57 protein-coding genes (2 of these 57 only partly in view) are annotated in these 55838 nt (G+C 66.1%); 36 read left to right on the forward strand and 21 right to left on the reverse strand.

Annotation, left to right across the window (positions count from 1 at the left end; translation table 11 throughout):
- Window positions 1-342 carry the beginning of an amidase gene (locus tag ACQY78_RS07405; RefSeq protein WP_428684193.1) on the reverse strand. The gene continues 1050 nt to the left of window position 1, outside the view, so only the first 342 of its 1392 coding nucleotides appear in the window; the start codon lies at window positions 340-342; its stop codon lies beyond the left edge, outside the window.
- A gap of 119 nt (window positions 343-461) precedes the next feature.
- Between ACQY78_RS07405 and ACQY78_RS07410 the strand changes: the two genes are divergently transcribed.
- Both ACQY78_RS07410 and ACQY78_RS07415 read left to right on the forward strand, forming a co-directional pair.
- Window positions 462-1769 (forward strand): hemolysin family protein, encoded by a 1308-nt coding sequence (locus ACQY78_RS07410; protein WP_428684195.1) that lies wholly within the window; start codon window positions 462-464, stop codon window positions 1767-1769.
- A gap of 136 nt (window positions 1770-1905) precedes the next feature.
- Window positions 1906-2712, forward strand: coding sequence for a hypothetical protein (locus ACQY78_RS07415; RefSeq protein ID WP_428684197.1), 807 nt, complete (start codon window positions 1906-1908; stop codon window positions 2710-2712).
- A gap of 5 nt (window positions 2713-2717) precedes the next feature.
- Here the strand turns inward: ACQY78_RS07415 and ACQY78_RS07420 are convergent, their stop codons facing one another.
- Window positions 2718-3806, reverse strand: coding sequence for an AbrB family transcriptional regulator (locus ACQY78_RS07420; RefSeq protein ID WP_428684199.1), 1089 nt, complete (start codon window positions 3804-3806; stop codon window positions 2718-2720).
- A 127-nt stretch (window positions 3807-3933) separates the two neighbouring features.
- A complete protein-coding gene (locus tag ACQY78_RS07425; protein WP_428684201.1) occupies window positions 3934-4695 on the reverse strand; it encodes a competence/damage-inducible protein A in 762 nt (253 codons plus the stop codon).
- 113 nt (window positions 4696-4808) lie between these two features.
- Here ACQY78_RS07425 and map point away from each other — a divergent pair, with 113 nt between their 5' ends.
- Complete coding sequence (gene map / locus ACQY78_RS07430) at window positions 4809-5681, forward strand: type I methionyl aminopeptidase (RefSeq protein ID WP_428684203.1); 873 nt, start codon at window positions 4809-4811, stop codon at window positions 5679-5681.
- 17 nt (window positions 5682-5698) lie between these two features.
- Here the strand turns inward: map and ACQY78_RS07435 are convergent, their stop codons facing one another.
- A complete protein-coding gene (locus tag ACQY78_RS07435) occupies window positions 5699-7129 on the reverse strand; it encodes a serine hydrolase domain-containing protein (protein WP_428684205.1) in 1431 nt (476 codons plus the stop codon).
- Window positions 7130-7445: 316 nt separating this feature from the next.
- Here ACQY78_RS07435 and radC point away from each other — a divergent pair, with 316 nt between their 5' ends.
- Window positions 7446-8174 (forward strand): RadC family protein, encoded by a 729-nt coding sequence (radC, locus tag ACQY78_RS07440; protein ID WP_428686336.1) that lies wholly within the window; start codon window positions 7446-7448, stop codon window positions 8172-8174.
- A gap of 19 nt (window positions 8175-8193) precedes the next feature.
- Here radC and ACQY78_RS07445 read toward each other — a convergent pair whose 3' ends face one another.
- Entirely contained in the window at window positions 8194-8598 is a 405-nt protein-coding gene (locus tag ACQY78_RS07445; RefSeq protein WP_428684207.1) for a response regulator, read from the reverse strand.
- A gap of 130 nt (window positions 8599-8728) precedes the next feature.
- On the opposite strand from ACQY78_RS07445, the gene ACQY78_RS07450 reads away from it, so the two are divergent.
- The 6 genes from ACQY78_RS07450 to ACQY78_RS07475 are packed head-to-tail and all read left to right on the forward strand — an operon-like array spanning window position 8729 to window position 12612.
- Window positions 8729-9469 carry a DUF72 domain-containing protein gene (locus ACQY78_RS07450; protein WP_428684209.1) on the forward strand — a complete coding sequence of 247 codons (741 nt, stop codon included), beginning with the start codon at window positions 8729-8731 and terminating at the stop codon, window positions 9467-9469.
- Window positions 9470-9518: 49 nt separating this feature from the next.
- Window positions 9519-9941 carry an ArsR/SmtB family transcription factor gene (locus ACQY78_RS07455; protein ID WP_428684211.1) on the forward strand — a complete coding sequence of 141 codons (423 nt, stop codon included), beginning with the start codon at window positions 9519-9521 and terminating at the stop codon, window positions 9939-9941.
- The gene (locus ACQY78_RS07460; RefSeq protein WP_428684213.1) at window positions 9851-10282 is read left to right on the forward strand and encodes an SRPBCC family protein; all 432 of its coding nucleotides are present in this window, start codon (window positions 9851-9853) and stop codon (window positions 10280-10282) included. Before ACQY78_RS07455 ends, ACQY78_RS07460 begins: the two co-directional genes overlap by 91 nt.
- Window positions 10279-11154 carry a transglutaminase-like domain-containing protein gene (locus tag ACQY78_RS07465; RefSeq protein WP_428684215.1) on the forward strand — a complete coding sequence of 292 codons (876 nt, stop codon included), beginning with the start codon at window positions 10279-10281 and terminating at the stop codon, window positions 11152-11154. The genes ACQY78_RS07460 and ACQY78_RS07465 overlap by 4 nt, the downstream gene beginning before the upstream one ends.
- A 45-nt stretch (window positions 11155-11199) precedes the next feature.
- Entirely contained in the window at window positions 11200-11643 is a 444-nt protein-coding gene (locus ACQY78_RS07470) for a VOC family protein (protein WP_422029541.1), read from the forward strand.
- On the forward strand, window positions 11644-12612 hold the full coding sequence (locus ACQY78_RS07475; protein ID WP_428684218.1) for a dienelactone hydrolase family protein: 969 nt from the start codon (window positions 11644-11646) through the stop codon (window positions 12610-12612). It begins immediately after the preceding gene.
- 96 nt (window positions 12613-12708) lie between these two features.
- On the opposite strand, the gene ACQY78_RS07480 is transcribed toward ACQY78_RS07475, so the two are convergent.
- Window positions 12709-13185, reverse strand: coding sequence for a gamma-glutamylcyclotransferase family protein (locus ACQY78_RS07480; RefSeq protein WP_428684220.1), 477 nt, complete (start codon window positions 13183-13185; stop codon window positions 12709-12711).
- On the reverse strand, window positions 13170-14453 hold the full coding sequence (locus tag ACQY78_RS07485; RefSeq protein ID WP_428684222.1) for an adenylate/guanylate cyclase domain-containing protein: 1284 nt from the start codon (window positions 14451-14453) through the stop codon (window positions 13170-13172). Before ACQY78_RS07485 ends, ACQY78_RS07480 begins: the two co-directional genes overlap by 16 nt.
- A gap of 65 nt (window positions 14454-14518) precedes the next feature.
- Here ACQY78_RS07485 and ACQY78_RS07490 point away from each other — a divergent pair, with 65 nt between their 5' ends.
- Both ACQY78_RS07490 and ACQY78_RS07495 read left to right on the forward strand, forming a co-directional pair.
- Window positions 14519-15580: an alpha/beta hydrolase gene (locus ACQY78_RS07490; protein WP_428684224.1), complete on the forward strand. Its 1062-nt coding sequence runs from the start codon at window positions 14519-14521 to the stop codon at window positions 15578-15580.
- A 13-nt stretch (window positions 15581-15593) separates the two neighbouring features.
- Complete coding sequence (locus tag ACQY78_RS07495) at window positions 15594-16226, forward strand: TetR/AcrR family transcriptional regulator (protein WP_428684226.1); 633 nt, start codon at window positions 15594-15596, stop codon at window positions 16224-16226.
- Between the two features lie 83 nt (window positions 16227-16309).
- On the opposite strand, the gene ACQY78_RS07500 is transcribed toward ACQY78_RS07495, so the two are convergent.
- Window positions 16310-17182, reverse strand: coding sequence for a fumarylacetoacetate hydrolase family protein (locus tag ACQY78_RS07500; RefSeq protein ID WP_428684228.1), 873 nt, complete (start codon window positions 17180-17182; stop codon window positions 16310-16312).
- A 102-nt stretch (window positions 17183-17284) separates the two neighbouring features.
- Between ACQY78_RS07500 and ACQY78_RS07505 the strand changes: the two genes are divergently transcribed.
- Window positions 17285-17941, forward strand: a complete 657-nt coding sequence (locus tag ACQY78_RS07505; RefSeq protein WP_428684230.1) for a family 16 glycoside hydrolase — start codon at window positions 17285-17287, stop codon at window positions 17939-17941.
- 2 nt (window positions 17942-17943) lie between these two features.
- Here ACQY78_RS07505 and ACQY78_RS07510 read toward each other — a convergent pair whose 3' ends face one another.
- Window positions 17944-18741 (reverse strand): HAD family hydrolase, encoded by a 798-nt coding sequence (locus ACQY78_RS07510; protein WP_428684232.1) that lies wholly within the window; start codon window positions 18739-18741, stop codon window positions 17944-17946.
- A gap of 53 nt (window positions 18742-18794) precedes the next feature.
- On the opposite strand from ACQY78_RS07510, the gene purB reads away from it, so the two are divergent.
- Window positions 18795-20120, forward strand: coding sequence for an adenylosuccinate lyase (gene purB, locus ACQY78_RS07515; RefSeq protein WP_428684234.1), 1326 nt, complete (start codon window positions 18795-18797; stop codon window positions 20118-20120).
- A 106-nt stretch (window positions 20121-20226) separates the two neighbouring features.
- On the opposite strand, the gene ACQY78_RS07520 is transcribed toward purB, so the two are convergent.
- Complete coding sequence (locus ACQY78_RS07520) at window positions 20227-20553, reverse strand: DUF1476 domain-containing protein (RefSeq protein ID WP_428684236.1); 327 nt, start codon at window positions 20551-20553, stop codon at window positions 20227-20229.
- Window positions 20554-20664: 111 nt separating this feature from the next.
- Here ACQY78_RS07520 and ACQY78_RS07525 point away from each other — a divergent pair, with 111 nt between their 5' ends.
- From ACQY78_RS07525 to ACQY78_RS07570, 10 genes are all read left to right on the forward strand, one after another.
- Window positions 20665-21516: an FAS1-like dehydratase domain-containing protein gene (locus ACQY78_RS07525; protein WP_428684238.1), complete on the forward strand. Its 852-nt coding sequence runs from the start codon at window positions 20665-20667 to the stop codon at window positions 21514-21516.
- Window positions 21513-22046: a carbonic anhydrase gene (locus ACQY78_RS07530; protein WP_428684240.1), complete on the forward strand. Its 534-nt coding sequence runs from the start codon at window positions 21513-21515 to the stop codon at window positions 22044-22046. Before ACQY78_RS07525 ends, ACQY78_RS07530 begins: the two co-directional genes overlap by 4 nt.
- A gap of 22 nt (window positions 22047-22068) precedes the next feature.
- A complete protein-coding gene (locus ACQY78_RS07535; RefSeq protein ID WP_428684242.1) occupies window positions 22069-23115 on the forward strand; it encodes a glycosyltransferase family 2 protein in 1047 nt (348 codons plus the stop codon).
- Window positions 23116-23121: 6 nt separating this feature from the next.
- Window positions 23122-23826 carry a class I SAM-dependent methyltransferase gene (locus tag ACQY78_RS07540; RefSeq protein ID WP_428684244.1) on the forward strand — a complete coding sequence of 235 codons (705 nt, stop codon included), beginning with the start codon at window positions 23122-23124 and terminating at the stop codon, window positions 23824-23826.
- Window positions 23827-24115: 289 nt separating this feature from the next.
- Complete coding sequence (locus ACQY78_RS07545) at window positions 24116-24901, forward strand: FadR/GntR family transcriptional regulator (RefSeq protein WP_428686337.1); 786 nt, start codon at window positions 24116-24118, stop codon at window positions 24899-24901.
- Window positions 24901-25674: an ABC transporter permease gene (locus tag ACQY78_RS07550; RefSeq protein ID WP_428684246.1), complete on the forward strand. Its 774-nt coding sequence runs from the start codon at window positions 24901-24903 to the stop codon at window positions 25672-25674. Before ACQY78_RS07545 ends, ACQY78_RS07550 begins: the two co-directional genes overlap by 1 nt.
- The gene (locus ACQY78_RS07555) at window positions 25671-26480 is read left to right on the forward strand and encodes an ABC transporter permease (RefSeq protein ID WP_428684248.1); all 810 of its coding nucleotides are present in this window, start codon (window positions 25671-25673) and stop codon (window positions 26478-26480) included. The genes ACQY78_RS07550 and ACQY78_RS07555 overlap by 4 nt, the downstream gene beginning before the upstream one ends.
- Complete coding sequence (locus ACQY78_RS07560) at window positions 26477-27235, forward strand: ABC transporter ATP-binding protein (RefSeq protein ID WP_428684250.1); 759 nt, start codon at window positions 26477-26479, stop codon at window positions 27233-27235. The genes ACQY78_RS07555 and ACQY78_RS07560 overlap by 4 nt, the downstream gene beginning before the upstream one ends.
- A 3-nt stretch (window positions 27236-27238) precedes the next feature.
- Entirely contained in the window at window positions 27239-27562 is a 324-nt protein-coding gene (locus ACQY78_RS07565; RefSeq protein WP_422012112.1) for a hypothetical protein, read from the forward strand.
- A gap of 16 nt (window positions 27563-27578) precedes the next feature.
- Window positions 27579-28628, forward strand: coding sequence for an ABC transporter substrate-binding protein (locus tag ACQY78_RS07570; protein ID WP_428684252.1), 1050 nt, complete (start codon window positions 27579-27581; stop codon window positions 28626-28628).
- A gap of 33 nt (window positions 28629-28661) precedes the next feature.
- Here the strand turns inward: ACQY78_RS07570 and ACQY78_RS07575 are convergent, their stop codons facing one another.
- Complete coding sequence (locus ACQY78_RS07575) at window positions 28662-29783, reverse strand: ferritin-like domain-containing protein (protein WP_428684254.1); 1122 nt, start codon at window positions 29781-29783, stop codon at window positions 28662-28664.
- Window positions 29784-29923: 140 nt separating this feature from the next.
- On the opposite strand from ACQY78_RS07575, the gene purC reads away from it, so the two are divergent.
- The 7 genes from purC (at window position 29924) to ACQY78_RS07610 (ending at window position 38618) form a co-directional block, all read left to right on the forward strand.
- Window positions 29924-30688 (forward strand): phosphoribosylaminoimidazolesuccinocarboxamide synthase, encoded by a 765-nt coding sequence (gene purC / locus ACQY78_RS07580; RefSeq protein WP_425066852.1) that lies wholly within the window; start codon window positions 29924-29926, stop codon window positions 30686-30688.
- Window positions 30689-30697: 9 nt separating this feature from the next.
- The gene (gene purS, locus ACQY78_RS07585; protein WP_428684257.1) at window positions 30698-30940 is read left to right on the forward strand and encodes a phosphoribosylformylglycinamidine synthase subunit PurS; all 243 of its coding nucleotides are present in this window, start codon (window positions 30698-30700) and stop codon (window positions 30938-30940) included.
- 2 nt (window positions 30941-30942) lie between these two features.
- Entirely contained in the window at window positions 30943-31635 is a 693-nt protein-coding gene (gene purQ, locus ACQY78_RS07590; protein WP_425066854.1) for a phosphoribosylformylglycinamidine synthase subunit PurQ, read from the forward strand.
- 46 nt (window positions 31636-31681) lie between these two features.
- Window positions 31682-33901 carry a phosphoribosylformylglycinamidine synthase subunit PurL gene (gene purL, locus ACQY78_RS07595; RefSeq protein WP_428686338.1) on the forward strand — a complete coding sequence of 740 codons (2220 nt, stop codon included), beginning with the start codon at window positions 31682-31684 and terminating at the stop codon, window positions 33899-33901.
- A 23-nt stretch (window positions 33902-33924) separates the two neighbouring features.
- Window positions 33925-34161 carry a BolA family protein gene (locus ACQY78_RS07600; protein WP_428684259.1) on the forward strand — a complete coding sequence of 79 codons (237 nt, stop codon included), beginning with the start codon at window positions 33925-33927 and terminating at the stop codon, window positions 34159-34161.
- 56 nt (window positions 34162-34217) lie between these two features.
- A complete protein-coding gene (grxD, locus tag ACQY78_RS07605) occupies window positions 34218-34559 on the forward strand; it encodes a Grx4 family monothiol glutaredoxin (RefSeq protein ID WP_425066856.1) in 342 nt (113 codons plus the stop codon).
- Between the two features lie 246 nt (window positions 34560-34805).
- Complete coding sequence (locus ACQY78_RS07610; protein WP_428684261.1) at window positions 34806-38618, forward strand: Calx-beta domain-containing protein; 3813 nt, start codon at window positions 34806-34808, stop codon at window positions 38616-38618.
- Window positions 38619-38663: 45 nt separating this feature from the next.
- Here the strand turns inward: ACQY78_RS07610 and ACQY78_RS07615 are convergent, their stop codons facing one another.
- On the reverse strand, window positions 38664-39428 hold the full coding sequence (locus ACQY78_RS07615; protein ID WP_428684263.1) for a DODA-type extradiol aromatic ring-opening family dioxygenase: 765 nt from the start codon (window positions 39426-39428) through the stop codon (window positions 38664-38666).
- A 73-nt stretch (window positions 39429-39501) separates the two neighbouring features.
- Between ACQY78_RS07615 and ACQY78_RS07620 the strand changes: the two genes are divergently transcribed.
- On the forward strand, window positions 39502-41088 hold the full coding sequence (locus tag ACQY78_RS07620) for an ABC transporter substrate-binding protein (protein ID WP_428684265.1): 1587 nt from the start codon (window positions 39502-39504) through the stop codon (window positions 41086-41088).
- Between the two features lie 214 nt (window positions 41089-41302).
- On the forward strand, window positions 41303-42868 hold the full coding sequence (locus ACQY78_RS07625; RefSeq protein ID WP_428684267.1) for an ABC transporter substrate-binding protein: 1566 nt from the start codon (window positions 41303-41305) through the stop codon (window positions 42866-42868).
- Window positions 42869-42980: 112 nt separating this feature from the next.
- Here the strand turns inward: ACQY78_RS07625 and ACQY78_RS07630 are convergent, their stop codons facing one another.
- The gene (locus tag ACQY78_RS07630) at window positions 42981-43928 is read right to left on the reverse strand and encodes a LysR family transcriptional regulator (RefSeq protein ID WP_428684269.1); all 948 of its coding nucleotides are present in this window, start codon (window positions 43926-43928) and stop codon (window positions 42981-42983) included.
- Window positions 43929-44030: 102 nt separating this feature from the next.
- Between ACQY78_RS07630 and ACQY78_RS07635 the strand changes: the two genes are divergently transcribed.
- Both ACQY78_RS07635 and ACQY78_RS07640 read left to right on the forward strand, forming a co-directional pair.
- The gene (locus ACQY78_RS07635; RefSeq protein ID WP_428684271.1) at window positions 44031-45692 is read left to right on the forward strand and encodes a rhodanese-like domain-containing protein; all 1662 of its coding nucleotides are present in this window, start codon (window positions 44031-44033) and stop codon (window positions 45690-45692) included.
- 35 nt (window positions 45693-45727) lie between these two features.
- Entirely contained in the window at window positions 45728-46714 is a 987-nt protein-coding gene (locus tag ACQY78_RS07640) for a tripartite tricarboxylate transporter substrate binding protein (RefSeq protein WP_428684273.1), read from the forward strand.
- Between the two features lie 66 nt (window positions 46715-46780).
- Here ACQY78_RS07640 and ACQY78_RS07645 read toward each other — a convergent pair whose 3' ends face one another.
- Window positions 46781-47365, reverse strand: a complete 585-nt coding sequence (locus tag ACQY78_RS07645) for a flavodoxin family protein (protein ID WP_428684275.1) — start codon at window positions 47363-47365, stop codon at window positions 46781-46783.
- 145 nt (window positions 47366-47510) lie between these two features.
- On the opposite strand from ACQY78_RS07645, the gene ACQY78_RS07650 reads away from it, so the two are divergent.
- A complete protein-coding gene (locus ACQY78_RS07650) occupies window positions 47511-47933 on the forward strand; it encodes a winged helix-turn-helix transcriptional regulator (protein ID WP_428684277.1) in 423 nt (140 codons plus the stop codon).
- Window positions 47934-47936: 3 nt separating this feature from the next.
- Here ACQY78_RS07650 and ACQY78_RS07655 read toward each other — a convergent pair whose 3' ends face one another.
- From ACQY78_RS07655 to ACQY78_RS07685, 7 genes are all read right to left on the reverse strand, one after another.
- Window positions 47937-48548 carry a 2OG-Fe(II) oxygenase gene (locus ACQY78_RS07655; protein ID WP_428684279.1) on the reverse strand — a complete coding sequence of 204 codons (612 nt, stop codon included), beginning with the start codon at window positions 48546-48548 and terminating at the stop codon, window positions 47937-47939.
- Window positions 48549-48793: 245 nt separating this feature from the next.
- Window positions 48794-50359, reverse strand: coding sequence for an ABC transporter substrate-binding protein (locus ACQY78_RS07660; protein ID WP_428684281.1), 1566 nt, complete (start codon window positions 50357-50359; stop codon window positions 48794-48796).
- A gap of 273 nt (window positions 50360-50632) precedes the next feature.
- Entirely contained in the window at window positions 50633-51673 is a 1041-nt protein-coding gene (locus ACQY78_RS07665) for an amidohydrolase family protein (protein WP_428684283.1), read from the reverse strand.
- A gap of 24 nt (window positions 51674-51697) precedes the next feature.
- Complete coding sequence (locus ACQY78_RS07670; RefSeq protein WP_428684285.1) at window positions 51698-52102, reverse strand: AtzH-like domain-containing protein; 405 nt, start codon at window positions 52100-52102, stop codon at window positions 51698-51700.
- 2 nt (window positions 52103-52104) lie between these two features.
- Window positions 52105-52629, reverse strand: coding sequence for a sugar O-acetyltransferase (locus ACQY78_RS07675; RefSeq protein WP_428686339.1), 525 nt, complete (start codon window positions 52627-52629; stop codon window positions 52105-52107).
- Window positions 52630-52675: 46 nt separating this feature from the next.
- Complete coding sequence (locus tag ACQY78_RS07680) at window positions 52676-53857, reverse strand: amidase (protein WP_428684287.1); 1182 nt, start codon at window positions 53855-53857, stop codon at window positions 52676-52678.
- A 158-nt stretch (window positions 53858-54015) separates the two neighbouring features.
- A protein-coding gene (locus ACQY78_RS07685; RefSeq protein ID WP_428684289.1) for an efflux RND transporter permease subunit crosses the window boundary here: on the reverse strand, window positions 54016-55838 show its 3' portion. 1327 nt of this gene lie beyond the right edge of the window; 1823 of the gene's 3150 nt are visible here — the last part of the coding sequence; its start codon lies off the right edge, out of view; the stop codon is at window positions 54016-54018.

The following is a 55838-nucleotide window of genomic DNA, read 5'->3' on the forward strand; positions in this document are numbered from 1 at the left end:
CTCGCGCACGCGCGCCGAGGCGGGCGCGTCGGCGGCGGCCGGCACCAGCTCGGTCGCCGCCGTGCCGAGCGGCATCGGCACGCCCTTGGTCGCAATGTTCTCCTTGATGGTGATCGGCACGCCGTCGAGCGCGCCCTGCGGCGCTCCCTTCTGCCAGCGCGCCTCGGAGGCCCTCGCAGCCTTGCGCGCGCCCTCGAAGTCCGGCGCATACAGCGCCTTCAGCTTCGGCTCCCACGCCTCGATGCGGGCGATCACGGCGTCGGTGGCCTCGACGGGCGACAGCGACTTGGATTTGTAAGCGGCGAGCAACTCGCCGGCGGTCATGTCATGCAATGCGGTCATGGAACGAAGGTACACGATTTCGAATGAGGGGTTTTGGGGCGATTTCCCGCACACTCGCTTGCAAAACCCACGCCCGGCCTCGCCTTCGTTCCGGCGCGAATCGCAGATAGACTGAATTGATGGTCTATATCGAGCTGCTGATCGCCCTCGTCCTCATCCTCATCAACGGTGTCCTCGCAATGTCGGAACTGGCGGTCGTCTCGGCGCGCCGGGGCCGGCTGAAGGCCATGGCCGAGGGCGGCTCGCGCGGCGCGACCGCGGCGCTGCGGCTGGCCGACGACCCCGGCCGCTTCCTCTCGACGGTACAGATCGGCATCACCCTGGTCGGCATCCTGGCCGGCGCTTTCTCCGGCGCCACGCTAGGCGGCCGTCTGACGACGGTGCTGGTCGACACGGGCATGCCCCTGCGCTTCGCCGAACCGCTGGCCTATGGCGGCGTGGTCGCACTCATCACCTATCTGTCGCTGATCGTCGGCGAGCTGGTGCCGAAGCAGATCGCGCTGCGCAACGCCGAGGCCGTCGCCGCGGCGGTAGCGCCCGGCATGGCGATGCTGGCGCGCATTTCCGCCCCGGTCGTGTGGCTGCTCGACATCTCGGGCAAGGCGATCCTGCGTCTGCTGGGCGGACGGCAGAGCGGCGACTCCCCCGTAACGGCCGAGGAGATCAAGGCGCTGATCGCCGACGGCGAATCCTCGGGCGCCATCGAGCCGCGCGAGCGCGGCATGATCAGCGCCGTCATGCGCCTCGGCGACCGGCCCGCCCGGGCCATCATGACGCCGCGACACGATCTCGACATCGTCGATCTGTCGCTCGAGCCGCAGGCCCTGCTGCAGACCGTCCAGTCGAGCGTCCACTCCCGCCTGCTGGCCTGGGACCCGGCCGCGAATCACGCCGCCGGCGTCGTGCGCAAGAACGACCTGCTCGATGCCTTCATCCGCGACGGCGCCGCCGATCCGCGCGCCCTCGTCAGGCCCGCGCCCATCGTCCCCGACACGATGGACGGGTTCGACGTGCTCGACACGCTGAAGAATTCGCCCGCTCACATGGTGCTGGTGCAGGACGAGTATGGCGAGCTGCTGGGCATCGTCACGACCGCCGACATCCTGGAAGCCATCGTCGGCGCCTTCCAGACCGACGAAGGCCCGGCCGAGCCCGAGGCGACTGAACGCGACGACGGGTCGTGGCTGGTGGCGGGCAGCATGCCGGCCGACGAGCTCATCGAACTCCTGGGCATCCCCATCAAACGCACGGCCGACTTCCACACCGTCGCCGGCATGGTGCTGGCCGCCATGCGCCGCCTGCCCAAGGAGGGCGATTCCGTCGTCGTCGGCGGCTGGCGCTTCGAGGTCCTCGACATGGACGGCCGCCGCATCGACAAGCTTCTGGCAACCCGCGCCAAGACGGTTCATCGGGCGGCCAACACGTGACGGACCGTATCGCCCCGTCCCGGGAGCCACATCAGGCACACGGTGCATTCCGACGATGATCCACCGACTCATTGCTGTCCTCGCGTGCTCCCTGCTCTCCGCCGGTATCGCCCAGGCCGCCGAATGCGACGCTCGCTTGAGCCTTCCTTGGGAGACCGCCGGCCCCGGCTATTCCGGCGACGCCGTCGTGCGCGGACCGAGCTGCGCGAACGCAGTCGTGTTGTTCGTCGCGCGCCGTCCGGGAGGTGAGCCGAAGTTCGATGAGGCACCGGACAAGGTCATGCCGGGCAATGCCCCCATTGCACTGGAGATCGTTCCGGTCGCGAATGTTCCCGCGCTTGCCAAGGCGGGCGATGAGGCAGCGATGACGAAGGCTCTGCCCGCAGCGCTTGGCGCGTGGTTGCGGGCGCAGGCGATGCCGCAGAAGCCGACAAATCGTGCAGCCCTGATCGCGGCGGGGCCCACGAAGGGCGACTGCAGCCTATCAGACACGCTGCCATGGACGGCGGCGGGACGCGGCTATCTCATCGATGTCTTTTCCGATGGCACCGACTGCACCAATGCCGCGACCGCACTCGTGATCCGGGCGCCGGACGGCCGCCCGCTCTACAGCGCCGCCACGCCGGGCTTCATCGTCGAGATCTATCATTCCGATGTCAGGACGCGGGCGGACATGAAGAAGGCGCTGGGCGGCATCGAGACGATGACGGGTGAGACGACCGGGAAACTGCCGGAATGGCCGGAGGGCCTGGCCGAGCGCGAGATCACCAAGGGCGACTTCACGACGATCGTTGCCGAGCCTTTCGACCGGACCTCCTGGAACGCACTGCGCGACGCCGAACGCCCGATGCTGGCGGTCGACCCTGGAATCGAATCAACGAGCCTCGTGGTCCTGATGACGGATGGCCGGGTCGTCGAGGTCGGACGCAGCCGGCAGAATTGAAGTCGTCAGCCCTTGCCGAGGTTGCCGATCCGGTCGGCGATGACCTTGGTGATATAAGGCGCGGCGAACAGCACGACGAGCAGACGGACCGTCTGCATGGCCATCACGAACGAGACGTCGACGTCGGTCGAGGCCGCGATGATGGCGATCGAATCCGCGCCGCCGGGGCTGGTGGCGAGGTAGGCGGTCAGCGGGTCGATGCCGGCGGCGAACACCATGAAGGCCGCGACCGCGCCGCACATCGCCAGCATGGCGAAGATGCACAGCAGGATGCCGGGAAGCTGGCGCAGCACGTGGACCAGCAGGGCACGCGTGAAGCGCAGGCCGACATTCCAGCCAACCAGCGCGTAGCAGCCGGCGAGCAGCCAGGTCGGCAGTTCGAGCCGCAGCCAGCCCATATGCGTGAGCACGATGCCGCCGACCAGCGGCACCAGGAAGGCCCCGGCGGGGATGCTGAGCCGCCGCGCCAGCCATGAGCCCACGCCGGCCAGCGCCAGGGTCTCGAGCAGCGGCACCCAGGCCACCTCGGGGAACCACACGATCGCGTCCGGCGCGTGCTGGGAGGCTCCACCGAAGTAACGCGCCACGCCGGCCGCGACGGCCGCCACCATGACGACGCGCAGATACTGCATGAAGGCCACCATGCGCATGTCCGCGCCATAGGCCTCCGCCATGTAGGTCATCACCGAGGCGGCGCCGGGGCTCACGCCCCATAGCGCCGTCGTGCCGGGCAGCATTTGCCAGCGCGTCATCTGCCAGCCTACCCAGGTGCTGGCGGCAACCACCGAGACGACGCCGACCGTGAACAGCGCCCAGTGCCCGAGGATGTCGCCGACGATCGTGAGCGGCACCATCCTGGCGATCATGCTGCCGACGATGCCCTGCGCGACCGCGAAGACCGGCACCGGATAGGTCACCTTGCCGCCCCACGAGGCGAAGGCGACGCCGGCGAGCAGCGGTCCCAGCATCAGCGCCGCCGGCGCGTGCAGCCACAACATCAGCGCCGTCACCGGCACAGTGAGGGCGATCAGCGCAGACCATGAGGTGAGGTGTCGGCCGACGCCCTTCATGCGCTGGGCCGTGATTTGGGCCAAAGCGAAAGGCCCTTCGCTGCGCTCAGGATGACAATTTTGTCGGCGGCGGCGCACGGCACCATGGCCCTCAACGATGTCATCCCGAGCGCAGCGAAGGACCCTTGCCTTGCTCGTCCGGTCAGTTGCGTCAGGTCAGAAATTCCTCGGCCTCGCCGTTCATGCCGCGGAGGGTCGACATCAACTCGGCCACCGCTTCGACGAGCCTTGCATCATCCGTGCCGCGCAGGACCAGCGAGACGCTGGGCTTGCCGTTGCGGAAGGCCGGATAGGATCCGATGTCGATATCCTCGTAACGCTTCTGCAACGCGCCCAGCGGCTCGGCGATGATGCCTTCGGCGAGGTTGGTCCGCACGGTGCGTGAGAGGACGGGAGTGCCGCCGACCAGCCGGTGCTTCATCGACTGGAACATCGCCTCGGCAACCTTGGGGATGCCGGCGAAGGTGAAGACGTTCTCCATCTGGAAGCCCGGCGCTACGGACACTGGGTTATCGACCAGCACGCCGCCATGCGGGACCCGCGCCATGCGCCGCCGCGCCGGCGTGAACAGGGCCGGATCGCCGTAATGCCGGGTCATGCGGGCCACCGCCTCGGGATGCTCGGAGATGCCCACGCCGAACGCCTTGGCGATGCAGTCGGCGGTGATGTCATCATGGGTCGGCCCGATGCCGCCGGTGGTGAAGACGTAATCGAATTTCGCCCGCACCTCGTTCAGGGTCGCCACGACGGTCGCTTCGACATCGGGAATGACCCTGGCCTCCATGACCCGGACCCCGAGCTTGCCCAGTTCGGTGGCGAGATACTGGATGTTGGAATCGCGGGTGCGGCCGCTCAGGATCTCGTTGCCGATCACGAGGATGCAGGCGGTGACGATTTTTGCCGGGTCTGACATGAGGTGCGCCTGCTGATTTTCGTTTGGTTTCAGCAACCTATCGGACGCGGGCCGATGGGCCAAGCCGCGGTCCCGCCCTTGTTACCGCCGGTATCGCATGCCAAATAAGGCGTATGACCAATTCACGCGAAATCGTCGACGACAGCGCCGACTATTGGCGCCGCGACGAGCGCACCATCAAGCTGCACGGACCCGAAGGGTTCACGGGCATGCGCCGCGCCGGCCGTCTCGCCGCCGAGACCCTCGACTTCATAACGCCGCACGTCCAGCCGGGCGTCACGACGGAAGAGCTCGACCGGCTCTGCCACGAGTACATCCTGGATCACAAGGCGATCCCGGCCCCGCTGAACTATCGCGGCTTCCCGAAGTCGATCTGCACTTCGATCAACCATGTCGTCTGCCACGGCATCCCGTCGGACAAGCGGCTGCAGAACGGCGACATCGTCAACATCGACGTCACCGTCATCCTCGACGGCTGGTACGGCGACACCAGCCGCATGTATTACGCGGGCGATGTCGGCGTGAAGGCCCGGCGCCTGTGCGACGTCACCTACGAGGCGATGATGCGCGGCATTGCCGCGGCCAAGCCCGGCGGCCATGTCGGCGACATCGGCTTTGCCATCCAGTCCTATGTCGAGGCGCAGCGCTTCTCCGTCGTGCGCGACTTCTCGGGCCACGGTCTCGGCCGCATCTTCCACGACGCGCCGAACATCCTGCACTACGGCAAGAAGGGCACCGGCCCGGTGCTGAAGCCCGGCATGTTCTTCACCGTCGAACCGATGGTGAATGCCGGGACCTGGCAGGTGAAGGTGCTGAGCGACGGCTGGACCGCGGTGACCCGCGACAAGCAGCTCTCGGCCCAGTTCGAGCACTCGGTCGGCATCACCGAAACCGGCGTCGAGTTCTTCACCCTGTCGCCCCGGGAACTGGCCAAGCCACCGTACGATCTGGCCGAGACGAAGCCCTTGCAGGCGACCCCGGCGTAATCAGACCCGCTCCGGCGTCAGCGGGCAGCCACCGACAGGACCAGCTTCTGGATACCGCTGTCCGCTTCGGGCGACAGCGTGACGGTGCCGTTCAGCCGGCCTTTCGCACAGGCCAGGACGAAGCGGCCGGCCAGCGCATGGATCGGCTCGATGCGCTCGAGACTCCCCTCGCCCAGAATCTGCTTCAGCGATGCGAGCTCAGCGTCACGCAGCGGTGCCGGCGTATCGAGCAGGAAGTTCACCGCGAACGGCCGGTCGCCGCCCTCTATGCGTCCAGAGCCATAGGCCGCCACGATCACCTGCACGGCGCGTACGAGCGCAGGTGAAGGGTCCGCGAGAATGGGCGGCGGCGAGGCGGCGTGCAGCCTCTCGGCGACGTCCAGCGTCAGCCGCGACATCGGCGCATAGGTGCGATTGCCGAAGGCGAAGACGCCCCACCCTCGCTCCGGCAGCATCAACACGTGCGAGCCATAACCCGGGAGGCCGCCGGCGTGATGGAGGCGCATGCCGAGCAGCGCGTCGGTCGAATGAGTGAGTCCGTAGCCATAGGCACTCGGTTGTCCTGCGCGCGTGCCGGGAGAAGAATCGGGCGCGAACGGCGGCGCATGCCACAGCACCATCTCGCGCACACTCGACCGGCGGACCGGGCCGGACTCGGGCGCGTCGCGTGCCGGCCAGGCATTCAGCAGAAAGGAAACGTAGCGGGCATAGTCGGGTACCGTGGTCGCGAGACCGCCCATGGCGCCGACCTCGCCGTCGGGCTCGATGCGCTCGCGCGACCAGGTCCCGCCGTCCAGCCGGTAGCCGAAGGCATAGTCCCCGCGCGCCGCGGCGGCGGGGGCATCGAACGTCGTGTGCGCCATGCCCAGCGGCTCAAGGAAGGTGCGGCGCATATAGGCCTGGTAGGGCTCGCCGCTGACGTTGGTCAGCACGCGCCCCAGCAGCGCATAGCCCAGGTTGCTGTATTCGAAGGCGAGGCCCGGCGGTCGGGCGAACAGATGTCCGGTGGCGATCACCGTGTCGAGTTCGGCCGGCGACATGCCCAGCACCCGGTCGCCCCACGGATCGTCGGTAACGAAGCCCGCGGTGTGCGTGAGCAGGTGGCGCACCGTGACCGGCGCGCTGTCGAGTGTGGCCGGTTTCACCGCTGCGAACTGCGGCACGTAGTGGGCCAGCGGCGCGTCGAGCTGCAGCCATCCCCGGTCGCGCAGCGACAGGATGGCCAGCGCCGTCATGTTCTTGGTCATCGAGGCGATGCGGAAGGCCGTCACCACCTCCACGCGCCGCCCGGCCTCCCGGTCGGCCAGGCCGACCGTCGTCGCATGGACGAGGCGCCCCTCCTGCACGATCCCCAGGGCAAGGCCCGGAATCCGTTCCTGTTCGGCGAAAGCGGCAGAGGCCGCGTCGATCTCGGCGAACACCGTCGCCGGGTACTCTGGGTCGGACATATGGGTATCGTACCACAAGGGCCAATCGCCGCGATTTTGCCTTGCTCACCCGGCAAGGTTGCGCGGCATGGCAAAGAGTCGCCCACACCTCAAGCCCGTCGAGGCGCCCCCTCCCGCAACCGCCCCGGACGATGCGGCCTTGCTGACGCTTCTGGCCCAGGGCCTCCGGCTGCAATCGTCCGAAGGCCTGTGGCGCGTGAGCGGCAACACCCTGCCCCACCGTATCCTGCTGCGCGAGGCCGGCGGGACCTGGAACCGGCTCGACCAGTGCTGGGATTTCGCCGGCGAAGATCCCACGACCCGGCTGGCCGCGGCGCTGGAGGCAGCGCCCGCGGCCACGACCGGCCACAACAGCGGCGAGACGGCCCCGCCCAAGCCGCACTATCACGGCCATCGCGGCCGGGTGCGCGAGCGCGTGCTAAAGGCCGGCGTCGAGCCGCTTGCCGACTACGAGCTGCTGGAGCTGCTGCTCTTCTATTCGATAGACCGGATCGACACCAAGCCGATGGCCAAGGCGCTGCTGGAACGCTTCGGCACCCTGGGCGACGTGTTCGCCGCCGAGCCGGCCCAGCTGCGCGAATTCGAGATCGACCAGCGCACGCTGGTCCACTTCAAGGCGATGCGCGAGGTCGGGCGGCGACTGGCCGAGCGCAAGGTCAAGGACATGCCGGTGCTGACCAACTGGCAGCAGCTCATCGACTATTGCCACGCAGCGCTGGCGCACGAGAAGACCGAGCAGTTCCGCATCCTGTTCCTCGACCGCAAGAATGTGCTGATCGCCGACGAGGTCCAGCAGCGCGGCACCATCGACCACACGCCGGTCTACCCGCGCGAGGTGGTGAAGCGGGCGCTGGCATTGAATGCAGCCGCCCTGATCCTCGTCCACAATCATCCCAGCGGCGATCCCAAGCCCAGCCGCGACGACATCGAGATGACGCGCGAGATCAAGACGGCGTCGGAAGCGCTCGGCATCACGATCCACGACCACTTGGTGATCGGCCGCAAGGGCCACGCGAGCTTCAGGAGTCTGGGTCTCTTGACCTAGCGCTGGGTCGGCCCGCACTTCACGAACCCGGGATTGCCATCACCCTCACCGGCGCCAGCAAGCGATCCAGCTCTTTCTGACGGAAAGGCTTCCTGATGATTGGAAGGCCGGCGATGGTGCTGTCGGCCGGCACCCAGTGCGCCAGGGTCTTCGAGGTCAGGATCACCCGCGCTTCGGGACGGTTGGTCCTGATCCACCGGGCCAAGGCCGCGCCGTCGCTGACCCCCGACCAATCGATGTCGGTGACCACATAGTCGAAGGGGTGGTCATACGCGGCCCGAATGGACGGACCGCCATGCTCGGACTCCAGGACCTTCAACCCGCGCCGGCGCAGGTGATCCAGGAGAATGACCCTTGCCGCCGAATCGCTTTCCACGACGAGAACCGACAGGCCAGAAGTGCCTGCATTATCTGAATTCGCCAACACACACCCATTTCGAGACGCACGGCTTCCCACGGCCGAGCCCGAACAACGCAGACAAGCGTGCAATGTTTCCCCGCGCTGATCGCATTCCGAAACCGCCTGTGGGCCGTTTCGCGCTATACTTTGTCCCATGAGCGGAAAAATCCTTGTCGGCATCGGCGGCTGGACCTTCGAGCCGTGGCGCGGTGTCTTCTATCCCGACGACCTGACGCAGAAGCGCGAGCTGGAATATGCCAGCCGTCAGCTCACCTCGATCGAGATCAACGGCACCTACTATTCGAGCTTCAAGCCGGCGAGCTGGGCCAAGTGGCGCGACGAGACGCCGGATGGCTTCGTGTTCGCGGTGAAGGCTTCGCGCTTCTGCACCAACCGCAAGGTGCTGGCGGATGCCGGCGAATCGGTGCAGCGCTTCGTGAGCCAGGGAATGGTCGAGCTCAAGGACCGGCTGGGGCCGATCAACTGGCAGTTCATGGGCACCAAGAAGTTCGATCCAGAGGACTTCGAGGCCTTCCTGAAGCTGCTGCCGCGCGAGGTCGGCAAGCTGCCGCTGCGCCATGCCCTCGAGGTCAGGCACGACAGCTTCAAGGACGAGCGCTTCTACGATCTCGCCCGCAAGTACAAGGCGGCGATCGTCTATGCCCACGACAAGGACTTCCCCGAGATCGACGAGCCGACGGCCGACTTCACCTATGCCCGGCTGATGCAGGCCGACGAGAAGGTGAAGAGCGGCTACAAGCCGGCCGAGATCGACAAGTGGGCCAAGCGCGCCGAGACGTGGGCGAAGAAAGGCGATGCCTTCGTCTACTTCATCTCGGGCGCCAAGGTGCGCAATCCCGCCGCCGCCCAGGCGCTAATCAAGAAGCTCGGGTAAGAGCACCGCCGCTTGACTCGCTGGGGGCTGTCGCCTAATTGTTAACTCTATGGTTAACAATCAAAGCGCCCTGCTCGACCGCACCTTCGCCGCCCTCTCCGACCCGACGCGACGGGCGCTGCTGGCCCGCCTCGACGCGGAGGAAGCCGTCACCGTCAGCGAGCTGGCGCGCCCCTTCCCGGTCTCGCTGCCGGCCATCATGAAGCATCTCGACGTGCTCTCCGACGCCGGCCTGATCGTGCGGTCCAAGTCCGGCCGCACCGTCACCTGCCAGCTGAAGGCGGAGCCGATGGAGCAGGCGATGAACTGGCTCGCGCACTATCAGCGCTACTGGACGCAACAGCTCGACCGCCTCGCCGCCTTTCTGGAGGAAGACGACAAATGGCCAGCAAGCCCAGCCTCGCCCTCAAGCGCCGCCTCAACGCCCCGCCCGAGAAAGTCTACGAAGCCTGGACGCAGCCCGAAAAAATGATCCGCTGGTGGGGCGTCACCGGCCACCACCGCGCGCCCCTTGCCGAGACCGACCTGCGGGTCGGCGGCCGCTTCTGCGTGCAGTTCTGGACGCCGGACGACGAACATCACAGCGTGAGCGGCGTCTATCGCGAGATCGTGCCGCCGATCAGGCTCGTCTTCTCCTGGGCCTGGCAAAGCACGCCGGAGCGCGAGTCGCAGGTCACGATCGACCTGAAGCCGGACAAGGACGGCACGATCCTCACCCTGACCCACGAGCAGTTCTTCAGCGAGAAGGCACGCGACGATCATCGCGGCGGCTGGGGCATGGCGCTCGACAAGCTCGAGGAGCTGTTCGCGTGAACCTCGGCCTCTATCGATCGCCCGTCGCCCATAGCGACGCCAGCCTATGGGCGCTGCAGTTCGCGGCGTTGCCCGACGATATCGCCGGGCTCGCGCAGGTGCTGCAGGGCCTGCTCGTCCACGAGCATATGCCTGACCTCTACGGCATCACGCTTTCGGACCGTCAGCGTGGCGAGCCGCATGTGCGCGGTGCCGGGGAGATTCTGGAGCGCATCGCCGTCCACGATTCGCGGCCGCTGTCGCATCCCCGCCCGCCGGGCGAGCGGTTCGCCGGCTGCTGCCGCCACTATGCGCTGCTGCTCGTCGCGATGCTCAGGAGCAAGGGCATCGCGGCGCGGGCGCGTTGCGGCTTCGGCGCCTATTTCACGACGGACAGGTTCGTCGACCATTGGGTGACGGAGTATTTCGACGCGGCGCAGGGGCGCTGGATCCTGGCCGACGCCCAGATCGACGACAGGCAGCGCGCTTTGTTCGGCATCGACTTCGACACGCTGGATGTGCCGCGCGAGAAGTTCCTGGTGGCCGGCGATGCCTGGCGGCTGTGCCGCGCCGGCCGGGCCGACCCGCAGGCCTTCGGGGTGCTGGACATGGCCGGCCTCTGGTTCATCGCCAGCAACGTCATTCGCGATGTGGCGGCGCTCAACAACCGCGAGATGCTGCCCTGGGACGTTTGGGGCGGCATGACCTTGGTCGACAGTGAGATCGATCCCGCCTTCATCGACGGGGTGGCCCGCCTGACGCACGAGCCCGACAGGCACCTGGTTGAGCTACGGACGGTCTACGACGACCCGCGCATCGCCGTGCCGCCCACCGTGTTCAACGCCGTCCGCGGCCGTCCGGAAGCGGTTTCCCCGTTCGCCCATTCGGCCTAAGCTGGAGGGGTCTGACCGGAGCTTCCAGAACCGAAGGAGGCATTCATGCCTGCGCTTTCGCTCGACCATTACAACATCTACTGCGCCGACCTCGAGGCGACCGTACGCTTCTACGAACGCTATGTCGGCCTGACCAACGGCGATCGTCCTCCCTTCCCGTTCCCCGGCGCCTGGATGTACGCGGGGGAAAAGGCGATCCTGCATCTCATCTCCGAGAGCGGCCGCACCGACCAGGGCAGCGGCGCGATCGACCATATCGCCATCAACTGCGCCGATATCCGCGGCACCCTGGACCAGATCAAGCAGGACGGCCTGCCCTTCGAAGTGAAGAAGGTGCCGGCGCGCCCGCTTCAGCAGGTCTTCGTGCATGACCCCGACGGCGTGATGATCGAACTCAACTTCTGGCACGAGGAAGACGTGCCGGAGCTCCAGGGCTACGACCCGATGAGCAACAAGATCACCGCCGAGAAGCAGAAGGTTCCGGCCTAGATGCGCCGGGCGGCGATCGTCGCCGCCTGCGCCCTGCTCGCCTGCGCCTCCGTCTTCACCGGCGCGCAGGCGCAGCAGCGCGAGACGATCTCGTTCGAGAGCCGGCAGAAGGGCAAGCCCGTCCAGGTCACCGCCGAGATCACCTGGCCGGCGAATGCCGGTGCGGGTCCGGTGCCGGCGATGGTGATCCATCCCGGCAGTGGCGGCGTCGGCGAGCGCGAGGCCAGGTACGTCCGCGAGCTCGTGCCGATGGGCGTGGCCACCGTGGTGATCGACTCCTTCAAGCCGCGCGGCGTCACCTCGACCGTGCTCGACCAGTCCGCGGTCACGGGCCAGGACTTCAATCTCGACGCGCTCGCCGCCCTGAAAGCCCTCGCGAGCAATCCCCGTATCGATCGCCGCCACATCGGCATCATGGGATTCTCGAAGGGCGGGACCTCGGCGCTGATGGCCTCGCACGAGCAGCTGATCCTGGCCGCCGGAGGAACACCAGGCGGGCCGCGCTATGCGCTGCACGTGCCGTTCTATCCGTCCTGCAGTGCGCAGTACTATCAGCCGCGCACGACCGGCGCGCCGATCTATCAACTCCTGGGGGGCGCCGACACCTATGTCGGCTTCGAGCCCTGCCAGACCTATGGCGAAGCCCTGCGCGCCGCGGGCGCCACGATCCAGACCAAGGTCTTCCCCGGCGCGATGCACGGTTTCGACTACGGACCTCCCTATTCCAATCCGCGCGGCGAGAACTATTCGAAGTGCGTGAACCAGCAGCAGCCCGACAAATCATGGATCTCGCGCGACAGCGGCATCATGACCTACGGCCCCGGCGGCAAGCCTATCCCGGACGCCATCGCCAAGGCGATGGCCACCTGCAGGACGCTGGGCGTCAGCGGCGGCGCCAACGACGCTGCCGCGAAGCAGTCGATGGAAGACCTCAAGGGCTACGTGCGCCGCCACCTGCTGGGTGGGTAGCGTTGTCATCCTGAGCGCCGCGAAGCATCTCACGCCAGCGACGGAGCCCGTTGATCGCTCCGCAAGGTCCTTCGCTTCGCTCGGCACGACCGTGCGTCAATCGAACGTCGGCGTGGCGGCGAGTGCTTCCCAGTAATCCGGCGGCAGGAGATCGCGGCCGGCCAGCAGGCAGTTGAGATAGGCGCGTTGCGGCCTCAGCCCTTCGCCCTGCATGAGGGCAACATAGACGATCGCCTCCACTTCTTCGCCGGTATCGCCGCGCACCACGTGGATCGTGCGGCGTTCATAGTGCCCGCCCTCGACGCCTTCGTAGATGTCGAGCACCGCGAAGCCTGCCGCGGGCAGGGCGTTCAGCGTGCCGTGCACGACGCCGCCCTCCGCCGGCACGATGTTGGCCGCCGCGCCGCCGCCCATGTCACGCTCGGGCTTGTCGAAGGCGAGCCGCCAGCCGTCGAGCCGGCCCGCGATGCGCTCGCCGCGCGGCACGCCCCGCGGCGCGAGCCGCTGGTCGAACAGGCGGGCGGCATCCATGTTGGAACCGTACGCGAAGTACCAGGTCAGGCCATCCGCCATACGCGTACCCCTTCTTCGTAGCCACGGATCGCGACGGGACCGAGATCGACCGCCCCCTCGCACGGAGTCGAATCGCGCACCGACTGCGAGATCAGCAGTTGGGCGCCCACCTCCTTGGTGAGCTGTTCGAGGCGTGCGGCCAGGTTCACCGTATCGCCGATCACGGTGTATTCCTTGCGCTGCGGCGAGCCCACCGTGCCCGTCACCGCCGGTCCGAGATGCACGCCGATGCCGATCCTCAGCGCCCAGCCGGGATGCGTGCCGTTCCACCGCTCGACCGTTTCGATCATGCCGCGCGCCGCCGCCAGCGCGTTTCGCGCCGCCGTGGGGTCCTCGAGCGGCGCCCCGAACAAGGCCATGAACCCGTCGCCCAGGAACTTGTTGATGATGCCGTTGTTGCGGTCCACCACCTCGATCATCTCGGCGAAGAACGAGTTGAGCAGCGCCACCGTCTCCTCGGCGCTGCGCCGCCGCGTCATGGCGGTGAAGCCGCGAATGTCGAGAAACAGCACGCACACGGTGCGAATCTCGCTCGGAGGATCGCTGCGCGTCGCCAGCAGGCGGTCGACCACGGCAGGCGAGACATGCTGGCCGAACAGGTTGGTGACCCGGTCGCGTGCCGCCACGGCGCGCACCGACTTCTCGAACTGGCTGCGCAGGCTGGTCGCCACGTAGGCGGCCACCAGGCCGCAGGCGAAGAAGATGAGGCTGCGGCTGAAATGGAACAGCGGCGCGGCCTGCGGGATCTCGCCCCAGGGCTGGAGGGGAACCAGCCACAGGACCAGCGCCATCTGCTGAAGGCTGGCGACCGCCCCGGTCCAGACCGACAGCCAGAAATCGAGCCGCAAGGTCGAGAGCAGGATGAAGACGAAATAGAGCAACGGCGGCCAGTAGCTGAACACCAGCACCGGGTCCATGTAGTGGCTCAGCGTGATGATGATGACGGCCGGCAGCGACGTTTCGATCAAGGCGTTGGCGAAGCGCGCCACCTGCGGGAAATCACGGTCGCGCGCCGCCCGGTAGCGCAGGAAGGTCAGGGAACCCAGCTCATAGACCAGAAAGGGTGCGATCCCGACCAGCGGCAGCCAGCCGGGCACATCGCGCTCGAACATGCGCGAGGAATAGTCCGCGAAGACGTTCGCGACCGTCAACGAGAGTGCGAGCAGGACCGCGAGGATGATGGCGAGGGCGCGCATGCGCTGCTGCTCGCTGCGAATGATCTCGCGGCGGAGCGCGTCTGCAAAGAAGTCGGGCGCCGCGGAAGCCATCGGCCGCCAAACTAGCCAGAGCCGACGGGCTCCACAACGGGCTGGGGCGGTGCTAGGTACACCTGATGTCAATGAAGGACGTCGCGCGGGAGGTTCAGGGCAAGGTCGCCAACCTGGCGCTGCGCATGCCGATTTCATGGGTGAACATCCTGGCCGGGCCCCCGGTGGGTGTCGACGGCCGTACCCTGGACGGCCGCGCCCAATGGTTCCTGAGACTGCTCGCCTATAGCGGCCAGCCGGGCCTGCACACGATGAGCGTGGCCGAGGCGCGCGAGGACTACGACGCCTTCATGCAGCTGCTGGGCGGCAAGCCTGCGCCGGTGAGCGAGATCGTCGACCGCACCCTGCCGGGTCCTGCCGGCCCCCTGCGCGTCCGCATCTACCGCCCGGCCGGCACGGTGGCCCGCCTGCTGCCGACGATCCTCTATCTACATGGCGGCGGCTGGGTCATGGGCAGCCTCGAAGGGTACGACCTCGCCTGCCGCTATTTCTGCGCCCGTTCGGGCTGCGCCGTCGTTGCGGTCGACTACCGGCTGGCGCCGGAGCACAAGTTCCCCGCCGCGGTCGACGACGCCCTCGCTTCCTACCGCTGGCTGGCCGACCAGGCGGTCTCGCTCGGCCTCGACCCCGACCGCATCGTCGTGGCGGGCGATTCGGCCGGTGGAACCCTGGCAGCCGTGGTCGCCCAGACGATGCGGGGCGAACTCCATCCGCCCTGCCTGCAATGGCTGATCTACCCCGCCACCGACATGGCGGGCAGCACCGGCTCCCACCGGAGTTGCGGCGAGGGCTTCCTGTTGACCCAGGCGGACATGACCTGGTTCCGGACCCACTATCTCAACGGGGAGGCCGAAATCGACGATCCACGCGCCTCGCCGCTGCGTGTCGCCGGTCTGAGCGGCGTGGCGCCGGCGCTGGTCTTCACCGCGGGCTTCGATCCGCTCCGTGACGAGGGCCAAGCCTACGCCGAACGGCTGCAGGAAGCCGGCGTCAAGGTCATCCACCGCGAGTTCGAAACGCTGATCCATGGGTTCATCGGGATGCGCGGCGCATTGCACGCGGCGGCCCGGGCGATGGACGACATGGTGGCGGGCCTGCGCCACGAACTCGCGCAACTCGGCCGATGACGGAGTGCCCGTGATGAACGAAGCAACAGCACCCCTCAGCCATCGCGGCGACCGGGCAGGTCGACGCGAACAGAACAAGGCGGAGAACCGCACCGCGCTGCTCAAGGCCGCGCGCGGCGTGTTTGCCGAGATGGGCTATGGCGCGGCCAGCGTGCGTGACATCGTGCGCCGCACCGACCTCGCCTCCGGCACCTTCTACAATTACTTCAAGGACAAGGACGAGATCTTCGAGGCGGTGGTGGGTGAGCTGACCAGCGTGCTGCTGCAGCGCCATCGCGAGGGCCGCGGCCGCGCCACCACCGCCGAAGCCTTCGTGCGCGAGCACTATGCCGCCTATTTCAACTTCCTCGCCGAGGACGTCGAACTGCTGGCCCTGGCCAGGTCGAGCTTCACCTCGGTGCGCACCCTGCTCGACAAACCCGACGTCCGGGCGCTGGCCAAGGCGCTCAACGACGACATCCGCACCGCCATCGCGCAGGGCATCCTGCCCAATGTCGACGTCTCCTATCTCGGCGCCTCGATGTCCGGCATCGCCTTCGAGGTTTCCATGGTCATGGTCGCCCGCGACCCGGTCGATCCGGCCGCCGCCGCCGAATTCGCGACGCATCTGATGCTGGGCGGCCTCGACAAGCTGCCGCGGCGCTAGAACTCGCTCAGGACGACAACCAACGAAAACGGCGGCCCCTTCCGGAGCCGCCGTTGATCGTTGCAGGACCTGGTCCCGAGCGCTTACGCGCCCTGGGCGATCGTGTTGCGCAGTGTGCCGATGCCCTCGATCTCGACCTCGCAGACGTCGCCCGGCTTCAGCCAGGGCTGCGGCTTGCGGGCCATCGCCACGCCCGAGGGCGTGCCTGTGATGATGATGTCGCCCGGATCGAGGGTCATGCACTTGCTGAGCTCGTGCACCAGCGTCGGCACGTCGAAGATCAGGTCGTCGGTGCTGCTGTCCTGCATGGTGACGCCGTTAACGCGGGTCATGATGCGCAGCGGCGCGGCGCCCTTGGGCAGCTCGTCCGGCGTCACGATGTCGGGACCGAAGCCGCCGGTGGCGTCGAAGTTCTTGCCCAGCGTGAACTGGCCGCCCGACTTGCGCTGCCAATCGCGGATCGAGCCGTCGTTGAAGCAGGCGTAGCCGGCGATCACCGAAAGCGCCTTCTCCTTCGGCACGTTGCGGCACTTCTTGCCGATCACGATCGTCAGCTCGGCTTCCCAGTCGAATTCCTTCGAGTGCGTCGTCGACAGCATCTTGCCGTTGTGCGGCACCAGCGTGTTGTTGAAGCGCGTGAACACAACCGGATAGGTCGGGATCGGGCTGCCGGTCTCCTCGGCATGCTTGCGGTAGTTGAGACCGATGCAGAGAATCTTGCCGGGCGCCGGGATCGGCGTCAGGTACTTGGCCGACTTCTCCGACACGGTGGCGCCGGCCTTGGGCTTGGCGCAGGCCTTGAGCACCGCCTGCTGCAGCTTCTTGCCGCCCGACAGGATCTCCACGACCGACTTCGGCCCGCGCGGCATCTGCTTGCTGAGATCGACGATCTTGCCGTCGCCGAGCTTGACGCCGACGGCGGGCTTGCCGCCGCTCAGGATGGTGCAAAGACGCATGAATTTCCCCCTTGATGATTTCGTCCGAAATACGGCCGCGCGTAAACTCCTCCCTCCCGCATCTTCGGTCAAGCAGCTCGCATTTTTTGCTACTCTCCGCCGATGCGTTTCCTCCTTTTGCTCATCCCTCTCCTGTTCGCCGCCCTGCCCGCGTCGGCGCAGCTCGTCGTGCCGCTCACGACTCCGGACGGCCGCGTCGGCTGCACCCAGGGCAAGACCGGCATCGGCCGGCCTCCCGACTGGCGTGCCGTCGCCGATCCCGACGGGCCGGATGGCTGGGCCCTGGTCGAGAGCGAGCCCGATGCGACCGAGCAGCGCTTTCCCCTCTGCATCTCGGAGCAGGCATCCGGTCGGGACTTCGACGCCACCCTGCGCTTCAAGCCGATCTCGGGCTCACGCGACCAGGTGGGGGGCTTCATGTTCCGCGCCCAGAGCGCCAGCGACTATTACGTCGTGCGCGCCAATGCCCGCGACAACACGGTCCGCCTCTACCGCATGGACAAGGGCAAGCGCAGCCAGCTCGGCATGAAGGAAGCGCCGGTGACGCTCGGCCAGTGGCACTCCCTGCGCGTGATCGCCGTCAACGATCGCATCGAGGTGACACTCGACGGCAAGCCGCTGTTCGGGGTCAACGACCGGACGCTGGTCCAGGCCGGGCCCGTAGGCGTGTGGAGCCAGGGCGACAGCGTAACCCACTATGGCTCGCTGCTGATCGGCCCGCCGCCCCCGCCGACGGCGGCTCCGGCGGCGCCGCGCTGAAATCAGGCGCGCGCCGCCAGCAGCGCCTTTGCCAGCTCAACGAAGCCGGCGCCCGAGCGGCCCGACGTGACCCAGCGCGGCCGGTGCTCCAGCAGGTCGGCGAAATCCACGACGTTGGCCACGCCCACCGCGTTGGGGAAATAGCCGAACATCGGCGCGTCGTTGGGCGAGTCGCCCGAGAACACGTAAGCCGCCTTGTCGGCCGCCAGGTCGATGCCGAACAGTTCCTGCATCATGGTCAGGCTGGTCGTGAGCTTGTCGTAGTCGCCGAACCAGCCGTTGACGTGGATCGAGCTCACCTTGGCGTGGGCGCCGTGGCGCTCGAAGATCGCCACGATGCGCCGGACCTCGGCGGGCGGGAGAGGCGGCACGTCCTCGCAGAAATCGACCGCGAGGTCGGCCAGGCGATAGGGCTGGTCGGAGGCGATCCCGGCGCCGGGCACTTCCTGCAGCATCTCGGCCCGCACCCGTTCCAGCCGCCGCCTTCCTTCCGCGCGCTCGGCCTCGGACTGGACGAAGCGGGTGCGCAGGCGCTTCTGGCGACGGTCGTGCCACATCCAGAAGGCGCCGTTCTCGCCGACCACGGCATCGACCGGCCAGAACCGGGCGATATGGTCGCACCAGCCGGCCGGCCGGCCGGTGACCGGCACGACCAGAAGGCCGGCCCGCTTCAGCGCCTGGAGGGCGCTATAGGCCTCGGCCGTCAGCGTTCCGTCGCTGGAGACGGTGTCGTCGATGTCGGTGAGCACGCCGCGCACGGCGGCCAGGGTCTCGCGGGGACAATTCTCGAGCGGTTCCATGGGGCGCACTTCTAACATGGCGCCGGAGGCCCTTCGGCGCTAAAAGCCGGGCCATGATCCCGCGCTATTCACGGCCGCAAATGGCGGCCATCTGGGCCCCCGAGAATCGCTTCCGCATCTGGTTCGAGATCGAGGCGCATGCCTGCGACGCCATGGCCGAGGCCGGCATCATCCCGAAGGCCTCCGCCAAGGCCATCTGGGACGGCGGCGCCAAGGCGATGGAAGCGCTCAAAGCTGACCCGGCCGGCAACGTCGAGAAGATCGACGCCATCGAGCGTGTGACCAAGCATGACGTGATCGCCTTCCTGACCTGGCTGGGCGAATTCATCGGCCCCGAATCGCGCTTCGTGCACCAGGGCATGACCTCGTCCGACGTGCTCGACACCAGCTTCGCCGTGCAGCTCACCCAGGCGGCCGATCTTCTCCTGGCCGACGTCGACCGGCTGCTCGCCGCGCTGAAGAAGCGCGCCCTGGAGCACAAGGACACGCTCACCATCGGCCGCAGCCACGGCATCCATGCCGAGCCCACGACCTTCGGGGTGAAGCTCGCGGGCCACTACGCGGCCTTCCTGCGCAACCGCGCACGGCTGGTGGCGGCGCGCGCCGAGATCGCCACCTGCGCCATTTCCGGACCGGTCGGCACCTTCGCCAACGTCGATCCCGGCATCGAGGCGCATGTCGCCCACAAGCTCGGCCTCGCCGTCGAGCCGGTGTCCACGCAGGTCATCCCGCGCGACCGCCATGCCGCCTTCTTCGCGGCCCTGGGCGTCGTCGCCTCGTCGCTCGAGAACCTCGCCACCGAGTTCCGCCACCTGCAGCGCACCGAAGTGCGCGAGGCGGAGGAGTTCTTCTCGGCGGGGCAGAAGGGCTCGTCCTCGATGCCGCACAAGCGCAATCCGGTGCTGACCGAAAACATCACCGGCCTCGCCCGCGTCGTGCGGTCGGCGGTCGTGCCGGCGCTGGAGAACGTGACCCTGTGGCACGAGCGCGACATCTCGCACTCCTCGACCGAGCGCTACATCGCGCCCGACGCCACCGGCACGCTAGACTTCGCGCTGAACCGCATGGCCGGCGTGGTCGAGCAGCTCGTGGTCTATGCCGACCGCATGAAGGCCAATCTCGATTCGCTGGGCGGCCTCGTCTTCTCGCAGCGCATCCTGCTGGCCCTGACGCAAAAGGGCATGAGCCGCGAGGCCTCCTACGCCGCCGTCCAGCGCAACGCGATGGACGCCTGGCGCGGCAACGCCTCGCTGCTGGCCCTGTGCCGCGCCGACAAGGAGATTGCCGAATTCATGTCGGACGACGAACTCACCGCGCTGTTCGACATGAGCTATCACACCAAGCACGTCGACACGATCTTCAAGCGGGTGTTCGGCTAACCCCGGCCGCGCTCGAAGCGCGGAGCGGGAGGAAGGGGGTTCGGTCGGTCCGCCGCCCCCTGCCCGGCCTCTCCCCGATGGGGAGAGGAAAGAGTACCAAAGTCCCTTAGCGGACTTCGGTCATGAGCTGCTGTTTGGCTTCGTCGGCAAGACGATGCGACTCCTTGCGAATCGCGTGCTCGTCCGTCGGCTTGCCGGCCGCGGCGAGGTCGGTCATCAGCTTCTGCACGACATCAGAATCGCCCGGCTTCTCGAAGTCGGCCATCACCACATCCTTGGCATAGGCCTCGGCATCGGCGCCCGTCTTGCCCATAAGGCTGGCGGCCCAAAGGCCCAGCAGCTTGTTGCGGCGCGAGTTGACCTTGAATTTCAGCTCCTCGTCGTGCTCGTACTTGGCTTCGAAGGCTTTCTCGCGATCGTCGAAGGTGGTCATCGGCCGCTCCGGTTGGGCATGTCTCGTGGGGGCGGTATATAGCGACCGCGACACCGTCTTTCCACCCTGCGTTCGCAGTGGCAGTGTCACGCCTGCAGAGAGGAACCCGAGATGTCGCTGGAAAAACTCAAGGACTGGATCGGCCGGACGCAGTCCATGGAGGATCTCGCCGCCCCGTTCCCGGTGCGCGCCCTGTCCGCGACGTTCGACGAGACGGGCGATGCCGACCCGAAGAACGGCGATTCCCTGCCGCCGCTCTGGCACTGGCTCTACTTTCTGGAGGTCGCGCCGCAGTCGAAGATCGGGTCCGACGGCCATGCCGAGCGCGGCGATTTCCTGCCGCCGGTGCCGCTGCCGCGACGCATGTGGGCCGGCAGCCGCTTCTCCTTCGAGGGCGAGCCGATCCGTGTCGGCGACACCATCCATCGCCTGTCCGAGATCAAGTCGGTGGAGCCCAAGTCCGGCTCGACCGGATCGATGGTCTTCGTGACCGTGCAGCACACGATTTCGGGCCCAGGCGGCGTCTCCTTCGTCGAGGAGCACGACATCGTCTATCGCGAGGCGGCCAAGCCGGGCGAAGCGCCGAAGCCGCCCCGGCCGGCACCGGCTGACGCCACCTGGACGCGCACCGTCCTGGCCGACCCCGTGCTGTTGTTCCGCTTCTCCGCCCTCACCTTCAACGGCCATCGCATCCACTACGACCAGCCCTATGTGACGGGCGTCGAAGGCTATCCCGAGCTGATCGTCCACGGGCCCCTGATGGGCATGCTGCAGATCGAACTGGCGCGCCGCTCCAACGCGGGTAAGGTGGTCCGCAGTTTCGAGTTCCGCGCCCTGTCGCCGGTGTTCGGCGGGGCAGCACTCGGCGTTCACGGCCGCCGCGAACCGGACGGCTCGATCACGACATGGATCGCCGATCCCAACGGCGGTCTCGCACAACAGGGCAAGGCGACCTTCCGATGATCCACACGCATCATTCCGGCTGCGGCTGTCTCGCCGCCCTCTCGCGCCGCAACCTGCTCGGCTTGGGGCTCGGCGCCGCCGCAGTGGCAGCCGCCGGTCCGGCGCTGGCGGTCGATGATGGCTACGAGGCGATGCTGATGAAGTGCATCGACCCGCGCTTCACGACGGACGTCTGGAAGTACATGACGTCGCGGGGCTGGCAGAACCAGTACAGCCAGTTCAACATTGCCGGCGGCCCCATTGCTGCGGTGGCGCCGATCTTCCAGGAATGGCGTGCCGCCTGGGAAGCCAATCTCGACATCTCGGTCCAGCTTCACAACGTGAAGCGGCTGATCGGCATGGCCCATCGCGACTGCGGCGCCGCCGCCCTCGCCTACGGCAACCGCATCAAGACCGATCGCGCCTTCGAGACCGAGATGCTGAGCCAGGGGCTGCGCGCCTTCCGCGACCAGGCAAGCAAGCGCCAGCCGCAGCTCATCGTCGAGCTGGGGATCATGGACCTCAACGGCACCGTCGAAACCGTTTCCTAGTCTCCGCGCGGTTTCGTCCGTCGTGCCCGATTCTCTCCCCTTCGCCTCCGATAGCAGCCTCGATGTGGATACGGCGCTCGCGCACCAGCTTGCCGTCCAGCGGGCACGGCGCCCGATGGATCCGCTGCTGTCGCTGGTCGTGCCGGTGTTCAACGAGGAAGAGTCGATCGCCGTCTTCCTCGCCACCACGGTGCCGCTGCTGGAGCGCGACGGCCTCCGCTTCGAGATCGTGTTCGTGAACGACGGCTCGCGCGACAACACCTTCGCGCGGCTGTTCCACCGGAGCCGAATCGACCGGCGCATCCGCATCGTCAACCTGTCGCGCAACTTCGGCAAGGAAGCCGCCCTCACCGCCGGCATCGACCATGCCCGTGGCGACGTCCTGATCCCGATGGATATCGATCTCCAGGATCCGCCGGAACTGATCGCCGCCTTCGTCGCGCGCTGGCGCGAGGGTTACGACATCGTCTACGGCATCCGTACGGCACGCCATACCGACACGCCCGCCAAGCGCCTCTCGGCCGGCTGGTTCTACCGGGTGTTCAATTCCATGTCGCCGGTGCGCATCCCGCCCAATGTCGGTGATTTCCGGCTGGTCGATCGCCGCGCCGTCGAGGTGCTGCGCCAGTTGCCCGAGCGAAACCGCTTCATGAAGGGTTTGTTCGCCTGGGTCGGCTTCAGCTCGGTCGGCGTGCCCTACGAGCGGCCCGAGCGCGCGGCCGGCACCAGCAAGTTCAATTTCTGGCGGCTCTGGAACTTCGCCATCGACGGCGTCGTGAGCTTCTCGACCGCGCCGCTGCGCGCCTGGTTCTATGTCGGACTGGCGATCGCCATTGTGGCGGTGCTCTACGCGCTGTTCATCATTACCCGCGTGCTCATCTTCGGCGTCGACACGCCGGGCTACGCCTCGCTCCTGATCGCGGTCCTGCTGATGGGCGCGATCCAGCTCCTGTCTCTCGGGATCATCGGCGAATATCTCGGCCGTCTGTTCGTCGAGGTGAAGGGCCGCCCGATCTACATCGTCGAGGGCGTCTACGAGGACGGCACGGCCGAGCCACCGAAGCCCTGACCGTCGATGGATCTCAAGGAAGAAGACATCCTGGGCGCCGGCATCGGCAGCCACTGGTACTACCGCTCCAAGGCCGCCGCACTGCGCCGCGCCGTGGGCGCGCTGGCGCCCCAGCGCCTGCTCGATGTCGGCGCGGGCTCGGGCTTCTTCTCGCGCCATCTGCTCGAACGGACGGCCGCCGAGAGCGCACTCTGCGTCGACATCGGCTACCCGGCGGACCGCGACGACAGCGTCGCCGGAAAGCCGGTGCGCTACCGCCGCGACATCGGCGCGACCGACTGCGACCTCGTGCTGATGATGGACGTGCTGGAGCATGTCGACGACGATCGCCGGCTCGTAAGGCACTACGCCGACAAGGTCCCAGCGGGCGCGCATTTCCTGGTGACGGTACCAGCCTTCGCGTTCCTGTGGAGCGGCCACGACGTCTTCCTCGAGCACAAGAGGCGCTACCGCCTACCCGGCATCGAGGCCGTGCTGCGCGATGCCGGCCTGATAATCGTGCGCGGCAGCTACTATTTCGGCTTCGTCTTCCCGCTAGCCGCCGCCGTGCGCCTCGCCGATCGTAACACGACGGAGCCGCGCAGCAGCCTGAAGAAACAGGGCGCCCTCACCAACGCCCTCCTCACCGCAACCTGCGCCGCCGAACTTCCGATCTTTCCGATCAACCGCTTGGCAGGCCTCTCCTGCTTCGTGCTCGCACAAAAACTCTAAAGCAACTCACCTCAGGGCATTCGCAGGCTGTCGAAACAGCCATCGCCACTGTCGGTCGTGCGTCTCAGCCAATTCTCATGCGGCTACATCTATTGCTGCGGCGCGGTGTTGCACCGCAGCGTCGTCTCAACATTACCGGCCTAATGGCATCGAACAACAACGCGGCCGATTTCCAATCATCGGATGTTTAACATCGGATGTTAAACATCCGATGATTGCACCCACTTCCGATCGGTGTATGATTTGGCCTTGCCAGCCGGCCGAAGAGCCGGCGGCCGGGAGCGAACAGATCTTGTCTACCAAGCGCGCCAAATCCGTTGAAGTGCGTTCGAAGCCGGGTCGTATTTACACCGTGCTGACGACGCTCGGCCGCGAGATCGCTCAAGGGATCATTCCGGCCGGCGCGGTGCTGCCCCCCGAATGCGATCTCGAAAGCCGCCTCGGCGTCGGCCGAGGTGTGATACGTGAGGCGATCAAGACATTGTCGGGCAAAGGGCTCGTCAGCGTCCGGCCCCGCCACGGAACCCGTGTGTTGCCGCGGCGCGATTGGAGCCTGCTCGATCGCGACGTGTTGAACTGGCTCGTGGGACAGGAAAACCCCGACCGTGAGTTGCTGCTGGCTGTTCAGGAAGTCCGCTCGATCATTGAGCCAGCCGCCGCCGCGCTCGCAGCCACCCGTGCCACCAAGACGGACCTGTTGCGGATCAATGCGGCCCTCACCGCGATGGAAGCCTCAGACAGTCAGGCCACCGCAACTGCCGCAGACAAGGCGTTTCACCTCGCCATTCTCGACGCGACGCACAATCCGGTCTTGCAGGGCTTTCGCGGTGCGATCGACACAATTCTGAGCGCGGTGTTTGTGGTCGCCGTCGACAGCGTCGATGGCTGGTTCGACGGTAACCTGCCCAATCATGCCACCATCGCGCGCGCCATCGAAGAACGGGACGCCACAAAGGCTCGCGACGCGATGGAGCAGGTTCTTGGTTACACCCAGACCCATTTGTCCAAACCCAAAGCGGGCACCCGGCGCCGCGCCGGTCGCACGGGCGCCGGCCGGACTCTGAGTCAAACGTGATGCGGCGCAAACTCACTTCGGCGCTCCGGTTCTGCGCTCCCTTTGCAGTTCTGCTCGCTCTCTGGGCGATCCTTGTCCCGTACTTCGATGTCAATCCCCGGTTGCTTCCATCGCTTGGCGCCGTGGTCCAAGCCGGGATCGAGGGAATTCAGGACGGTACGCTCATCCAGCACATCGGCGCGAGCCTGCTCCGCGTCGCTGTCGGCACAGTGCTTGGGCTGTTGGTCGCCATTCCCCTGGGCATCGCCATGGGCGTCAGCCCCGTTTTTTCCAGCTTTCTGACGCCCCCGCTCCGATTTTTCTCGGTGCTGGCTGGCATCGCCTGGATCCCCATTGCGACGCTGTGGTTCGGCTACGGCTTCGGCGCCATCACCTTCGTCATCTTCAATGCCGTGTTCTTCATCGTGACATACAACACGCTGCTCGGCGTCTCGACGATCCCTCTGCACGTACGCAACGCGGCCGCATCACTCGGTGCGGGGCGATGGGCGATGCTGACCGAGGTGCTCCTGCCGGGCGCACTGCCTCACATCGTCACCGGCATACGCACCGGCTTGGGCTTCGCATGGCGCGGGCTGATCGCCGCCGAGATGATCGCCACCAACGTCGGCCTCGGTTACATGCTTTTTGTGGCGCGGGATTTCTACAAAACCGAAGTGATCGTGCTCGGCATGGTCGTGATCGGCGTTCTGTGGCTGCTGCTCGATCGGCTGCTGTTGGCACCGCTCGAGCGCACGACCATCGAGCGCTGGGGCATGGTGCAACGCGCATGAAGTCCTTTCTTCTCGGGATATGGAGCCGTTGCGTACGCCTGACGGTGCGCTGGCCGTCTGTCGTTGCGATCGCGCCGTTCATTCTCTTGATCGCCGTCTGGTGGATCGTCACCGAGATGCAGATCTTTCCACGCGTGTTCCTGCCGGGACCGGTGGACGTCGTGCATTCGTTCGGTTCGCTGGTTTATACCGGCATCCTGCCGGAGTATCTGCAGGACAGCATGGTACGGCTCGCCGTCGGCGCGTTCTGGGGCATCGCGATTGGCATTCCGCTCGGTATGTTGGTGGGCCTCAGCTCGCGGGCGCATACTGCGCTTTGGCCGCCGCTGCTGTTCTTCCAGGCTATCGGCGACATCGCCTGGCTGCCGATCCTGGTGATCTGGTTCGGTTACGGCCTCACAACCGTGACAGTCGTCATCGTCTACACGGTGATTTTCCCGGTCATCCTGAACACGGTGCTGGGCGTTCGCTCGATTCCGATCACCATGTATCGCGCCGCCCAAAGCCTTGGTGCCTCGCGTACCCGCATGCTTTGGGAAGTGGTGCTGCCAGGCGCGCTCCCCAGCATCATGACAGGCCTGCGCAATGGGCTTGGCTACGGATGGCGCGCACTGATCGCAACCGAGATCATCGTCGGTACCAGCGGAATCGGGTTTCTCATGTTCGATGCGCGCCGCGCCGGCTCGGTCGTCGAGATCCTGCTCGGCATGATCATCCTCGGTATCCTCTGGTACATCGTGGACGGCTGGATTCTGGCACCGATCGAACGGGCCACCGGACAGCGCTGGGGATTGGTGACGCGATGAAGAATCTGACCATCCGCAATCTGTCGAAGACCTACTTCGACCCCTATGCCGGCACCAACGTCACGGCTGTCCACGATGTATCGCTGGAGGTGCAGCAGGGCGAGTTCGTCTCGATCGTGGGACCGTCGGGCTGCGGCAAGACCACAATCCTGAACATGATCGCGGGCTTCATTCCCCACACGGGGGGCGAGATTCTGCTCGACGGCCGCCCCGTCAAGGGGCCAGGAGCCGATCGTGGTGTGGTGTTTCAATCGTTCGCGCTTTTCCCCTGGAGGACGGTGCTCGAAAACGTCGCCTTCGGCCCAAAGATGCGCGGCGTCGGCAAAGCGCAGCGGGAGAAAATCGCGCACGAATATCTGGCCCTTGCCAGACTGAGTGAGGCAGCCGGACGCTATCCCACCGAGCTGTCGGGCGGCATGCAGCAGCGCGTCGGCGTCGTTCGTGCGCTCGCAAATGAGCCAGACGTACTGCTGATGGACGAGCCGTTCGCGAGCGTCGACGCGCAGACACGCATGACGTTGCAGGAGGAACTCACCCGCATCTGGCAGGAGAAACGTCCCACGGTACTTTTCATCACTCACGATGTGGGTGAAGCCGTGTTTCTCGGCAATCGGGTCGTGGCGCTGTCCAAAGGACGTGTGCTTGAGGAGATTGCCGTGGACTTGCCCCGGCCGCGCTCCTGGGACGCGTTGAACGACGACGCGCGGTTCAAGGAACTGTCAGCGCGCGTTCTTCAACTCGTGCGCTCGGCCTAACATATGTTGAACGACGCCCTCAGGTCGCGAAAGACGCATATCCTGCTGGCCGTCGTGGTCTGCTATTTGGCCTGGCAGCTCTGGTTGACGATCGCCGCCCCGCACAAGATCGCTGACTTTTCTCCTGGCCCCGAGAAGGTCAACGTACTGATTACCCTGCCGTTTCCACCCGAGCGCTTCCACGTTCAGCTGTTCCAGACCTACGGCAGGGTCTCTGGGACACAAGACAACGCCGTAGAAGTTCGAGGAGTGAAACGAGCGGACCTCGCGACCATCGCCCGTCCTTACTGGGTTACGCGCGTCGAGCCGCTTCAACCAGGAGGGTGAGGGAATGCCAAGGATCATGACACTGCTCGTTGCCCTGTTGCTGTTGCCGCTGTCGGCAATGGCGCAGGCCAAGGATCCGGTAAAACTCAAGGTCGGCATGGTTGCCGCCGTCGACATGCTGGCGCTGCCGATCGCACTCGAGCGCGGCTTCTTCGAGAAATACGGGCTCGACGTGACCATCGCGCGCCCCTACGCCACCGGCGTCGATGCGCTCAATGCCTTGCAGGCAGGGGAGACCGACATGGTGCAGGCCGGCGTGCCGGCCATCGGCGCCATCCTGCGTGGCATGGACCTGGTGTTCTTCGGCAATTTCAGCGGCAACGCCACCAAACTCGGCTCCGATGCGACGCTTGCGCTGATCGCCGGCAAGGACTCAGGCATCGTCAAGGGTGATCTCAAGAGCCTCAAGGGCAAGAAGATCGGCACTTCGTTCGGCACCATCAATCATCTCTATATCCTTGGCTTGCTTGAGAAGGCTGGCCTCACGCCATCCGACGTCACTCTCGTCAACACGCCGCCGCCGGAAATGAGCGTGGCGCTGCTCGCCAAGGGCGTGGATGCGTTCGTGTGCTGGGACCCGGCACCGGTGATCGCCATGAAGGACGTACCAGGCGCGATCGAAGTGATCCGCGGCGGCGATGTCATCTCCTACCTCGGCTTCAACATCGCGTTGAGGCCCTGGGTGGAGAAGAATGGGCCGACGATCGAGAAGTTCCTGGCGGCTGTGTCGGAGGCCGATCAGTGGATGCGCAAGAATCCCAAGCAGGCAGCCGCCATAGGTACGCGCTGGATTCCCGGGTTGAAGCTGGACGTGGCGGAGACCGCCATGCAGTACAACGTCCAGCAGGTGGACCGGCGCATTTCAGCCCACAACTATCGTGCGCTGTGGAAGGCCCAAGAAACACTGCAACGGCTGGGCGTGATCAAGACGGTGTTCGATGTGAACAAGCACATCGAACCGAAGTTCATCCTCAGCGTGATGAAGACCTACCCGGAGCTGTTTTCCGACCTGCAGCCCATTCCCGCGGACGTGGCCATCACGCCGGGCTACGTGTTCAAGCCCTGAACCAGAGTTGCCGCGCATGTCCGAGGGCGCAATTTAGCCTGCGGCCACCACGTCCTTCGACACGATGCGCTTGCGCTTCGCGTTGATCTCGCGGAGCGTCACCATCATCTCCTCGGCGACGATGTCGCCGGGGATGCCGTCGCCCTCGGCTTCGAGTTCTTTCATGTCGACCCAAACGCCGTAGAGCGGCGCGGTGCGCGAGGTGATGATGCCGGCGTGGAGGAGCGTCTTGATCAGGACGCGGAAGATGTTGGTGCTTTCCTTCAGGTTGGCGCGGCGGTCCTCGTCGGTGAAGACCTCCTTCATCGCGTCGCGCACCCACTGCCAGTCGAGACCGTACTTGGCGTAGATGACCTGCTTCTGTTCGGCGTTGATCAGGTTGAACAGCAGCGTCTGGAAGATCTGGGCCGCCCAGTCCTCGACCTTCTTGTGTTCGTCCTCGCTCAGGTGACGGATCGTGCGCGAGGCCCAGATCCGGCCGAAGCGGTGGTGGAAGGCCTCGTCGCTCATCACCAGCTGGACCAGCCGGCGCAGCACCGGGTCGTTGGTCTTGGCATTGAGCGTCGCGAACGAGCCCATGGCGATGCCTTCGATCAGCATCTGCATGCCCACGATCTTCTTATAGACCTCTTCCGTGGTCACGAGGTCGGTGAGGACGGTCGCGATGGTCTTGCCCACCGGCAGGGGCGCGCCCCAGCGCCGGCCGATATAGCGCGTGAACCCTGCAACATGACGGGCTTCCTCGCGGGCCTGGTTGGCGGCGTATTCCTGGGCGCCAGGGTCGAGCAGGATGTGACAGAGGCTGGCCGACAGCGACAGCGCCCCCTGCTCGCCGTGCAGCAGGTTGGAGATCGACCAGTGCATGACGTCGTTGCCGAGGCCGATCTTCTGGCCCTCGTCGAGCCGGTCCGCCACCGCACTCCGCAGCTCGACCACATTGTCCAAGGGCATGATCGGCGTTCGGACCATGTCGAAAGGCTGGTCGAAGTCGATATAGGCCTTGTCCAGAGGATCCCAGAAATGGTCGTGGGTGGCCGAAATGATGCCGTCGAAGGCGTCGGTCCGGCGGCCATACCGGGGAACTTCCAGCATTGCCGGAAAATCCTCGCGTCCGACCGTGTCATAGGCCTTGTCGTAGGTGATTTGCTGGGCCATGTGAGGCCTCCTGTTTAGAGATCAATATGACGACTCCGTCACCTTTTTCAATGGATTTTTCCCCAGTACCGGCGCATGGCGTTTCCGCCATATTCCGCCCGAACGGCGGGCGATCCGCATCGCCCGCGCAGGAGTAAGACATGTCCCGCCGTCGCCGCATCTACGAGGGCAAGGCCAAGACCTTGTTCGAGGGGCCCGAACCCGGGACGATCGTCCAGTACTTCAAGGACGACGCGACCGCCTTCAACAACCAGAAGAAGGGGGTCATCACCGGCAAGGGGGTGATCAACAACCGCATCTCCGAGTTCCTGATGACCAAACTCGGGGAAATCGGCGTGCCGACCCATTTCATCCGCCGGCTGAACATGCGCGAGCAGCTCATCCGGCAGGTCGAGATCATCCCGCTCGAGATCGTGGTCCGCAACGTCGCCGCCGGCTCCTTCGCCAAGCGTTTCGGCGTCGAGGAAGGCACGCAGCTCCCCCGCTCCATCATGGAGTTCTTCTACAAGAACGACGCGCTGGGCGACCCGATGGTTACCGAGGAGCACATCACCGCCTTCGGCTGGGCGACGCCCCAGGACCTCGACGACATCGTGGCGCTGACCTTGCGCGTGAACGATTTCCTGTTCGGCCTGTTCCTCGGCTGCGGCATCAAGCTGATCGATTTCAAGATCGAGTTCGGCCGCCTCTACGAGGACGACATGGTCCGGATCGTGCTGGCCGACGAGATCAGCCCGGATTCATGCCGGCTGTGGGATCTCAGGACCAACGAGAAGATGGACAAGGACCGGTTCCGCCGCGACCTCGGCAAGGTCGAGGAAGCCTACCAGGAAGTGGCGCGGCGCCTCGGCATCCTCATCGACCAGGGACCGGGCGACGTGCGCGGCCCCACCACGCTGCAGTAAAGAGGCGACATGAAAGTCAGAGTCCACGTGACCCTCAAGAACGGCGTGCTCGACCCCCAGGGCAAGGCCATCGGACATTCGCTGAACCGTCTGGGCTTCCCGGAGGTCGGCGACGTCCGCCAGGGCAAGTTCATCGAGCTCGAGCTCGCCGAGACCGACAAGGTGAAGGCCAAGGCGCGCGTCGAGGAGATGTGCAAGAAGCTGCTCGCCAACACGGTGATCGAGAACTACTCGATCGAGCTGGTGGGCTAGCGATGAAGGCCGCGATCCTCGTCTTCCCCGGCTCCAATCGCGAAGGCGATGTGGCGCAGGCGATCGAGCTGGTGACCGGGCGCCGGCCGCAGATGGTGTGGCACGGCGACGGCGACTTCGAGAAGGTCGACCTGATCGTGGTGCCGGGCGGCTTTTCCTACGGCGACTATCTGCGCTGCGGCGCGATGGCTGCGCAGTCGCCGGTGATGGCCGAGGTCAAGAAGCGCGCTGCTCAGGGCGTGCCTGTGCTGGGCATCTGCAACGGCTTCCAGATCGTGACCGAGGCGGGCCTGCTGCCGGGCACGCTGATGCGCAACTCGCACCTCAAGTTCGTCTGCGCCGACGTCCACCTCCGGGTCGAGACCAGCCAGAGCCTGTTCACCAACCGCTACCAGGCCGGCCAGGTGATCAAGGTGCCGGTGGCTCATGCCGAGGGCAACTACTTCGCCGATGCCGACACGATGAAGCGGCTCGAGGATCGCGGCCAGATCGCCTTCCGCTACTGCGGCCCCGACGGCTCGATCGTCGACGGACGCGGCAATCCCAACGGCTCCAGCAGCAACATCGCCGGTGTGTTCAACGACACCAAGACGGTGCTGGGCCTGATGCCCCATCCCGAGAATGCGGTGGAGCCGATGTTCGGCGGCACCGACGGCAAGGCCCTGTTCGAGGGCATGGTCGAAGCCCTTTCATGAAAGACGCGTCGTGACCGTAGCCCAGGAAAAGAACCCGCCCGTCAAACTGCCGAACGAGCCCGCGATCACCCCGCAGATCGTGGCCGAGCACGGGCTGGCGCCGGATGAGTACGAGCGCCTGCTGAAGATCATGGGCCGCGATCCCACGATGGTCGAGCTCGGCATCTTCTCGGCGATGTGGAGCGAGCACTGCTCCTATAAATCCTCGAAAGTCTGGCTGAAGAAGCTGCCGACCAAGGCGCCCTGGGTCATCCAGGGCCCGGGCGAGAATGCCGGCGTCATCGACATCGGCGACGGCCAGGCCGCCATCTTCAAGATGGAGAGCCACAACCACCCCTCCTATATCGAGCCCTACCAGGGCGCGGCGACAGGCGTGGGCGGCATCCTGCGCGACGTCTTCACGATGGGCGCGCGGCCGGTGGCCAACCTCAACGCGCTGCGCTTCGGCGACCCCAAGCATGCCAAGACGCGCCACCTCGTCTCGGGCGTGGTCGCCGGCATCGCCGGCTACGGCAACTGCATGGGCATCCCCACCGTCGGCGGCGAGACCAACTTCCATGCCGCCTACAACGGCAACATCCTGGTCAACGCCATGACCGTGGGCGTGGCCGCGACCGACAAGATCTTCTACGCAGCGGCCGCCGGCATCGGCAATCCGATGGTCTATGTCGGCTCCAAGACCGGCCGCGACGGCATCCACGGCGCCACCATGTCCTCGACCGAGTTCAACGAGGACAGCGAGAGCAAGCGCCCGACGGTGCAGGTCGGCGATCCGTTCGTCGAGAAGCTGCTGCTGGAAGCCTGCCTCGAGCTGATGGCGACCGACGCCATCATCGCCATCCAGGACATGGGGGCGGCCGGCCTCACCTCCTCCTCGTTCGAGATGGCCGCCAAGGGCGGGCTCGGCCTCGTCATGGAACTCGACAAGGTGCCGATGCGCGAGACCGGCATGAATCCCTACGAGCTCATGCTCTCGGAGAGCCAGGAGCGCATGCTGATCGTGCTGAAGCCCGGCCGCGAGGACCAGGCGCGCGCGATCTTCGAGAAGTGGGAACTGGACTTCGCCGTGATCGGCCACCTGACCGACACCGAGCGCATGGTGCTGACCTGGCACGGCGACGTGGTGGGCAACATCCCGATCCCGCCGCTGGTCACCGAAGCGCCGATGTACGAGCGGCCGTGGACCCTGACGCCGCTGCCGCCCGAGCTGGACGCGTCGCAGGTACCTGAACCGACCGACTGGAAGGCCTCGCTTCTCACCCTGATGAGCTGCCCCGATCTCGCGAGCAAAGCGTGGATCTGGCACCAGTACGACCATCTCATCATGGGCAACACAGCGATCCGCCCGCAGGGTGGCGACGCCGCGCTGGTCCGCGTGCCGGGAGCGCCCAAGGTCGTGAGCCACAAGGGCCTCGCCATGACGTCGGACTGCACGCCGCGCTACGTGCAGGCCCATCCCGAGACCGGCGGCCGCCAGGCCGTAGCCGAGGCGTGGCGCAACATCACCGCGGTCGGCGCCCGGCCGCTCGCCGTCACCGACAACATGAACTTCGGCAATCCCCAGAAGCCAGAGATCATGGGCCAGTTCGCGGGCGCCATCATGGGCATGGCGGAAGCCTGCACTGCGCTCGACTTCCCCGTCGTGTCGGGCAACGTCTCGCTCTACAACGAGACCGAGGGGCGGCCGATCCTGCCGACCCCGACCATCGGCGCGGTCGGCGTGATCGACGACATCGCGACCTCCGCGGGCTCGCGCCTGGTCCAGTCCGGCCTCGCGCTGGTGCTGATCGGCGATACCAGGGGCTGGCTCGGCCAGTCGATCTATCTTCGCGAGCTGCACGGCCGCGAGGAAGGCGCCCCGCCGCCGGTCGATCTCGCGGTCGAGCGGCGCAACGGCGACTTCGTGCGCAGCGAGATCGTCGGCCGCCGCGTCCATGCCTGCCACGACCTCTCCGACGGCGGCCTGCTCGTGGCGCTCGCCGAGATGTGCCTGTCGGGCGGCACCGGTGCCTGCATCAAGCTGCCGGCGAGCGACGTCGCGCCCCACGCCTATCTCTACGGCGAGGACCAGGGCCGCTACCTGATCGCCACCGACGACGGCCCTGCCCTCGTCGAGGCCGCCCGCAAGGCCGGCGTGCCGGCCGTGCTGCTGGGCTATTCCGGCGGCCCGGACATCTTGGTCGACGGGCTGCTCACCCTGCCGCTGCGGGAGCTGCACGACGCCCACGAGAACTGGCTGCCCGGCTACATGAACAGCGCCGCCTGAGGCCAGAAAAAAAGGATCGCCCCATGCCGATGCACGCCGACGACATCATCAGCCTGATCAAGCAAGGCATCCCCGACGCCGAGGTCGAGATCCAGGACCTCGCCGGCGACGGCGACCACTATGCCGCCACGGTTATTTCGGCAGCTTTTGCCGGCAAATCCAAGATCCAGCAGCACCAGATGGTCTATGGCGCCCTGGGCGGCCGCATGGGAGGCGTTCTCCACGCCCTCAAGCTAACCACCATGGCGCAAAGGCCCTGAACGCCCTATATTCAGACACCCCCCGCGCCCCCGGCGGCGCTCCACGGAGATCGATCATGAGCGAACCCCAGGTGTTCGAGCGTATCCGCGACGAGATCGGCAAGAACGACGTTCTGCTGTTCATGAAGGGTACGCCCGTGTTTCCCCAGTGCGGCTTCTCGGCCGCGGTGGTCGACGTGCTGAGCCAGCTCGGCGTGAAGTTCCACGGCATCAACATCCTCGTCGACCCTGACCTGCGCCAGGGCATCAAGGAATTCAGCCAGTGGCCGACGATCCCCCAGCTCTACGTGAAGGGCGAGTTCATCGGCGGCTGCGACATCATCCGCGAGATGTTCGAGACCGGCGAACTCGAGCAGGTCTTCAAGGAAAAGGGCGTGGCGCTGGCCGAAGCCGCGTAAACAGCCCAGGTTTCCTGGTTGCGACCCGAACGGGAGCGCGAAAGCGCTCCCGTTTTTCGTTGGCGCGCGCGCTTGGATCGTTCGGCAACGCCATGACGCACCCCGCTGCGAGCGAGGGGCCAACGCACCATCGACTGCCCCCCTTCGACAGCAGCGACATCGAACGGTTATGATTTTCGCGTACGGCCTGTGAGTATCGGCGGTATCGCGCGGTCGGTACGCGAGTTGAAGTCGGGGGAGCAAGGCATGTCGAACGGGACTTTCACGCAGTTTCTGGACGCGCTGCGGGCGTTCGAATCGGGTGTCGACTACGATCGCTATCTCTCGGGACAGATCACCGAATCACAGATCCGGAGCTGGGTGGGCGATGCCAACTGGAACGCCTATCAGGCCGGCCAGCTCTCCTGGCATGACATGCAGTACACCTCCGTGAATGCGCTGGGCTTCGTCGGCTATCAGTTCGGCGAGCCGCTGCTCATCGACCTCGGCTATTATCAGGGCAATACCGGCAACCTGTGGACCGGTCATTTCACCGGCAAGAACGGCGTCGACAGCTTCGCCACGCTCAAGACCGACATCCAGGAAGCCATCATCCTCGATGCCTTCGGCTACAACCTCACCGTCATAGAAAGTGGGCTCGAGGCCAAAGGCACCAGCCTCGACGCGCTGATCGGGACCCAGCGCACCTATGTGGACACCAACGGGCAGAGCGTCACCGTCACGCTCACCCTCACCGGCATTCTTGCCGCCGCCCATCTGCGCGGGGCCTGGGGCACGCTGGACCTTCTCAACAATGGCAGCGCCTCGGCCGACGAATACGGCACCTCCATCCTCAAATATATCCAGCAGTTCGGGGCCTACGACACGCCGAGCTATTCGACCCTCATCGCCGCCCATGAGTCGGCCAAGACACTCGCCCTCGCCGAGGAGCTCTGGCACGACGATTTCAACAACGACGGCACCGTCGCCGACTATGCAGGCTGGGACGGAACCCAGGCGGACGGCGGCTCCTCCGGCGGACAGACGGGTGGCGGCGGAGGGACAGGGGGTGACGGCGCGGCAACCGTCACCACCATCAACTGGACATGGGGCCTCAACACCGTCCTCGCCTTCGACCCCGCCCTCGACGTTCTCGATTTCGGCTGGTTCCAGAAGGACAATTTCTCCATCGCCGAGGTCGGCGGCTCGGTCGTCATCACCATCACCGGCAACAATCAGACCTACAGGCTCGACGGCGTGACGCTCGCCGAACTGAGCATGGACAACATCCGCGCGAAGGACGCGAGCGTGATCCAGAAATGGGACACGGCCCTGGACACGGCGGAGCCGGCAGTGCCCAGCCTGTCCGTTGCCGACGTGTCGGTGAAGGAAGGCAACTCCGGCATCAAGCTCATGACCTTCACCGTGATCCTGTCCGCGGCGGCCGCCGGCCCGGTCACGGTCGCCTATTCGACGGCCGACGGCACCGCCACGTCCGGCAGCGACTATGTTGCCGCGAGCGGCACCCTCACCTTCGCGGCGGGGGAAACGTCGAAGACCATCGAGGTGACGGTCAAGGGCGACAAGGTGGCGGAGAGCAACGAGACCTTGACCATCCGCTTGGCCAATGCCGATGGCGCAACCATCGCCGACGGCTCGGCAACCGGCACCGTCACCAACGACGATGCGACGGCCACATTGCCCGCACTCTCGGTGGGCGATGTCTCGATGCGCGAGGGGGATTCGGGCACCGCCGAGCTGATGTTCATCGTCACGCTCGACAAGGCGGCGACCGGTCCCGTGACCGTGAACTACGCCACCGCCGACGGTACGGCGACCGCGGGCTCCGACTATGCCGCCCTCACCGGAACGCTGACCTTTGCAGCCGGCGAGACCTCCAAGATGGTGCATGTGGTCGTCAACGGCGACACCGCGGTGGAGGCCGCTGAAACCTTCTCGCTCACCCTCTCCAGCGCCACCGGCGCGACCATCGCCGACGCCACGGCGGTCGGGCAGATCACCGACGACGACACGCAGCAGGATCCGGGCAACGGCACCGGCAGAGTCTGGCTCATCAACTCCGTGAGCGGTGCCGATATCGTCGGCTTCGATCCGGCGCTGGACAAGATCGATCTCGGTAACGCCAACATCCATTCCTTCATCATCATCGACACGCCCCAGGGCTTCGGCTTCATGAGCCCGTGGAGCGGCGAGACGGTGATCGTGCAGGGTGTCCGCCTCGCCGACCTGTCGGTGGAGAATTTCGAATACATCGACAACAATCACTTGCGCGAGGCGCTGAGCGGCGCGCTCGCCTGGGAGAACGGACCGGTGCTCGCCGCTGACACCGTCTACATGCGCTCCCATGAAGTGGGGCAGGTGGACCGGGTCGATTTCGATCCCGCCACCGACGTGGTGAGCTTCAAGTTCTATGGCAGCCGCGAGAACCTCTCGATGACCGACAGCGCCGAAGGCGTGGTCATCGCGGATCTCAGCACGGGCCAGAAGCTCATCCTGCTCGGCGTCACCCGGGCCGACCTCTCCCCGGCCAATTTCGAGTTCACCTTCACCCAGGTCCGCGAGGACGACCTGTCCGCCAAAATCGGCATGGGGCAGGCATCGAACACCCAGATCGTCGACTTCAACCTGCCGATTGCTGGCGGAGGCACGGTGACGGGGGCATCGGGGGCGACCGACGGCGCGACCGGGCACGAGGGCCATGCGCTTCCCGCGCTCTCGATCGCCGACCTCTCCGTGGCGGAAGGCAATGGCGATCATGCCCATTTCATGTTCACCGTGACGCTCGACCACGCAGCCACGAGCCCCGTGACGGTCGCCTATTCCACCGCAAACGGCACCGCCAAGGCTGGCAAGGACTACGTCGCTTCCAGCGGCACCGTCACTTTTGCCGCCGGCGAGACGTCCAAGACGGTCCATGTCGACATCAAGGGCGACGTGCTGGCCGAGGCCAACGAGACCTTCAAGATCAACCTCTCCAGCCCCACCGGCGCCACGATCGCCGACGGCACCGCAACAGGCACCATCATCGACGACGACCGCGCCCCGGCGCTGCCGGCCCTGTCCATCGCCGACCTCTCGGTGGCGGAAGGCAATGGCGACCATGCCCATTTCATGTTCGTGTTGACGCTCGACAAGGCCGCCGACGGCCCGGTGACAGTGGCCTATACCACCGCAAACGGCACGGCCAAGGCCGGCAAGGACTATGTCGCCTCCAGCGGCACCGTCACCTTCGACGCCGGCGAGACGTCCAAGATGGTCCATGTCGACATCAAGGGCGACGTGCTGGCCGAGGGCAACGAGACCTTCAAGATCAACCTCTCCAGCCCCACCGGCGCCACGATCGCCGACGGCACCGCCATCGGCACCATCATCGACGACGACGGCGCTGCCGCCCTGCCGGCCCTCTCCATCGCCGACCTCTCGGTGGCGGAAGGCAATGGCGATCATGCCCATTTCATGTTCGTGGTGACGCTCGACAAGGCGGCCGCGGGCCCCGTGACGGTCGCCTATTCCACCGCAAACGACACGGCGACCGCCGGCTCGGATTATGTAGCCTCCAACGGCACCCTCACCTTCGCGGCGGGCGAAACCTCGAAGACGGTGCATGTGGATATCAGCGGTGACACCGTGTTCGAGGGGAACGAGACCTTTGCCGTCACGCTCTCCAATGCCAGCGGTGCCACCATCGCCGACGCGACCGCCGTAGGTACCATCGTCAATGACGACAGCGAGCCGGACCAGGGCCATGTGGGCAATGGAAAGGCCGATACATTCGCGATCACCTGGGCCTGGGGCACCAACACGGCGATCGATTTCGACACGGCCCTCGACACGCTCGACTTCAACTGGATGGCCAAGGACGATTTCTCCATCGCCGAGGTGAACGGCTCGACCGTCATCACCATCGAGGGCAACAACCAGACCTATAAACTGACCGACGTCTCGCTGGCGGAGCTCTCTTCGGCCAATATCGCGGCCAAGGATGCCAGCGCGGTCTCGGAATGGGCTGCGGCCCTGGACGCCGCGCATACGGCGCACCACTACGACCTCATGATATGAGGCCGAGCCCCCCGGCAACATCCAGCCGGGGGCGCATGAACGCCCCTAGCCGAACGCGTAGGCAGCCATCGACAGGTTCCCCAACGTGAAGCTTCGATGGAGTGCCCGGCCCTGCGCACCTTCGCCGGCTGTGCCGAACGCGACGTGCAGCGGCAGGAAGTGCTCGTCGGTCGGATGGGCCTCGCGAGCATACGGCGCGCGGGCACGGTAGTCGGCGAGCGCCGCCTCGTCGCCCTTCTCCAGCGTGTCGGCAAGCCAGTCGTCGAAGGCCTGCGCCCAGGGCTCGGGTTCCGAGGCGTCCTCGCTGCGCACCAGGGCGCGTAGATTGTGGATGGCGCTGCCGCTGCCCATGACCAGCACGCCCTCCTCGCGCAACGGGCTGAGCTTGCGGCCGAGCGCGATGTGGTGCGCCGGGCTGAGCGCCGGCTGCACCGAGAGCTGGAAGATCGGGATGTCGGCCTCGGGCCACGCCAGCATTGCCGGGACCCAGGCGCCGTGATCCAGCCCGCGATGATGATCGTGCGCGGCGCCTGTAAGCTTCGCGACTTTCTCGGCGAGCGCCGGCGCGCCGGGCGCGTCATAGCGCAGCTTGTAGAGCGCTTCGGGGAAGCCGTAGAAATCGTGGATCGTATCGGGCTTGCGAACGATCGACACGGCCGGCACGTCGGTGTCCCAGTGCGCCGACACCGCCACGATGGCGGTCGGGCGCGGAATTTGCTGGCCGAGGCCCGCCAGGAAGGTGCGCGCCGGCGCGTCGCTCAGGATGAGCGTCGGCGCTCCATGCGACACAAAGATCGAAGGCATCGACATGTCTTTATTCCTCTGGGGCTGCGTGGCAGCCTGTGTGCAATTGGCTCGAGTCTATCATGGGAAAGGGTACTGAATGTTGGGATTGCGGAGACGGGTCGCGCTGGCGGCTTCCATCGGACTGGCCGCGGCCATGGCCGCGGCTTCCGTGCCGGCGGCCGCCCAGACGACGCTGAGGATGGTGTCGCATGCGGACATCAAGATCCTCGACCCGATCTGGACCACGGCGCTGATCACCCGCAATCACGGCTACATGATCTACGACGTCCTGTTCGCCAAGGACGCCGACCTCAAGACCCAGCCGCAGATGGCGGAAAAGTACACCGTCTCGGACGACAAGCTCACCTGGACGATCACCTTGCGTGACGGCCTCGAATGGAGCGACGGCACCCCCGTCACGTCCGAGGATTGCATCGCCTCGATCAAGCGCTGGGGCGCCCGCGACGGCTTCGGCCAGCTCCTGCTGAAGGCGACCAAGGAGATCAAGGCGATCGACGCCAAGACCTTCGCGTTCGAGCTGAAGGAACCGTTCGGCCTTGTCGTCGACGCGCTCGGCAAGCCCTCGTCGAACGTGCCCTTCATGATGCCCAAGCGCGTCGCCGAAACCGATCCCAACAAGCAGATCGAGGACTATACCGGCTCCGGCCCCTTCGTCTTTAAGAAGGAGGAATGGAAGCCCGGCGAGAAGATCGTCTACGTCAAGAACACCAAATACAAGCCGCGCAACGAGCCGCCCTCGATGCTGGCGGGCGGCAAGGTGGCGAAGGTCGACAGGGTCGAATGGCTGGCCATCACCGATCCCAGCACGGCGGTGAACGCCCTGCTGGCCGGCGAGATCGACCTGATCGAATCGCCGGTGCCCGACCTCTTCCCGATGCTGAAGGCCGACAAGAACATCGCGCTGTTCGGCTGGAACTCGCTCGGCAGCCAGATCATCATGCGCTTCAACACGCTCCACCCGCCCTTCAACAACGTGAAGGCGCGTCAGGCGGCGATGTGGGCGCTCGCACAGGAAGACATGCTGCGCGCCCAGGTCGGCGATCCCGAAATCTACAAGGTTTGCAACGCGCCGTTCGTCTGCGGCACGACCTACGGCAAGGAATACGGCGACCTGCTGATCAAGCCCGACCTCGAGAAGGCGCGCCGGCTCCTGAAGGAGAGCGGCTATGACGGCACGCCGGTCGCCATGCTGCAGCAGACCGACCTGCAATCCTCGAACCAGGTACAGGCCGTCGCCAAGCAGCAGCTCGAGAAGGCCGGCTTCAAGATCGACCTTCTGGCGATGGACTGGCAGACCGTGGTGGCCCGGCGCGCGCGCAAGGAACCGCCGGCGCAGGGCGGCTGGAACATCTTCTTCACCACGAACATCACGCTCGATCTCGACAATCCGGGCATCAACGCCTACGCCGCCGGCACCTGCGAGAAGGCGTGGTTCGGCTGGCCGTGCGACCCCGAAATCGAGGTCCTGCGGGCCGCCTTCATCAAGGAGAGCGACCCGGCCAAGCGCAAGGAACTGGGCATCGCCATCTCGGACCGCCTGATGGACCAGGGCTTCTATGCCCCGGTCGGCCAGTACAAGGCCTTCGGCGCCTACCGCAAGGACCGCCTGAGCGGCTGGCTCGCCGGCCCCGTTCCGGTGCTCTGGAACATCAGCAAGAAATGACCGCATAGCGTCGACCCGTCACGGGAAGGGGGACCTTCGCCAGACCGGCGAAGGTCCCCTTATCGTTTCTGCAGGACGGCGATCAACCAGCCTCCGCGAGCGGTTCCTCGTGCCAGAGGCGCCTGCGGCATCGACATTGCTTTATTCCTCGTCGGGCTCGTGGCAGCCTGTGTGAAGTTAGGGTGTTGGAGAAGGGTAAAGAGTAATGCACGTAATGCGGAGATTGCGACAGGTCGCGGCCTGTCTCGCCTTGTCGACGGCTGCGGCGGCGGCCGCGGCCCCGGTGTCAGCGCAGACCCTGAAGATGGTCGCCCATTCCGATCTGAAGGTCCTGGACCCGGTCTGGACGAGCGCCTTCATCACCCGAAATCACGGCTACATGATTTACGACACGCTGTTCGCCCAGGATGCGGACCTGCGCATCCAGCCGCAGATGGTCGACAAGTATGAGGCCTCGGCCGACAAGCTGACCTGGACCTTCACCCTGCGCGATGGTCTGGAATGGCACGACGGCCAGCCGGTCACCGCCGAGGACTGCGTCGCCTCGATCAAGCGCTGGGCCGCCCGCGACCCCATCGGCCAGCAGATGACGGCCGCCCTCGCCACGCTGAAGGCCGTCGATACCAAGACCTTCCAGATCGTGCTCAAGGAGCCGTTCGGCCTCGTCCTCGAGGCCCTGGGCAAGCCCTCTACCTTCATGATGCCCAAGAAGGTCGCCGAAACCGACCCGTTCAAGCAGATCGACGACTACACCGGCTCCGGCCCGTTCATCTTCAAGAAGGACGAATGGAAGCCCGGCGAGAAGGTCGTCTACGTCAAGAACACAAAGTACAAGCCGCGCGCCGAGCCGCCCTCGATGCTGGCCGGCGGCAAGGTGGTGAAGGTCGACCGCGTCGAATGGCTGGCGATCTCCGACCCGAGTACGGCGGTCAATGCCCTCACCCAGGGCGAGATCGACCTGATCGAACTTCCGGTGCCCGATCTCTTCCCGCTGCTGAAGGCTGACAAGAACATCGAGCTCTACGGTTGGAACGCGCAGGGCAGCCAGATCATCATGCGCCTCAACCACCTCCACCCGCCGTTCAACAACCTGAAGGCGCGACAGGCCGCGATGTATGCGATCGCCCAGGAGGATTTCCTGCGCGCGCAGATCGGCGACCCCGAGATCTACCGGGTCTGCAACGCGCCGCTGGTGTGCGGCTCGCCCTACGAGAAGAGCTACGGCAACCTGCTGATCAAGCCCGACCTCGAGAAGGCGCGCCAGCTCCTCAAGGAAAGCGGCTATGACGGTACACCGGTCGTCATGATGCACGCGACCGACCTGCTCTCCGCCAACCAGCTTCCGCCGGTCGGCAAGCAGGCGCTCGAGAAGGTCGGCTTCAAGGTCGACCTGCAGTCGATGGACTGGCAGACAGTCGTGACCCGCCGCGCCAAGAAGGATCCGCCGGCGCAGGGCGGCTGGAACATCTTCTACACGACGACCGTCGCGGTCGGTACCGAAAGCCCGGCCGGCAATTCCTTCACCAGCGGCGGCTGCGAGAAGGCCTGGTTCGGCTGGCCGTGCGATCCCGAGATGGAGAAGCTTCGCTCGTCCTACGCCAGGGAAGTCGACCCCGCCAAGCGGAAGGAGGTCGCCATGGCCGTCTCGGACCGGGTGATGGATCAGGCCACCTACATCGTGCTCGGCCAGTACAAGGCATTCGGCGCCTACCGCAAGGACAGCATCAGCGGCTGGCTGCCCGGCCCCGTGCCGGTGATGTGGAACATCACCAAGAAGTAGCGCAGCGAACCCGACGGCCCCCGGCGAGGGGCCGCTTCGCCGTCCGAACGGGGACCTCGCCGCAAGGCGATGGTCCCCGGTTTCGTATCGGAATGCGGGCCGGATGCGCTCGTCAGCGCACGGCGCGGCGCGCACTCCGATGCGTTGCCGCCAGGGTGGCGGGATCCGGAAATTCTGCCGCTACGGCTCGCGCCACGGCGGCGAAGGCTTCGGCCGCCGGCGACAGGGTGAACTGGGAGCGCGTGAGCAGGCCGATGTCGCGCCAGGCGCGGGGCTGCTCCACCACCCGGACCACCGCCCCGCCCAGATCCATGCTGCGCAGTGCCAGGCTCGGCAGGACGGCATAGCCCAGGCCCGCGCGCACCAGGCCGACGGCGGTGGTGAGCGAGTCGAGGACATAAGTCGGCTCGATGTCGACGCCGACCGACGCGGCGGCGCGGTCGGCATGGACGCGAACACTCGACTGGTTGGTCACCAGGATGGAATTGAAGCGCGCCAGAGCCTTCCAGGTCACGGTCGGGCGCGCGGCAAGCGGATGCTGGGTGTGCAGCAACGCCACCAGGCAGTCGCGCGTCAGCGCCTCGAAGCCGAGCTGCTCGTCGGGTTGCAGCAACAGGCCGAGGCCGATCTCGGCCTGGCCGCTGCGCACCCGCTCGGCAAAGCCGACCGCCTGCGCCTCGTGGAACACCAGCTTGATCCCCGGATAGGCCTCGGCGAACCGCGACAGGGTCGGCGGCAGCAGGCTGCAGCCCACCGAGGGCACGAAGGCGAGATTGAGCGTGCCCTGGCGCGCCTCGCGGAAATCCTCGGCGCGGCGGCAGGTCTCCTCGAGTTGCTGGAGCGTGCGCTGGGCGCTCTGCAGGATCTCGCGGCCGGCTTCGGTGAGTTCGACCCGCCGCGTCGTGCGCCGGAACAGCGCCATGCCCACTTCTTCCTCGAGCTGGCGGATCAGCAACGAGTAGCCGGGCTGGGTGATGCCCATGCGAGCCGCCGCCTCGGAGAACGAGGCGAACTGCGCCCCGAGGGTAAAAGCGCGCAATTGACGGATGGTCAAATTCATACCGATTCCAAATCAGTTCATATCATATTTATATTTTCCTTATCCATCGGCGGCGATCAGGATTTGCCCAGATCCTCTTCCTTCCAAGATTGGCTTGCCGCGATGAACACCGCCAAAGACCCCGCCCCGAAGGGCGCCTCGTCCTGGCCGCGTTTCGACGCCGCCCGCGTCCATGCGCTGCTGAGCGAAAGTGCGGAATTCGCTTTCCTGGACGTGCGCGAGGAAGGGCTGTTCAACTCCGGCCATCCGCTGACGATCGTGTCCGCACCGCTCAGCCACATGGAGACGCGGATGGCGGCCCTCGTGCCGAGACGTGCGACCCGCATCATCCTCATGGACCAGAGCGACGACGGTCTGGCCGAGCGCGCCGCCCGGCGCCTCGCGGGCTGGGGCTATACCGACATTTCCATCCTGAAGGACGGGCTGGAAGGCTGGCGCAAGGCAGGCCTCGAAGTGTTTGCCGGCATCTACGTGCCCAGCAAGGCGTTCGGTGAATTCGTCGAGCATCGCTACGACACGCCGGCCATCGATGCCCAGGAACTGCGCCGCTGGATCGACCAGGGCAAGGACATGCTGATCCTGGACAGCCGGCCCTACACGGAGTTCCACAATTACAGCCTGCCCGGCGGCATCGATTGTCCCGGCGCCGAGCTGGTGCACCGCGTGTTCGATCTGATCGAGCGCGAGGACACCACCATCGTGGTGAATTGCGCCGGCCGCACACGCGGCATCATCGGCGCACAATCGCTGATCAATGCCGGACTGAAGAACCCGGTGGTCTGCGTGCGCAACGGCACGGCGGGCTGGCATCTCAGCGGCGAGACCATGGCTCGCGGCAGCCGCACCGTCGCGCCACCGCCCTCGCCCAAGGGGCTGGTGGCCGCGATCGAGGCCTCGCTGCGCGTGTCGAAGCGCTTCGGCGTACGCGAGATCGACGCGGCGGGGCTGCGCGACCTGCAGGCCGACCCGGCGCGCTCGCTCCACTTCTTCGACGTGCGCACCCCCGAGGAATACGAGGCCGGGCACATCGAGGATGCGCGCAGCGCACCCGGCGGCCAGCTCATCCAGTCGACCGACCACTATGTCGGCACGCGCAACGCCCGCCTCGTCCTGTGCGACGACAACGGCGTGCGCGCGCGCATGACGGCGTCGTGGCTGAACCAGCTCGGCTGGACCGAGGTGTTCGTGCTGACCGGCGGCCTGAGCGCTTGCGGCGGTGCGCTGGAGAAGGGTCCCGAGGCGGTCGAGCTCCTGCCCCCGGACACCGCGAGCGGAGTCGAGCGGATCAACGTCCTCGAACTGCATCGCCTGGTCACGGCCGGCGAGGCCGTTGTGGTCGACCTGGCCAACAGCCTGCGCTTCCGCGCCCGTCATATCCCGGGGGCCTGGTTCGCGGTGCGCTCGCGGCTGGAGGATGGGCTGGCGCAGGTCACGGCCGGCACCCCCAAGGCGAAGCGGCTGGTGCTGACCTCCGACGATGGCACGTTCGCGACCATTGCGGCGTCCGATGCCGCGGCTGCGGCGCGCCTGCCGGTCTCGCTCCTCGACGGCGGCACGGCCGCCTGGGCCGCCGCCGGCCTGCCGTTGGCCAGCGGGCTCGAGAACATGACCTCCCCGACCGACGACGTCTGGTACAGCCCCTACGACTACGACGACCTGCGCAAATCGATGACGGACTATCTCACCTGGGAGATCGACCTCATCCAGCAGATCGAAAAGGACCAGAGCCTGCAGTTCCGTTACTTCCCGCCGGCCGCCCTCTGAGACCGGTCCCGCGCGTCGATACGAGGTCACATCGCATGAGCATCGAAGACATCAAACTGGGCCGCCGCCTCGCGCTGTCGGCGTTGGCGCTGGGACTCGCCGCGCCGCGCAGCGGCTTCGCACAGGCGGGCGCCTATCCGTCGCGCGCGATCAAGCTGATGGTCGGCTATCCGCCCGGCGGGGGCGCCGACATCTTGGCGCGCATCGTCGCCAACAAGCTCAGCCCGCTGATGGGCCAGCCGGTGGTCGTGGAGAACCGGCCCGGCGCCGGTTCCACCATCGCCGCCGCCAGCCTCGCGAGCGCGCCGGCCGACGGCTACACGCTGCTCCTCGCCGAGTCGGGCATCCTCGTCGGCACCGCCATCTACGACAAGGTGGCCTACGATCCGATCACGCTCGCCCCGATCGCCGCATTGGGCGACCTGCCCTACTCGCTCGTGGTGAACCCGGCTTTCCCCGCCAAGACCACGCGAGAACTCATCGACGTGCTGAAGGCCAATCCCGGCAAGTACAGCTATGCCTCGCCGGGCGTCGGCAACATTGCCCATCTCAGCGCCGAGATGTTCCAGAAGGAGGCGGGCGTCCAGATCGTCCACGTCCCCTACAAGGGTGGCACGCCGGCGCTGGCCGACCTCGTGAGCGGACAGATCCCGATCTGCTTCGTCAGCCTGCCACCGGCCCTGGCGCTGGCCCGCAGCGGCAAGCTGCGCCTGCTGGCCGTGACCTCGGCCAAGCGCTCGCCGGCCGCGCCCGACACGCCCACCATCAGCGAGACGCTGCCGGGCTTCAATTCGGTGGCCAGCATCTTCGTGCTGGCGCCGCCAGGCACGCCCGCCGCCATCGTCGATCGGGTCAACGCCGCGCTGCGCGACGTGATGGCGATGCCCGACGTGACGGCCGACTTCGTGGCCCAAGGCGCCACGGTCGAAACCAGCAGCCCTCAGCAGCTCTCCGCGCTGATCAGGCAGGAGCTGGCGTCGTGGAACTCGATCGTCAAATCCGCCAACATCCGCATGGAGTGAGGCGGCGGAAAACCACCGACCGCACCTCGCGGGCGATCGGTGGCCTCCTGCCGGCGCAACGATGCCCTAAGCTGCCCGCGCGAGCGGCTCTTCGTGCCACCGCTGCGTGGCCTCGGCGACGCGGCGACCGAGCGCCTCGAAGGTCTTGAAGTCGCTCGCGCCGATGCCCTCGACGCCCTGGTCGGCATTGGCCTGCGCCATCGCCCCGATCGACGCACCGACCCGGTTGAGGTCGGCACTGGAGCCCTTCGAATGGTTGTTGCCCGGCGGCAGGCCGAGGCCGACCCAGACCATGCCGTGCTGAACCGCGAGCGTGAGCAGCTGGTAGAGCGTGTTGTGCTTGTCGCCGTTCCACGAGGCCGAGACGGTGAAGCCCGCGGCGAGCTTGTTGCGCCACCTGCCCTCCATCCAGCGGCTCGACGTCCAGTCCTTGAACTTTGCGAAATCCGCCGACACGCCGCCCATGTAGGTCGGGCTGCCGAAGACGATGGCATCGGCGGCGTCGAGCTCGGCCCCGCGGGCCTCCGCCTCGGCAACCGGGATGAGGCTGACGACGGTGCCCGGAACCGCTCGCGCACCGGTGGCCACGGCCTCGGCGAGCGCCTGCGTATGGCCATAGCCGGAGTGATAGACGATGGCGACATTTGTCATGATGGCTTCCAATCCTTTGATTTTACTGAAGAAACATCTTGGGTGTTTCTCCAGATCAGTTGCTTACACAAAGTGACTGGAAACATCTGGGATGGCCGCTATATATTCTCCAGTAGGTACCAAATCGTAACCTAAAGGTTTTTCCATGAGCACGTCGACCCCCGCCACCGCCGCCCAGGCCAAGGAAAGCGTCAGCTGCCCGATGGACTTCATCCTGCGCATGCTGATGGGGCCGTGGACGACCTACATCCTCTACAACCTGCGCACCCACGGGCCGCAGCGCTTCGGCGAGCTGAAGCGCCGGGTGTCGGGCATCTCGGCCAAGATGCTGACCGAGCGCCTGCGCACTCTGGAAGGCGCGGCGCTGGTCAAGCGCGACTACGAAGCGACCATCCCGCCCAAGGTCACCTATTCCCTCACTAAGCGAGGCGGCGAGCTGGACGAGGTCATGGACCGGCTGGCCGAGATCGCCATCCGCTGGGAAGCCGAGGACGCCGCCAAGCGCAATGGCCGATTGATCGAGCCGAAAGTGCCTGAGAAGGCGGCGGTGCTGCAGGCGGCAGAGTAACGGTCAGCCGCACAGCCAGATGTTCACGGCAAAGCGGCCATCGCCAAAGGCGCCCTCGGGGCAGGAGACGTGCTCGACCTCGTGACGCGCCGTCGAGGGGAAGACGAGCAGACTGTCGTGCTTCGGCTCGACGTCGATCGTCTGGCCACCGCCTAGGTCGAAGAGCCGGAGCCGGCCGCCCGTGAAGCGGCGTGGCTCGCGGTGGAAGTAATAAACCATGGTGAGGCGCCGGCGGCCGCCGGGCGTGTACTGGTCGCCGGTGAACGTGTCGGTGTGCGGCCGGTAGAAGGCGCCATCGCCATGCGCCACCATTTCCATCTGCGTACTGTTGGGCGGCGTCTGGGCCATCTGGAAAGCCGTCTCCAGCTCCGCCTGCAGCGCCAGCGCCTTGCGCCGGAGTGGCTGGGCGAACGCACCCAGATCCTTCAGGACGGCGGATTGTCGGGTCAGCGTTTCGAGACGGCCGGTGCCCTCATGGGCAAGACGTGTCGGCGTGAACCAGGCTTCGGCGGCGAGCGCGTAGGCGAGCAATTGCGCCGAGTGGACCTCGCCCAGCCATCCCGAGAAGATCCGATGGGGCGGAAACCGCCCTTCGAGGAATGACGGCTCCGACATCCACCAGCTTTCGGCGCATTAACCGATTCCTGCAAGACATTGTTTTAGAACGGCAATCTGAGCACCAATGAAGCACTGCCTGAGGCTATTAATGTAAAACATCAGAAAGACTCGTTAACCTCAGCGAGTGGGACGAGCCTCTAGACCGGCTACCTAAGGTGAAAACTGAGCTGGCTGGCCAGCCCAGAATTCACCCAGAATATTAAGTGAGGCCAATCCATCCTCGTTGAAGCGGGGATATTTTCCTACTTCTTCGTCACGCCCCAGAAGACGACGACCGGCGGAGGCGGGTCGAGCGTTCCGATGTTCGAGCGGACCGCACTGACCCCAAACCATTCGCCGAGCGGCACGTGTGTCACGACCTTGATGGCGCGTTCCTGGACAGCGGTGGCGGCGGCTTTCTTTTCGGCTTCCGTAGAGGCCTGGATGTACTTGTCGCGCAGCTTCTCGAGTTCCTCGTCACAGGGCCAGCCGGAACGGGCCTTGTCGCAGCTTGCGATCAGGAAGGGCGTCATCAGCGGGTCGAGGATGTCGACCTGCGACCAGCTCGTGGAGAACGCGTTCCAGCCCCCCTCGGAAACCGGCACCTTCTTGGCCAGACGGACAATCACGCTCTGCCAGTCCATCGAAATCATGTCGACCTTGAAGCCGGCCCGCTCGAGCAGCGACTTGGCCACCGGGCCGAGCTGCTTGATGACGCCGAGGTCGGTCGGCGCCAGCAGGGTCACGGGCGTGCCGTCGTAGCCGGCTTCCGCCAGCAGCGCCTTGGCCTTGGCAGCATTGCCCTCGACCAGCCCGGCCATGCCGGCATCCGTCGCCAGCGGCGAGCCGCAGGTGAACATCGCCTTGCAGGTCTGCCAGAAGCGCTTGTCGCCGATATTGGCCTGCAGGAAGTCCTCCTGGTTGAGGGCAAGTGCGGCGGCCTGACGGACCTTCTCGTTGTTGAAGGGCGGCAGCAGCCAGTTCGGCCGGAAGGCGTACTGGTTGGAAACGCGTCCCTTGATGACGCGTATGCCCTTGTCCTTCTCGATCAGCGGCAGATGATCGGACGAAACGCCCTCGAGGTAGTCGATCTCACCGTTCAGCAGCGCGTTGACCTGGGTCTCGGCGTCCGGGATCCACACCCACTCGACCCGATCGACCTTCACCACCTTGCCGCCGGACAGACCCGACATCGGCTCGGCGCGCGGCTTGTACTTGGCGAACTTGGTATAGACGAGCTTCTCGCCAGGCTTCCATTCGTCTTTCTTGAACACGAACGGACCGGAGCCGATGTACTCCTCGATCTGCTTGAACGGGTCGGTCTCGGCGATGCGCTTGGGCATCATGAAGGGCACGACGACCGAAGGCTTGCCCAGCGACTCGATGACCGCCCCGAACTTCTCCTTCAGCACGATCTGGAAGGTCTTGGGATCGACGACCTTATATTCCTTCAGGGCCTGCGCCATCTTCAGGCCCATCGCATCGCGGGCAGACCAACGCTTCAGCGAGGCGATGCAATCCTCGGCCGTTACCGGCTGGCCATCGTGCCATTCCAGCCCGTCGCGCAGCTTGAAGGTCCAGACGAGTCCGTCGTCGCTCGTGGTCCAGGTGTCGACCATCTGCGGCTTCACCTGGAACTTCTCGTCCATGGCGAAAAGCACGTCGTAGAGCATGTAGCCGTGATTGCGCGTGATGTAGGCGCCGCTCCAAATCGGATCGAGCACCTTCACGTCGGAGTGCATGACCACCTTGAGCGTCTGCGCCGAGACGACCGGCGCGGCGGATACGGTGGCAAGGGCAGCGACGGCGGAGAATAGGAAACGACGCATGAATGGGCCCCAATGAACAACGCGAGGGCCAAAATTCTAGGGCGAGTTCACAGCATATGTCAGTGCGATAGAGCCTGTTGGATGAAAAAGAAACTTCCTCCGGCGAAACGCGGCGCGCGATTCCTGACACGCTTCTTGCAAGCCATACCGTCGTCTCGAGCGAAGCGCCGCAGGCGCTTCGCAAGGCTCCGGGACCTCTTTTCGATGCACAGTCTGTCGAAGCGAAAAGAGGTCCTTCGACTAGGCTGCGCTCCGCTCAGCACGCGGGTGTGTCTAAAGCGCCAGCCCGTAGACCCGCGTCGCCGTGCCCGAGAACAAGGCCTTCTTCTCCGACGCCGAAGCACCGGACGACAGTCGCTTGAAGGCGTTCCAGAGGACGCCATAGCCCGAGGTGATCTTGTCGACCGGGAAGTTGCTCTCGTACATGCAGCGGTCGACGCCGAACAGGCCGATCGTGGTCTCAACCCACGGCCTGAACGCCTCGGCCAGTTCCTGCGAGCCCGGGGGCATCGGACGACGATAGAAATCGAAGAAGCCCATCGCCATGCCGAGCCCGCCGACCTTCACCACGATGTTGGGACGCTTCGCCAGCTCGGCCATCGACGTCCTCCAGGCCGCACGCACCTCGTCGTGACGGCCGGCATACCCGGCATATCCGAGCGGCCCACCGACATGGTCGAGGATGATCGTCGTGTTGGGGAAGGCATCTGCCAGTTCGGCGATCTCGAGGATCTGCGGATGGTAGAGCCAGGCGTCGAACGTCAGGTCGCGCTTCGCCAGTTCACGGAAGCCCTCGCGCCAGGTCAGGTCGCGGGTCTGCTCGGGCGGCGGATCGTTGCGGGAGTTGCGGATGCCCGGATCGGCGTCCCAGCCGGTCTGGTGGCGGATGCCCTTGAAGCGGCCGTTGCCGGCGGCGATCTGGGCGTCGAACACGTCGCCCGCCTTTTCGCCGAGGCGCAGGTCGACATGGCCGACGATCCCGGCGCAGGCGCGCAAGTCCCCATAGAGACCCGACGCGCTCATCGCCGCGACGCCGTTGGCGAACTCGGTCTCGCCGATGCAGCGCAGCTCGGCAGGCCCGTCCTTGCGATACATCGAATGGCAATCGACGAACACCGTGCCCACGATCCTGTGGCCGGTCCGGGTGTCGGCCAGCAGGTCGTGGAACAGATAGTCGTTGCCGGTGCGCTGCCAGAGATGGTGATGCGGATCGACGATCGGCAGATCAGGCTCGAGCGCGGGCTCGCTCACCTTGGCCACCCAGGCGGGATCGGGATTCATCACATTGCCAAGGCTCTCGCCGGGCTGGGACATCGTTTCCTCCCTCGCAAGCGCTCGTTAGTGGATCGGCTCTTCGGCGATCATCGAGACGTGAGCGTGGACGACCTTCCAGCCGACGTCGGGCAGGCGCACCCAGGTCTGCGTCTGCCGGCCGGTCATCTCCCTGCCGCGCACCTTGTAGACCAGCGAGACCGTCGCGATGTCGCGGCCCAGGGTGACGATGTCGAGTCGCAGCCGCTTTTCCTTGGAGCCGGGCCCCGGCGGACGGGCGACGCGAAAGGCATGGATGCGGTCGAAGCCGTAACCATGTTCGTGGTTGGCGAGACGGATCGTGTGCGGGCTGTTCCAGAAGGTGGCGTCGAGCACCTCCACGTTCTTGTCGATCAACGCCTGCTCGTAGCGTTCGAACAATTCGCGCACCTCGGCCACGACTTCGGGAATATTCGGCGTCAGATCCGTCACGCTCACCTCACTCTTGCTGGATTGCCCACGACAGTAGCACCCGCCGGCACGTCGCGGGTCACGACGGCGCCGGCGCCCACGATCACCTCGTCACCGATGGTGACGCCCGGCAGCACGAGGGCGCCGCCGCCGATCCAGACATCGGCGCCGATCTTCACCGGCCGCCCGAATTCCAGGCCGGCGCGACGCTGCGCGGGATCACGCGGATGGTCCGCGGTCAGGATCTGCACGCCGGGCCCAATCTGCGTGCGGTCGCCGATCCTGACCTTCACCACGTCGAGGATGATGCAGTTGAAGTTGAGGAACACGCCCTTGCCGAGGCTGATGTTGTAGCCGTAGTCGCAATGGAAGGGCGGCCGGATGTAGGCGCCCTCGCCCACCTCGGCCAGCATCTCGCGCAGCAGCGCCGGATAGTTCTTCTGCGTGGCCGCGATCGAGGCGTTGTAGCGATCCATCCATTCGGCGACACGGCGCGCGTCGGCAGCCAGCTCCTCGCCGGTCGCGACGTAGAGCTCGCCCGCCAGCATCTTCTGCTTTTCGCTCGCCAAGACGCCTCCTTCTCGAAGGCGCGGATCAGCCCGCCGCCTTCTCCATCGCGCGGGCGACGGCCACCAGGGTCGCATCGCTGCCACGCGGACCGATGATGGACAGGCCGACCGGCAGACCGTCAACCGTCGTGGCGCCGGGCAGATTGACCTGCGGAAAGCCCGCCAGCCCGCCCTGCGCGCAGAGGCAGGTGATACGGTCGCGCAACGGGTCCAGCACCGAAAGCGGCAGCCCGACCTTGGGCGCCGGAAACGGCGTGGTCGGCAGGCAGAGGATGGTGCCGGCCGGCAGCAGATACTTCATGCGGCTGCGCGCTTCCTGGCGCATCAGGTTGGCCCAGACCTTGTCGCCCTCGGGGATCATCGAGCCGGTCACCAGCGCCTTGGCGACCGAGAAGGCGAAGCGAGGATTGCGCTCGTCGAGCCAGCTCCTGAACGTCGCATAGGCTTCGGCGGGCTGCAGCGTGCGCTGTGCGCGCGACCAGACCGACAGGCCCTGCGGCGCCATGATCTCTTCGCGGCTCGAACCGATGAGGGCGGCGAGCTTCTTCACCATCGGCTGAAGCGCCTCCGACGTGTCGGCATCGGCGAAGCCGAAAGCGTCGACCGCGACGACGAGCTTCGCGGGCAACGCCGTCGGAATCTCCTCGCCAAGCATCACGGCGCAGACCTTCGCGAAGGTCTCGGCGTCGCGGGCGAACCATCCGGTCGTATCGGAGGTCGGCGCCTGGGGCAGCATGCCGGTCACGTCGACGCGGCCGTGCGTCGGGCGGATGCCGTAGAGCCCGCAGAAGCTGGAAGGCACGCGCACCGAGCCGCCGGTATCGGTTCCGAGTGCGGTATCGCAGATCCCCGCGGCTACCGCGGCAGCAGAGCCCGAGGACGAACCGCCCGGCACGCGACCGGGAGCACGGACGTTCTTCGGGGTACCGTCGAAGGCGTTCTCGCCCAGGATGCCGAGCGAGACTTCGTCGGTGATGGTTTTGCCGATCAGGGTCGCGCCGGCATCGAGCAGCGTCTGCACCGCCCAGGAATGCTTGTCGGGGATGGGACGCCCGGTGGGCCAGTCGTGGTTGCCGCCACCGGTCGCCACGCCCGCGACCGCGAAGACGTCCTTGGCCGCGAAGGTGAGGCCCGACAGCGGACCGCCGGCACGGCCCTCGATATGCACACGCGGTCCGGGAACAAAGGCGCCGATCTCGTCAGTCATGGAACGCTACTCGCAATCGTTGTCATCGCGGGCGGGGTAACCCCGCCCTGGAGCGCAGCGAAGGATCTCCCGTCCGCTACGCATTCTCTGGCCGCCATGTGAGGTCCTTCGCTGCGCCCAGGACGACAAGAAGCAGCCCTCTTCAGAGGGGCGCGCCGTTACTCGGCCGGGGCCGCCGGCGGCGGCGCGGTCGGCGTTGCCTGGCCGCGGTCCTTGGTGCGCCAGCGCTTGGCCCAGCCGGGGCTGAACTTCATGCCGGTCAGCTTGTCGAACCACATGTAGACGACGGGCGTGATGTAGAGCGTGAGGCACTGCGACACGAGCAGGCCGCCAACGACCGTGACACCGAGCGGCTGGCGCAGCTCGGCGCCGGCGCCGTGGCCCAGCGCGATGGGCAGCGAGCCCAGCAGCGCGCAGGTCGTCGTCATCATGATGGGACGGAAACGCAATTCCGCCGCCTCGACGATCGCCTGCTCGGCCGACGCGCCTTGCGCCCGTCGTTCGAGGGCGAAGTCGACCATCATGATCGCGTTCTTCTTCACGATGCCGATCAGCATGACCACGCCGATCAGCGCGATGACGCTGAGGTCCATGCCGAAGAGCTGCAGGGTGATCAGCGCGCCGATGCCGGCCGACGGCAGACCCGAAAGGATGGTCAGCGGATGGATGAAGTTCTCGTAGAGGATACCCAGGATCAGGTAGATCACGAGAATCGCGGCGAACAGCAGCATGCCCTGGTTGGCCACGGCCTGCTGGAACACCTGGGCGCTGCCCTCGAAGCTGGTGGCGATGCTGGTCGGCAGTCCCACTTCGCGGGCCACCGCCTCGATGTCCTTCACCGCGTCGCCCAGCGCCACGCCGGGCGCGAGGTTGAACGAGATGATGACCGCCGGCAGCTGGGCGATGTGGTTGACGGTCAGCGAGGTCGGCTTGTCGTTGCGCTTGGCCACCGTGTCGAGCGGCACCAGGCCACCGGTCGGCGTGCGGACCTGCATGCGTCGCAGCACGTCGTTGGTGTCGGCGTACTTCGGGTCCGCCTCGAGGATGACCTGATAGGTATCGTCGGGCGCGTAGATGGTCGAGACCTGCCGTGTTCCAAAGGCCGAGTAGAGCAGCAGGCGGATCTGGTCGACCGAGAGGCCGAGGCGCGAGGCCGTGTCGCGGTCGACGTCGATCACGGTCGAGCGCGCCTTGACCTGGAGATCGGAGTTCACGTCGGTCAGCGACGGGATGCGCTTCATGCGCTCTTCCATCAGCGGCGCATATTCGCGCAGCTGCGCCAGACTGCTGGAGCGCATGCCGAACTGGTACTGCGCGCGGCTCTGCGTGGTCGCGATGTTGATCGACTGGATCGGCTGGTAAAAGATGTTGATGCCGGGCACCGTGGCCGACGCCCGGCGCAGGCGGGCGATGACTTCGAGCGCCGTCGCCTTGCGCTCGGATTTGTCGCGCAGGGTGATGAAGATGCGGCCCGAGTTGACGGTGCTGGCCGCGTTGCCGCCACCGACGGTCGACATGACCGAGACGACGTCGGGGTCGCGCTTGATGACCTCGGCGAGCGCGCCCTGGCGTGCCACCATGGCGTCGAAAGAGGCGTCATCGGGACCGACGGTCGAGCCGGTGATCTGGCCGATGTCCTCGGACGGGAAGAAGCCCTTCGGAATGGTCTGGAACAGGTAGGCGGTCAGCAGGAAGGTGCCGAGCGTGATCGCCAGCACGATCTTCGGCAGCTTCACGACCCGCCGGAGCGACCATGAGTAGCCCTCCGTGACCTTGTTGAAGCTCCACTCGAAGAGCCGCAGCAAGGCGTTGTGCTTCTCATGGTGGTCGATCGGCTTGAGCAGCCGCGAGCACAGCATCGGCGTCAAGGTCAGCGACACGACGCCCGAGATCAGGATGGCCATGCTGATGACCAGTCCGAACTCGTTGAACATGCGGCCGACGACGCCGCCCATGAACAGCACCGGGATGAACACCGCGA

This window comes from Reyranella sp., assembly GCF_965279625.1.
Taxonomy (GTDB): Bacteria; Pseudomonadota; Alphaproteobacteria; order Reyranellales; family Reyranellaceae; genus Reyranella.

Bases quoted from the DNA above. Each gene is read 5' to 3' on its own strand.
- ACQY78_RS07615 (WP_428684263.1), bottom strand. From the start codon at position 39,428: ATGTCGATGCCTTCGATCTTTGTGTCGCATGGAGCGCCGACGCTCATC.
- ACQY78_RS07565 (WP_422012112.1), top strand. From the start codon at position 27,239: ATGTTGAACGACGCCCTCAGGTCGCGAAAGACGCATATCCTGCTGGCC.
- purS (WP_428684257.1), top strand. From the start codon at position 30,698: ATGAAAGTCAGAGTCCACGTGACCCTCAAGAACGGCGTGCTCGACCCC.
- grxD (WP_425066856.1), top strand. From the start codon at position 34,218: ATGAGCGAACCCCAGGTGTTCGAGCGTATCCGCGACGAGATCGGCAAG.
- purQ (WP_425066854.1), top strand. From the start codon at position 30,943: ATGAAGGCCGCGATCCTCGTCTTCCCCGGCTCCAATCGCGAAGGCGAT.
- ACQY78_RS07620 (WP_428684265.1), top strand. From the start codon at position 39,502: ATGTTGGGATTGCGGAGACGGGTCGCGCTGGCGGCTTCCATCGGACTG.
- ACQY78_RS07660 (WP_428684281.1), bottom strand. From the start codon at position 50,359: ATGCGTCGTTTCCTATTCTCCGCCGTCGCTGCCCTTGCCACCGTATCC.
- ACQY78_RS07655 (WP_428684279.1), bottom strand. From the start codon at position 48,548: ATGTCGGAGCCGTCATTCCTCGAAGGGCGGTTTCCGCCCCATCGGATC.
- ACQY78_RS07540 (WP_428684244.1), top strand. From the start codon at position 23,122: ATGGATCTCAAGGAAGAAGACATCCTGGGCGCCGGCATCGGCAGCCAC.
- ACQY78_RS07570 (WP_428684252.1), top strand. From the start codon at position 27,579: ATGACACTGCTCGTTGCCCTGTTGCTGTTGCCGCTGTCGGCAATGGCG.
- ACQY78_RS07410 (WP_428684195.1), top strand. From the start codon at position 462: ATGGTCTATATCGAGCTGCTGATCGCCCTCGTCCTCATCCTCATCAAC.
- ACQY78_RS07495 (WP_428684226.1), top strand. From the start codon at position 15,594: ATGAACGAAGCAACAGCACCCCTCAGCCATCGCGGCGACCGGGCAGGT.
- ACQY78_RS07460 (WP_428684213.1), top strand. From the start codon at position 9,851: ATGGCCAGCAAGCCCAGCCTCGCCCTCAAGCGCCGCCTCAACGCCCCG.
- ACQY78_RS07610 (WP_428684261.1), top strand. From the start codon at position 34,806: ATGTCGAACGGGACTTTCACGCAGTTTCTGGACGCGCTGCGGGCGTTC.
- ACQY78_RS07510 (WP_428684232.1), bottom strand. From the start codon at position 18,741: ATGGAACCGCTCGAGAATTGTCCCCGCGAGACCCTGGCCGCCGTGCGC.
- purB (WP_428684234.1), top strand. From the start codon at position 18,795: ATGATCCCGCGCTATTCACGGCCGCAAATGGCGGCCATCTGGGCCCCC.
- ACQY78_RS07480 (WP_428684220.1), bottom strand. From the start codon at position 13,185: ATGGCGGATGGCCTGACCTGGTACTTCGCGTACGGTTCCAACATGGAT.
- ACQY78_RS07525 (WP_428684238.1), top strand. From the start codon at position 20,665: ATGTCGCTGGAAAAACTCAAGGACTGGATCGGCCGGACGCAGTCCATG.
- ACQY78_RS07550 (WP_428684246.1), top strand. From the start codon at position 24,901: ATGCGGCGCAAACTCACTTCGGCGCTCCGGTTCTGCGCTCCCTTTGCA.
- ACQY78_RS07485 (WP_428684222.1), bottom strand. From the start codon at position 14,453: ATGGCTTCCGCGGCGCCCGACTTCTTTGCAGACGCGCTCCGCCGCGAG.
- ACQY78_RS07435 (WP_428684205.1), bottom strand. From the start codon at position 7,129: ATGTCCGACCCAGAGTACCCGGCGACGGTGTTCGCCGAGATCGACGCG.
- ACQY78_RS07635 (WP_428684271.1), top strand. From the start codon at position 44,031: ATGAACACCGCCAAAGACCCCGCCCCGAAGGGCGCCTCGTCCTGGCCG.
- ACQY78_RS07470 (WP_422029541.1), top strand. From the start codon at position 11,200: ATGCCTGCGCTTTCGCTCGACCATTACAACATCTACTGCGCCGACCTC.
- ACQY78_RS07665 (WP_428684283.1), bottom strand. From the start codon at position 51,673: ATGTCCCAGCCCGGCGAGAGCCTTGGCAATGTGATGAATCCCGATCCC.
- ACQY78_RS07450 (WP_428684209.1), top strand. From the start codon at position 8,729: ATGAGCGGAAAAATCCTTGTCGGCATCGGCGGCTGGACCTTCGAGCCG.
- ACQY78_RS07555 (WP_428684248.1), top strand. From the start codon at position 25,671: ATGAAGTCCTTTCTTCTCGGGATATGGAGCCGTTGCGTACGCCTGACG.
- ACQY78_RS07560 (WP_428684250.1), top strand. From the start codon at position 26,477: ATGAAGAATCTGACCATCCGCAATCTGTCGAAGACCTACTTCGACCCC.
- ACQY78_RS07520 (WP_428684236.1), bottom strand. From the start codon at position 20,553: ATGACCACCTTCGACGATCGCGAGAAAGCCTTCGAAGCCAAGTACGAG.
- ACQY78_RS07640 (WP_428684273.1), top strand. From the start codon at position 45,728: ATGAGCATCGAAGACATCAAACTGGGCCGCCGCCTCGCGCTGTCGGCG.
- ACQY78_RS07530 (WP_428684240.1), top strand. From the start codon at position 21,513: ATGATCCACACGCATCATTCCGGCTGCGGCTGTCTCGCCGCCCTCTCG.
- ACQY78_RS07500 (WP_428684228.1), bottom strand. From the start codon at position 17,182: ATGCGTCTTTGCACCATCCTGAGCGGCGGCAAGCCCGCCGTCGGCGTC.
- ACQY78_RS07650 (WP_428684277.1), top strand. From the start codon at position 47,511: ATGAGCACGTCGACCCCCGCCACCGCCGCCCAGGCCAAGGAAAGCGTC.
- ACQY78_RS07600 (WP_428684259.1), top strand. From the start codon at position 33,925: ATGCCGATGCACGCCGACGACATCATCAGCCTGATCAAGCAAGGCATC.
- map (WP_428684203.1), top strand. From the start codon at position 4,809: ATGACCAATTCACGCGAAATCGTCGACGACAGCGCCGACTATTGGCGC.
- ACQY78_RS07680 (WP_428684287.1), bottom strand. From the start codon at position 53,857: ATGACTGACGAGATCGGCGCCTTTGTTCCCGGACCGCGTGTGCATATC.
- ACQY78_RS07625 (WP_428684267.1), top strand. From the start codon at position 41,303: ATGCGGAGATTGCGACAGGTCGCGGCCTGTCTCGCCTTGTCGACGGCT.
- purC (WP_425066852.1), top strand. From the start codon at position 29,924: ATGTCCCGCCGTCGCCGCATCTACGAGGGCAAGGCCAAGACCTTGTTC.
- ACQY78_RS07425 (WP_428684201.1), bottom strand. From the start codon at position 4,695: ATGTCAGACCCGGCAAAAATCGTCACCGCCTGCATCCTCGTGATCGGC.
- ACQY78_RS07455 (WP_428684211.1), top strand. From the start codon at position 9,519: ATGGTTAACAATCAAAGCGCCCTGCTCGACCGCACCTTCGCCGCCCTC.
- ACQY78_RS07575 (WP_428684254.1), bottom strand. From the start codon at position 29,783: ATGGCCCAGCAAATCACCTACGACAAGGCCTATGACACGGTCGGACGC.
- ACQY78_RS07645 (WP_428684275.1), bottom strand. From the start codon at position 47,365: ATGACAAATGTCGCCATCGTCTATCACTCCGGCTATGGCCATACGCAG.
- ACQY78_RS07675 (WP_428686339.1), bottom strand. From the start codon at position 52,629: ATGCTGGCGGGCGAGCTCTACGTCGCGACCGGCGAGGAGCTGGCTGCC.
- ACQY78_RS07630 (WP_428684269.1), bottom strand. From the start codon at position 43,928: ATGAATTTGACCATCCGTCAATTGCGCGCTTTTACCCTCGGGGCGCAG.
- ACQY78_RS07475 (WP_428684218.1), top strand. From the start codon at position 11,644: ATGCGCCGGGCGGCGATCGTCGCCGCCTGCGCCCTGCTCGCCTGCGCC.
- ACQY78_RS07505 (WP_428684230.1), top strand. From the start codon at position 17,285: ATGCGTTTCCTCCTTTTGCTCATCCCTCTCCTGTTCGCCGCCCTGCCC.
- ACQY78_RS07490 (WP_428684224.1), top strand. From the start codon at position 14,519: ATGTCAATGAAGGACGTCGCGCGGGAGGTTCAGGGCAAGGTCGCCAAC.